Genomic DNA, 55,099 nt, shown 5'->3' on the forward strand with positions numbered 1-55,099 from the left:
CCAAGCCCCGACACCACCGACCAGCCACAGCCAAGCACCGCGCAGCGACCCCGCACCGCCCCACACCACCCAGCCCCGCCGGCGCTTGAGGCGCACGGGACGGGGCCAAGCCCCGACACCACCGACCAGCCACAGCCAAGCACCGCGCAGCGACCCCGCAGCGACCCCGGCCGGAGCTAAGTGGTGAGGCGGGTCGGCTGGAGGCCCGTCAGGAGCAGGGTGAGGGCCTCGTCGACGGTGGGGCCGAGGTACCAGTCGCCGGTGTGGTCGATGCCGTAGGTGCGGCCCTCGCGGTCGATCGCGAGGTGGGAGCCGCAGTCGGCCTCGACGCCCAGTGGGCACAGCTGCGTGGACAGGGCCCGGCCGAGGTCGGCGAAGGTGCGCGCGAGGTGGAGTCCGGTGAGCGGGTCGATCCGGACGGGCGTCGGGGAGATCTGGCGGCCGGGGCCGTGCGCGGCGACCGTCAGACCGCCGAACTCGGCCCATGCCTCGACGGCGGCGGGGAAGACGGTGTGCCGGTGTCCGGCGGGCGTGGTGTGGTCCCGCAGGGCGTCGGCCCAGTACTCGGCCTGTTTGATGTCCCACCGGCCGGGTTCCCAGCCGGCGGTGCGCAGGGCGGAGTCCACGGCGACCGGGAAACGGGTGGCCGAGGAGCGGTCGTAGGAGGCGGAGGCGGCGGTCATGGCTACTCGGAGGGGGTGAGGTCGACGGGGCGTACGCCGAAGTGGGCGAGGAGTGCGTCACAGGAGCGGCAGGGCGGTGCGTAGCTGTCGTGGAGGGGGTCGCCGTCCTCGCGGATGTGGCGGGCGGTGATCTTCGCGTGTTTGAGGGAGCGCCGGGCCTCGCTCGCGGAGAGGGGTTTGCGGGAGGCGCGCCGGGAGCGGGCGCCCTCGACGGCGGTCAGGTGGCGGGAGAGCAGGATTGCCTCCGGGCACCGGCCGGTGAAGCGTTCGCGTTGGCCGCTGGTGAGGGTGTCGAGGAAGTCCTGGACGAGCGGATGGAGCGCGGGTGGCTGATCGGCCTTGCCGGCGGTGCCGGTGAGGGTCTCGCCGCGCACGGAGAGGGCGGCGGCGACGGTGGGGAGGATGCCGTCGCGGCGGAAGCGCAGGACGGGTACGGCGGGGCGGTCGTCCGTGCTGCTCCAGCGCAGCCGGGGGTCGCCGGCGGGACCGGCGGCTTCGCCGGCCGGGCCGGCGGAGGCCGGTGCGCCTGTTGCGTCCGGCGCGGTGTCGCCGGATTCTGTGCGTGTTGCCGTGTTGTGCATGCGCGTGCTTTCCCTCCCGTGGCGGCTGTGGTGACCCCTGTCGCTCACGCCCCCGTACTGCGGGGACAGCCTGCCAAATGTCACCTGTCATGCGGAAGCGGGGTCGAATATTCGTATCAATTCGGATGTTCCTGGCCCTCTGGCGGGTGCGCTGGTCGGGTGCGGGTAAGGGTCTTGCCCCAGCGCATAGGCTGTGGTGAACCAGCCAGATCCAGCAGGGGGCTACCGCCATGACGACAGGTCGGCTCGGGCAGCAGGCCGCGCCACCCAACGCCGCTTACTCGGGGCAGGTCGTGCATTTCCCGGACCCGGTCCGGGCCGCTCGGCATCCCCACGGGGTGCGGATGGACGGCAATGGGCATCCGGACTTCTCCGTCTACGCGCGCGCGGCCGTGGAGATCGCCGAGCCGCCGGAGGGCTTCGGCGTGGACGAGCTGCGGCTCACGGACTACGTGTCCGCGAACGCCGCGATGAAGGCCTCCGGGCACGAGTTGTGGGACACGGTCGGGCCGGTGGCGACCCCGCACGGTTGGACCTGGCACCACGTGGCCGGTTCGCGGCGCATGGAGCTGGTCCCGGTCGAGGTGAAGGCGCTGCTGCGGCATCACGCGGGCCTGGCGACGGCTCCGGTGGACCACGACAAGCGCGGGACGCGGCCGTTGCAGGAGGTGCGCCCGGCGCACCTGGGGCTGCCGAAGTCGGTGGTGTCGGTCTCCGAGGAACAGGTGCAGGGGGTCGAGGAGGACCTCGGCTACCGGCTGCCGGAGCCCTACCGCTCGTTCCTGAAGGCCGCGGGCGGTTGCGCGCCGGTGGGTGCGGGCCTGGACGTGGACCTCGGTCTGCTGGTGGACCAGCCCTTCTTCACGGTGCGTGAGGAGGCGGCGGTCAATGATCTGGTGTACGTCAACAAGTGTCTGCGGGACCACCTGACGAAGGACTACCTGTGCGTGGCCTTCGCCCAGGGCGGGTTGCTCGCGTTGAAGGTCAGGGGCGAGGGCGTCGGCTCGGTGTGGTTCTCCCCGTACGACGATGCCCGTGACCGGGACGGCTGGTCGGTCCAGGAGCGCGTGGAGCGGTTGTTGCTGCCGTGCGGTGCTGATTTCGACGCCTTCCTCGAGCGGCTGGCCGGCAATCCGCCGGAGCTGGAGACGGTGGCCGGTCTGATGGTGGACGGCGGATTCGCACGTTCGGTTCCGGTGTCGGGTTCGGCACCGGTGGAGGGGTGAGCGCGCGATGGTGACGTTTGCGCAGGCGCAGGAGCGCGCCGAGGAGTGGATCAACGGGGACGTGCCCGCGTACCAGCACCGGGAGGTGCGCGTACGGGAGTTCGGGCTCGGGTTCGTGGTGTGGGCGGAGGACCGCGCGGCCGGTCCCGTTTCCGGTGGTGGGCGGCAGCGGCTGGTCATCGCGCGGGACAGCGGGGAGGTGACGCTGTGGCCGGGCCTGCCGGTGGGTGAGGTGATCCGCCGGTACGAGGAGGAGTACGGGGCCGTGTCCGCGGCTGTTTCGGAGGCTTCGGTTCCGCCGCCGCGGATCGACTCGGAGCAGACGTCTTTCATGCTCAGCCCGCCGGAGTGGTTGCAGGAGGCCGCGGACCGGGCGGGGATCGCGCCGAGGTCGACGCCCACGCCGGCTCCGGCCGTGCCCGTCGACGCCGTGCCCGAGGCCGCGCCTGCGCCCGCGCCCGCGTCGGCTCCTGCGGCACCGGCGCCCACCCCGGCCGTGCCGTTGCGGCGCGGCGGTGAGGTTCCGTACGAACCCACGGCCAACGACGGTGTTCCGGCGACGGCCCAGGCTCCGGCCGGGCCCGCGGTGCCGATCGGGGCCACGCCCTGGGCGGGCACCGATGTGAACTCCGGTACGGACGACGCGTCCGTACCGCTGCCGGCGACCGTGTTCGCGCCGCCGCTGTCCGGGTCGGACCTGGAGGACGCGCCGTCGTCCGGGGTGGCCCCGGAGGCGCAGACCACGCTGATGCCGGGCGGCAGCCAGTTGCCGAGGACGGCGGTCGTGCCCGCGCTGGGGTCGCCGGGCGATTCGGCCGGTGGTTCGCAGGGCGGTTCGGCGGCGGGCGACATCGCGGACGCGCCGACGAGCAAGGCCCAGATCTCCCGGCCGTCGACGCCGTCGGGTCCGTCGGGTCCGCCCGGTGCGCCTGGTGGCGGGCTCGACCATGCCGCGACGATGCTGGCCGGCCCCGGTGTTCCGCAGCCGCCCGGTCCGTCCGGTGCTCCGGGCGCGGGGCAGCCGCCGGCGCCGCCCGGTCCGCCGGGAGCTCCGGGGTCGCTGGGGCGTGGGCTCGACCATGCCGCGACGATGTTGGCCGGTCCGGCCGTCGCGGGCCAGCCGCCGGCGCCTCCCGGTCCGCCGGGGGCTCCGGGTGCGGGTGCTGGTGCGCCCCAGCCGCCTGGTCCGCCCGGTCCGCCCGGTCCGCCCGGCCCTCCCGGTCCGCCCGGTGCTCCGGGGTCGCTGGGGCGCGGGCTCGACCATGCCGCGACGATGTTGGCCGGTCCGGCCGTCACCGGTCAGCCGCCGGCGCCTCCCGGCCCGCCCGGGGCTCCCGGTGCGCCCGGTGGCGGGGCCCATCACGCCGCCACCATGCTCGCGGGTCCCGGCGTACCGCAGCCTCCTGGTCCGCCCGGGGCTCCCGGTGTGCCCGGTGGTGGGCTCGACCATGCCGCGACGATGCTGGCCGGCCCCGGTGTTCCGCAGCCGCCCGGTCCGCCCGGGCCTCCCGGCCCGCCGCCTGGCGCGCCCGGTGGTCCCGGCGGGCAGCCCCCGGTCCCGACCGGTGCGCCCACCGTCGGCCCCGGCTACCAGGCCGTGCTCCGCTACCGCGCGCCCGACGGCTCCGAGCAGCAGCTCATCCGCCGCTCGGCGCCCGGTACTCCGCACCCGGAGTGGCAGATCCTCTACGAGCTGCGCGCCATGAACGTGCCGCCGCAGCAAGTGCTGGAGCTGCACACCGAACTGGAGTCCTGTGAGCTGCCGGGCGGTTACTGCGCCCGGATGATCCGGGAGACCTGGCCGCAGGTGCGGATCACGAGCGTGGCCCCGTACGGCAAGGACCACGCGGGCCGCCAGCAGGGCATGCGGCACCTGCTCACCCACCAGGGCGAGCTGCACCAGGTGGCGGACGGTCCGGCGCGCCCCGCGCCGGTACGGGCGCCGTTGCCGCAGGTCCCGCTGCAGCCGGCGATCCCGCTGGAGGCGATCGGGCAGGAGCTGGCGGCGGCGTTCGGTCCGCAGGGCGTGTTCCGCTTCGATCAGCGGGCGGTGTCCCGTCAGGGTGTGCCGGAGATCGTGGCGCAGACGCTGATGTGGGCGGGCCTGCCGGTCGATTTCGGGCCGTTCTTCTGGGCGCAGGCGGTGCCGGGGCAGCCGGTGCCGACGCTGGCCGAGCTGGCCCAGCAGCGGCAGGTGCAGCCGGCCTCGGACGCGGGCTCGTACCTGGTCATCGGCAGCGACTTCGGCAAGGCGCTGTGCGTCCAGTACGGCACCGCGCACATCGTGGCGGTGCCGGTGGAGGGCGGCCCGGGAGGTGCCCCCGTACCGCCGCAGTTCGTGAATTCGAGCCTGCCGCAGTTCGTGCGGTCCCTCGCGATGCTGGGTCACATGTGGCGACTGCGCCAGCATTTGACGCCGGAGCAGGCGGGCCGTTGGACCGTCGACTTCCAGGCGAATCTGGCGGGGCTCGACAGCGCGGCGCTGTCCTCGCCGGAGAGCTGGTGGTCGGTGCTGCTGGAGCAGATGTGGGACGGACTGCTCTGATCAGCTGATTGGCTGATCGTGCGATCGGCTGGATGGCCGGGTCGGGACCTTCGAACAGGGTCTCGGCCCGGCCATTCCGGCTTCCGGGATCAAATGGCGCATCCTTGACGGGAATCCCCGCGAGAGAGGCGCATCCCGGATGAGTGCACCCTTTGCGACCGTGCGCGGTCGCGGCTACCGCATGGAAGAGGTCGACCGGTATCTCGCCCGGCTGTCCGGGAGCCGGGACGAGGCCTGGGAGCGGGTGGCCCGGCTGACCGTCCTGGCCAAGCAGATGGAGGCGGACGCGGCGCGGCTGCGGGCGGCGGTCGCCGCGCTGGCTCCGCAGACGTACGACGAGCTGAGCGAGCGGGCCCGCCGGATCCTGCTGCTGGCGGAGGAAGAGGCGGACGCTCTACGGACGGACGCGCGGGTGGACGCCGCGGCGACGTTGGGTGCGGCCGAGGCCCGCGCCGACCGGGCGGCGGAGCTCGCGCGGGGCGACGCGGAGGCGGTGCGCGAGCAGACGGAGGTCCGGGCCAGGCAGGGGCTGTTGCGGGCGCAGCGCGAGGCGGACGACGCGCGGTCGGGGGCGCGGGAGGACGCGGCGGCGTGGCGGGCCCAGGCGACGGCCGCGCTGGTGCAGACGCGGCGGCGGGCGGAGGCGGAGCGGGCGGAGCGCGAGCAGGAGCAGGCGGAGCGCCGGGAGGCGGCGGAGCGGGAGTTGACGGCGCGCGAGGCGGACCTGGAGGCGCGCCACGCGGAGCTGGAGCGGCACGTCGAGGCCCGATTGGCGGAGGCGCGGCGCGAGTTCGCCGAGGCGGAGGAGTCGGCGCGGCATGGGCAGGAGGACGCGGAGGCTCAGGCGGCCGAGTTGATCGCCCAGGCGCGGGTGGCGGAGGAGCGGATCGGGCGCGAGACGCGGGGGATCCTGCGGGAGCACGGGGAGGCGGCGGAGGAGATGCGGGCGCACATGAACCACGTCCGCTCCAGCCTGGCAGCCCTGACGGGCCGCGCCCCGGCGGAGGGCTAGACCGTCCTTTCCGGATCGTGCCGGGCCCGCGATGCCCGGCACCCCACCTCGCTGCGTTGTCGGGCGCTGGTCAGGCCCCTGTGGCGGAGTCCAGGAACTCCTCGATCAGCGGGGCGATCTGCGGGAGGTGGGTCTCCAGGGCGAAGTGGCCCGCGCCCTCGAAGACGTGCACGTCGGCGTGCGGGGCGTCGCGGAGGTAGGCCTTCGCGCCCGCCGGGGTGAAGAAGGGGTCGCCCGCGCCCCACACGACCAGCACCGGGATCCGGGCGGCGCGCAGCCAGGCCTGCCAGGCGGGGTAGTGGGCGAAGTTCGAGGCGTAGTCGAAGGCGAGGTCGGCCTGGGCGTCGGCGCGGCCCGGCAGGCCGAGGTGGTGCACGTCGAGGGTCCAGCCGTCGGGGGAGAGGAGGCTGGCGTCGGCGACGCCGGTCTCGTACTGGAAGCGGATGCCCTCCGGGGTGAAGAGCCCCCGGACGCGTTCCTCGTTGCCCGGGACCTCGCGCCGGAGTCCGGCGAACGCGCGGGCCGCGTCCGAGAGGCCCTCCTCGTAGGCGTTGCCGTTCTGGACGATCAGGCCGGTCACCCGCTCCGGTCGGCGCGCGGCGAGCCGCAGTCCGACCGGGGCGCCGAAGTCGAAGACGTACAGGGCGAAGCGGTCCAGGCCGAGGGCGTCGGTGAAGCCCTCCACGATGTCCGCGAGCCGGTCGAAGGCGTACGTGAATCCGGCCGGCGCTTCGGTGCGGCCGGAGCCGGGGTAGTCGGGGGCGATCAGCCGGTATGGAGTGTTGCCGAGGGCGTCCATCAGGCGGGCGAACTGGTGCGAGGCGGTGGGGAAGCCGTGCAGGAGCAGCAGGACGGGGCCGTCGGCGGGGCCGCTCTCGCGGTAGGCGACGCGGACTCCGGCCACGTCGACGGTGCGGTGCCGGATGGTGGGAACGGTGCGACGAGCGGTCATCACATGCCTCCTGCGTCCTTGTTTCCATTAGTCTTGCCGGTGATCTCTAATGGGTCAAGTGATTGCAGTAGCATTAGCGAGGTGACAGTGACCTTCCCGCTCACCGGCGAGCGCCTCGCGCTGGACCTCCTCAACACCGAGGCCCCGGTGGGCGATCTCGTCGCCGACCCGGCGGGACTCTCGGCCTGGCTGGCCGCGCAGGCCGGGCGGCTGACCCCCGTCGACGTCGTGGGCGCCGCAGAGGTGGCCGCCGTAGGGGCCGTACGGGAGGCCGCGCGCGCGGCGCTCGACGCCGTGCGGCGCGGTACGCGGCCTCCGGCCGGGGCGCTCGCCGCGCTGAACGGGGCCCTGGCCGCGGCGCCCTCGCACCGCGTGCTGGCCTGGACCGGGGCGGGCGGGATCGCCGCCGCGGTGCACCGGCCGGCGGATCCGGCCCGCCGGCTCGCGGCGGAACTGGCCGAGGCGGTCGCGGAGCTGCTGACGGACCCCCGGGTGGCGCAGGTGCGCGAGTGCGAGGCCCACGACTGCGTCCTGCTCTTCCTGCCGGCGCACCCCCGGCGCCGCTGGTGCGTGGCCTCGGTGTGCGGCAACCGGGCCCGGGTGGCCCGCTACTACGCCCGCCACATGGGCGACGGCTAGGCCGTCTCTTTCGGATCTTGCCGGGCGGCGCGGGCCAGGCAAGACCCGGAAGGGACGGCCTAGAGCTGACCCTGGCCGTCCGCCTCGAGGTTCGCGCGGAGGGCGGCCAGGGTGGTGGCGAGGGTCGCGAGGTCGGCGGCGGGAATCCCGCTGGTCAGCGCGGCGAGCGTGCTCTCGACCACGGGCCGGGCGGCCGCCAGCACCTTCTCGCCCTCGGCCGTCAGGCGCAGCACGGAGGAGCGGCGGTCCTGCGGGTGCGCGACGCGCACGCACCAGCCCGCGGCCACCAGCCGGTCGACCGCCTTGCTGACGGCCCCCACCGTGATCGCGAGGTCGCCCACGATGTCGAGCACCCGGCACCCGTCCACCCGGTCGATGATCTGCAGGACCTCGAACTGACCCAGCGCCAGCTCCTGTTCGGCGCGCAGGCGGGCTCCGACCGCGTTGTAGAGCCGGGTCTCCACGCGGACGAGATCGAGGAACAGTGGAGTGACGTGGCTCACAGAACCCCCAATAGATTCCCAGGAATCATATTCCCTGGAATGTGCTTAGATGGAAGCAGATCGATTCCGAGGAATCAATCTTCGCATCCGACCGCACCGATGGGGGCCCACCATGTCCGCACAGCAGCGTCAGGCCCTGGACGCCCTGCTCCGCTCCATCCCGCGCGGCGAAACGCCGCTCACCCCCGCCGAGCAGCGCGCGGGCTTCGCCGCGGCCCTGACCCGACCGGCACCGGACGGCGTCGCCACCCGTAGGACGGTCGTGGGCGGGAGGCCCGCCCTGGAGCTGGAGCCGGCCGGAGCGGCCGATCGCGGTCGACTGCTCTACCTCCACGGCGGCGGCTACGTCGTCGGCTCACCCGACACCCACACCGGCCTGGTCGGCGAGCTCGCCGTCCGCACCGGGCTGCGGGCCACCTCGGTGGACTACCGCCTGGCCCCCGAGCACGCCTTCCCCGCCGCGGTTGACGACGGGCTCGCCGCCTACCGCGACCTGCTGGAGACTGGTACCGACCCGCGAGAGCTCGTACTGGTCGGCGACTCGGCCGGCGGCGGCCTCGCCATCGCCACCCTGCTCGCCGCCCGGGAGGCGGGACTGCCGCAGCCGGCCGCCGTCGTGGTTTTCTCCCCGTGGGTCGACCTCACCCTCTCCGGGGAGAGCATGCGCACCAAGGCGGACGCCGACCCGATCTTCACCGAGGCCGCCATACGCGCCTTCGCGGACCTCTACATCGGCGACGGCGATCCCAGCGACCCCCTCGCGAGCCCGGTCTTCGCCGACCTCACGGGCCTGCCCCCGCTGCTCGTGCAGGTCGGCGCGAACGAGGTGCTCCTCGACGACGCGGTCCGCCTGGCCGCCCGCTGGGGCGCCGCCGATGTCGAGGCCACCTTGGAGATCGGGCCGGGCCTCCCGCACGTCTACCAGGGCGAGCACGGCCGCCTCGAAGAGGCGGACGCCGCACTCGACCGCGCCGCCCACTTCCTCACCACTCACCTCCCCGTCCCGGTCGCACCTGGCCAGGCTGCGGAGCGCTGAGGACCCCTGCCCCTCTGCGCCGGCAAGGACCGGCGACGGTGATGGGGGCGGGATCTCCGCCTGGCACAAGAGTTCCTACAGCCTGAATGAGGACAGCTTCTGCTTGGAGACCGCGCAGTTCGCGGGAGCGCGGATCGGGGTCCGTGACTCCAAGGCCCCGACATGGCGCAGCATCGTGTCCGCCCAGTACGAACCCGGAGAGTTCCTCTGCCACCGGTACGACGGGAACTCCCGTACCGGAGCGGCCTCCTCGAAGGCCACCCCGCAACAGCGCCGTTCCAACCAGCCCCGCCGGTCGTTGTTCCTGTGCGCCGTTGACTGACGCGCAGTGGGCGCGAATCGAGCCGTTACTCCCAGATCGGATACCACGGCGGGGTGGCCGGTCGAGGGATCATCGAGAGGTGATCGACGCGATCGCCTGGAAGTTCCAGACGGGATCGCAGTGGATCCACCTCCCCGAGAAATACGGCAACCGGCGAGGCGTCTACAACCGGCTACGGATGCGGGCCATCGACGGCACCTGGGGGCGGGTGTTCACCGCGCTGGTCGCGCAGGCCGACGCCGACGAAGTCCTCAACTGGGCTGTCTCGGTGGACTCGACCATCGTGCGCGCGCACCAGCACGCGGCTGGGGCCCGCAAAAAGGGGCCCCAGCAGGCGAACCCGCAGACCATGCCATCGGCCGGTCCCGCGGCGGGCTGACCACAAAGATCCACCTGGCCTCCGATGCCCACTGCCGGCCACTGGCCTTCGTGCTCACCGCCGGCCAGGCCGGTGACGCACCCGCCTTTGCACACGTCATGGCCCGACTTCGCTGTCCCCGACGGCGAGGACGGCCCCGCACCAGGCCGGACGTGGTCTTGGCCGACAAGGCGTACTCCTCCCGCGCGATTCGCGAGCACCTGCGCAAGCGCGGGATCCGCGCCGTGATCCCAGTTCCGGCCGATCAACGCGGCCACCGCCTGCGGCGCGGAAGCCGGGGTGGCAGGCCACCCGCCTTCGACCGCGAGGCAGACAAGCAGCGCAACACCGTCGAACGCTGCATCAACCGCTTGAAGCAGTGGCGAGGCATCGCCACCCGCTACGAGAAGACAGCGACCATCTACCTGGCCGGACTCCACATCGCCGGCATCTTCCTCTGGTCTGCCCGGTGATCCAAACGAAACACCCTAGTGCTGCTGTGACCGGCAAGCCTTTTCGGTCACAGCAGCACTAGGGGGTGTCTCCTTGAACGCGTGAGCAGTAGGTGGCTCTGGAGACTCGGCTCACTTCGATGTCAGCACCGACTGGGATGCTCCTGCGCATGAAGCAGAAGATCAGGCCCACTCTCACTCAGATCACCGGAACACATGAGGTCCCTTCCGACCTGAGGCGTCAGCTCGTCGACTGCTGGATCGCAGTCACGAACGCGGGTGGTGCTGCGGGATTTCCTTTCCCTCCAGTCCATGACGACGACGTCGCACCGGCCGCAGACGAGCTCCTCAGCCATCTCGACCCGTCGCGCAGCCGCCTCATCATCGCCAGGTTCGGTGAGGCTCTTGCCGGATGGGTTGTCCTCAAAAGTGATCCCTTTCGGCTCGTCGCACACTGGGGAACGGTCCACCACCTCCAGACCCACCCCGGCTTCCGCAGCCTTGGTGTCGGCTCCGCTCTCATGCGAGAGCTGCGGACGGTGGCCCGTGACGAGCTGCGGCTTGAGCAGCTCCGTCTCACGGCCCGGGGGAGAGAAGGGTTGGAGGACTTCTACGGCCGCCTGGGATGGCGGGAGGTCGGACGCTGGCCCAGCGCCTTGCGCTTCGCGCCCGACGACACCCGAGACGAGGTCCTGATGCTCCTCGATCCCCTCTGACCGACAACCCCTGAGGCGTGTCCTTTCGATCACTCGCGAGCCCAGATGAGGGTGGCGGAGAGGTGGAGGGCAGCCTGGTAAACGATGGCCAGCTTGTCCGTCCGCATGGCCAGACCGCGCCACTGCTTGAGCCGGTTGATGCACCGTTCGACTGCGTTGCGCTGCTTGTATGTCTCGGCGTCGAAGACAGGTGGCCGACCACCGGTTCGGCCTCGCCGCAGACGGTGGCGGATCTGGTCGGAGGGCTGAGGGATGACTGCTCGGATCCCGCGTCGGCGGAGATGGCTTCGGATCGCGCGGGACGAGTACGCGCGGTCCGCCAGGACGGCGTCTGGTCGGGTCCTCGGTCTCCCGGCCCGCTTCGCGGAACACGAATGCCGGCCATGACGGCATGGAAGGCTGGTGCGTCGCCCGCCTGGCCCGCGGTGACGCGGAGGGCCAAGGGTCGTGCGTGGCTGTCGCTGGCGAGGTGGACTTTCGTGGTCAGGCCGCCGCGGGAACGTCCGAGCGCATGGTCGTCAGGCTCAGCCCGATCTGGCTCCCCTTTCTTTCTGGCTCCGGCGGCGTGCTGGTGCGCTCGGCAGACGGTGGAGTCCACCGACACGGTCCAGCCGATGTCGTCAGCATCGTCGGCCACTGCCAGAAGCACGGCGAGGATCCGTTCCCAAGTGCCATCCACGGCCCACCTGAGCAGCCGTTTGTGAGCGGTCTGGAACGAGCCCAACTCATCTGGCAGGTCCCGCCAGGGCGAGCCGGTGCGGTATTTCCACGCGATGGCCTTCAGGGTTCGGCGGTGATCGGCCCATCGCCGACCGCGGACCGGATCGGCCGGCATCCACGGCTCGATCCGGTCCCACATCGCATCAGTGATCACTAACCGGACGGACACGGCTGATCAACCGACAAGCGAATCAAGGAGACACGCTCTAGTAGTGCTTTGTTAGCTGGTGTCGTGGGGCTGCCAAGGGACGGTCTGCTGGCAGGTGGGGCAGGTGCCGTTCCACGTGGCGATGAGGTGTTGGAGGAGGTCCAGGGCCTGGTAGAGGGTCAGGCCCTGGCAGGGGCTTTTGGGTTCCTCTGCTGTTCGGTCAGGAAGAGGTGGGCGGCGGTCACGAGGGTGACGTGGCGGTGCCAACCGACGAAGGAGCGGCCCTCGAAGTGGTCCAGTCCCAGAGCCGTTTTCAGTTCGCGGTAGTCGTGCTCAATACGCCAGCGGGCCTTCGCGAGGCGGATCAGGTCCTTGGCGGGAATGTTCGCGGGCAGGTTCGAAATCCAGTACTTCACGGGCTCCGTCTCGCCTTCGGGCCACTGCGCGATCAGCCAGACGAGCGGGATCGTTCCATCCTCGGCCGGCTTGGGCCGCCGGCCCGCGAGGCGGACCCGCAGGAGGACGAAGTGCGAGCTCATCGCCGCTTTCGAACCCTTGCGCCAGGTCACGGTCCGGCCGTGGCGGCGTCCGGCGGCCAGCACGTGGTCGCGTAAGGAGACGGGCCGGGTGCGGTAGCGGGGCCTCGGCCTGGGGCCGAGCCCCGAGTAGGCGGGCTGATGCGGCACCGCTTCCTCCCGGTGGGCGGTCATCTCACCCTTGGCCTGCAGGACGTAGGCCAGGCCCCGGTCCTCCAAGCCGTGGCGGAAGTCGGCGTTCGCGCCGTATCCGGCATCCGCGACCAGCGCGGCGGGCCGCAGACCGATCCCGGCCAGTTCGTCGAGCATCTCCAGCGCGAGCTGCCACTTCGGGCGGTGGCGTTCGCTGTCGGGGATCCGGCAGCCTTTGCGGCGGGCGGCCGCCTCAGGGCCGTCCCACGACTGCGGCAGGAACAACCGCCAGGACAGCCCGGCACGAAGCGCTGTCGGAGGCGGCGTGGACGCTGACCCCGATCTGACAGTTGCCGACCTTGCCCAATGTGCCCGAGTACTGCCGGGCCACCCCGGGCGAAGCAGTGCCGTCCTTGAGGAAACCGGTGTCGTCCACCACCCACACCTCAGGCCGGACCACGGCCACCGCCCGCCAGGCCAGCCGGGCCCGCACATCGGCGACCGGCCAGGTCGAGGAGGTCATGAACTGCTGCAACTGCTGATGGTCCACCCCCAAACGCCCGGCCATCGGCTGCATCGACTTGCGCCGGCCATCGAGCAACAGGCCCCGCACATACAACCGGCCCTTCTCCAGCCAGTCCCGCCGCACCAACGGCGCGAACACCTCGGAAGTGAACTCCTCCAACCGGCCCCGCACCGCCGCAAGCTCCCCAGCGCATACAACCAGCGAACTACCGAACACCCGACGCGACAAGACCTCGTAACAAAGCGCTACTAGAGGATGTCCTGCAGCGGCGACGCGAGGAGGCGGTCCAGACCCGAGACGGTGACGAGGCACACGAGGGCCAACTCGCCCCGGTCCAGCCGGTGCGTTTCCCAGCCGCCGGCGCGGGTTCGTGCGCGCACCTCGTGCTCGTCGCCCGCCTCACGGACGAGGCGCTGGTGGAAGCGGTGCACGGTGAACGACAGGATCCGTCCGTCGTCGAGGCAGAAGCGGATGCCGCAGCGGCTCGGCCGCAGGGATCTGCACGCGGCCCGCGCCGTGAACGGCACGCCGTCGAGGCGGCCGCGGACGCCGTGGCGCAGCCGCTTGCGGATGCCCAGCCACGGCAGCGCGGCGTCGTCGATCTCCAGGACGGTTTCCTCGCCCAGCAGGAACTGCCAGCGCTCCCACGCCTCGGCCTTGGCGTCGGCGGTCAGGCGCGGGCCGGGTTCCCGGAACAGCGTGTAGGTGCCGTGGGCCGTGGGGATCTCGGCGTGCCGCTCGCGTGCGTGCGCGGGCTGGAGCCACATCCGCCTGGGTGCGCGCCAGGACGGCTTCAGGAAGGACGGCACGGGTCAGCCCGCCGGCTGCGGCTGAGGCTGCGGCTGGGCCGGGACGGCGGGCTTCGCGAGGGGCTCGTAGCGGTACGGGTCGCTGCGCAGGCCGCGCGCCGTGACGACCACCGTGAACGGGGGCGCCGTCGGGGCCGGGAGGGTGGCGGTCAGGGCGCCCGTCAGGGGGTCGACCCGGGCCGGGAGGGGGGTGTCGTCGACGGTGAGGAGGGTCGGCGGGCCCGCCGGGTCCGGGCTGAAGCCGCCGCCCTCGACCGTCAGGCTGCCGTCCGCCAGCACGACGTGCGTGATCACCGGATTGGCGCGGACGGCCATCTTGTTGACCAGGTAAGCGCCCGCCGGGGCGCCCGTCAGGGCCCACATCTCGGCGGGCAGGCGCGGGAGTCCGCCGCCCACGTCCGCGAGGAAGAACAGCACCACGTACAGCATGGTGACCGCGCTGAGGGCGACGTACTGGAGGTCCACGAGGTCGGTGCGCCCGCTGTCGTTCGCGATCAGCTCCCGCAGCGGCCGCCGGCCCGACGCCGTGGGCCGCGCGGCGGGCTTGGCCATGCTGCCGTGTTCCACGCGCAGGCCGACCACCGCCTTCGCGGCGATCAGCGCCACGTACGGGCCGCCGAGCAGCGGCAGGTACACCGTCGTCAGGGTGGACAGCGGGCCGTCGGTGCCCCGGAAGTACGCGGTGCCGCCGCCCGCGATGAGCCCGTAGCCGAGGATCGCCAGCAGCAGCCAGACCAGGATCACCGTCCAGGCGAGGGCGAGCGCCGTCGAGGTGGAGAGGCGGCCGTCGCGGCCGGTGATGAAGCCCGGACTGCGGACGAGCCGCAGGCAGATCGGGCCGGCCAGCGCGGCCAGTAACGCGAGTGCGCAGAGTGCCGATGCCATGTGTCGTCGTCCCCCCGGAAACGGTCCTGGTACGAGGGTCACCCAATGGCCCGGTCATGACAAGGCGACATTCCGTGGACGTTCTACTCCTCGCGCTGTTCGCGCAGTTCCGGCAGGACGGGGAACCGGCGCGGCGCCACCAGCAGCAGGACCAGCAGCGCGGCCAGGGCGGCGGCCGTCGCGCCGAGGAAGATGTGCTCCACGGCGGCGGCCACGGCCTCGCGCAGGTAGCCGGCGGCGGCAGCGGTCAGCAGTTCCGGCCGGTCCAGCGCCTTCGCCACGTCGTCCAGGTGCTCCGGAAGGCCGGGTACGGGGGCGTCCGCCAGGCGCGCGGCGATGGTGGCGTTGGCGACGGCGGCGAGCAGGGCGGCGCCCACGCTCTGGCCGACCTGCCGGCAGAACAGCACCGAGGCCGTCGTGGTCCCGCGCTCTGCCCAGCCCACGGTGGACTGGACCCCGACGATCAGCGGGAGCTGGAAGAGACCGAGGGCGCCGCCCAGCAGCAGCATGATCAGTGCGGGCTGCCAGGGCCGGGCGGGGTGCGGCAGCAGGGTGAAGGAGAACAGGATCACCGCGGCGAGCGCGATCCCGACGGCCGCGGTGTTGCGGAAGCCGATGCGCCGGTAGACGTGCTGGCTGCAGGCGGCGGAGACGGGCCAGCTCAGGGTCATCACCGACATGACCAGGCCGGCGCCGACGGGGCCGAGGCCCAGCACGGACTGCGCGTAGGTCGGCATGAACACCATGGGGGCGACCATCAGCAGGCCGAGTGCCCCCATGGCCAGGTTGACGGCGGCGATGGTGCGCCGGCGCCATACCCAGCCGGGCAGGATCGGCTCCGGAGCCCGGCGTTCCACCCGGACCACGACGACGGCCAGCAGCGCGCTCGCGCCCAGCAGCCCGAGCGAGGGCGCGGACGGCCAGGGCCAGGCGACCCCGCCCTGGACGAGCGCGAAGAGCAGCAGTCCGCCGCAGGCGAAGACGGCGAGCGCGCCCGCCCAGTCGACCGGTCCCCGGCGCCCGGGCGACCGTACGGGCTCGGTCAGGTGACGGGAGACCATCCACAGGGCGAGCCCCGCCAGCGGCAGGTTGATCAGGAAGATCCAGCGCCAGTGCGCGTACGAGGCGAGCAGCCCGCCGAGCGCCGGGCCGGCCACGGCCGAGGTGGCCCAGACGCTGGACATCCGGGCCTGGATCCGCGGCCGGTCCCTGAGCGGGTAGAGGTCGGCGGCCAGGGTCTGGATCGTGCCCTGGAGGGCGCCGCCGCCCAGGCCCTGGACGATGCGGAAGGCGATGAGGGCGGCCATGTTCCAGGCGGCCGTGCACAGCAGCGAACCGACGAGGAAGAGGCCGATGCCGAAGAGCAGGACGGGCTTGCGGCCGAAGGTGTCGGACAGCTTCCCGTAGACGGGCAGGGTGACGGTCACCGCGAGCAGGTAGCCGGAGAAGAGCCAGGAGAAGACGGCGAACCCGCCGAGTTCGCCCACGATCTGCGGGACGGCGGTGGCCACGACGGTGCTGTCCAGGGCGACGAGGGCCATGCCGAGCATCAGCGAGGCGACCACCGGGGTCGGCGGGCGTGCGGCGGGCCCGGCCGAGGGTGCGGCGGGTCCGGTCGAGGGTGCGCCGCCGGCCCGGTTCTCGGCCGGAACCCCGGCGCCGGGGGTGTCGGCCGCGGGCCCCGAGGGTGTGCCGTCCGGGCTCGCGCCCGTGCTCTCCGCCGATGCCACCGAGATTCCTTCCCCCTGCACGCAACTGCGGGAAACACCATCTCACCGCCGCGTTCGGGGCGGTATCCCCCAGGGTCCGTACGCCGAAGGGTGCAGATCCCCTAGGGGTCCCTCCGCACAACGGGCCAGGGATCGTTCCTCCCGGCGGAGGAGGTGAGCTGCCCCGATGCCTCCTTAACTAGAACCTACGCACCACAGGCCGGGGGGTGGGGTTAACCCCCGGGCGGATACGGCGATGGGCACCAGCGCGCCGCGCATCCGCCCGGCGGAGACTTCATGACGGCGCGGGACGCACAGCCGCAACAGCCGCACACCGACGCTGACGCCTGCAGACGCACGCGGACGCACGCATCCGAAGAGGGAGAAAGACCGTGACAACGGCGATGACCGAAACCAGGCACGGGGGTACTGGAGGGCATGCAGCCGTCGCGGCCCGGGCACGAAACGTCGTCAAGGCGTACGGCTCAGGGGAGACGCGCGTCGTCGCCCTCGACGACGTCGACGTGAACATCATGAGCGGCCAGTTCACCGCGATCATGGGCCCCTCCGGTTCCGGCAAGTCCACGCTGATGCACTGCCTCGCCGGTCTCGACACGGTGACCAGCGGCCACATCCACCTGGACGACACCGAGATCACCGGGCTGAAGGACAAGAAGCTCACGCAGCTGCGCCGCGACCGGATCGGCTTCATCTTCCAGGCCTTCAACCTGCTGCCCACGCTCAACGCCCTGGAGAACATCACGCTCCCCATGGACATCGCGGGCCGCAAGCCCGACGCGGAGTGGCTGAACCGGGTCGTGGAGACGGTGGGCCTCGCCGGCCGCCTCAAGCACCGCCCGACCGAGCTCTCCGGCGGCCAGCAGCAGCGCGTGGCGGTCGCCCGCGCCCTCGCCGCCCGCCCGCAGATCATCTTCGGGGACGAGCCGACCGGAAACCTGGACTCCAGGGCGGGCGCCGAGGTCCTCGGCTTCCTGCGCCGCTCGGTGGACGAGCTCGGCCAGACGATCGTCATGGTCACGCACGACCCTGTGGCCGCCTCCTACGCGGACCGCGTCATCTTCCTGGCCGACGGCAAGATCGTCGACGAGATGTACGGTCCCACCGCCGACCAGGTCCTGGACCGCATGAAGGACTTCGACGCACGCGGGCGGACCTCATGAGCAACACCGTCCTGAAGACCTCGCGGCGCAACTTCGTCGCCCACAAGGGACGGATGGCGCTCTCCGCCGTCGCGGTCATGCTCTCCGTCGCCTTCGTCTGCGGCACCCTGGTGTTCACCGACACCATGAACACCACCTTCGACAAGCTGTTCGCCGTCACCGGCTCCAACGTCGCGGTCAGCCCGAAGGCGGCCGAGGACGGCGAGGAGATCTCGGCCACCGGCAAGCCCGACTCGCTGCCCGCCTCTACGGTCGAGCAGGTCAGGAAGGTGAACGGGGTCAAGTCCGCCGAGGGCGGCGTGGTCTCGATGGCCGTCACGGTCGTCAACTCCAAGAACGAGAACATGGGCTCGACCACCGGAGCCCCGACCATCGCGGGCAACTGGAGCGACAACGAGCTCAAGTCCATGAAGATCACCTCGGGTCAGGCCCCGCGCGGCCCCACCGAGGTCATGATCGACGCCGACACCGCCAAGAAGCACCACCTGAAGCTGGGTGACGAGCTGCGCACCATCGCCGTCACCGGCGACCTGCGCGCCAACATCTCCGGCATCGCCTCCTTCGCCGTGACCAACCCGGGCGCGGCGGTCGTCTACTTCGACACCGCCACCGCGCAGCGCGGTCTGCTCGGTTCCACGGACGCCTTCACGCACGTCAACGTGGTCGCCAAGGAGGGGGTGAGCGACGAGCAGCTGAAGCGGGACGTCGCCGCCGCCGTCGGCGCGGACACGTACAAGATCCAGACCGCCAAGGAAGCCGCGGACTCCAACCGCAAGGACGTCGGCTCCTTCCTCGACATCATGAAGTACGTGATGCTCGGTTTCGCGGGGGTCGCCTTCCTCGTCGGCATCTTCCTGATCTTCAACACGTTCTCGATGCTGGTCGCCCAGCGCACCCGCGAGATCGGTCTGATGCGCGCCATCGGCGCCGACAGCGGCCAGATCCTCAAGTCGGTGGTCTTCGAGGCCTTCCTGCTCGGTGTCGTCGGCTCGCTGCTGGGCGTCGGCGCGGGCGTGGGCCTGGCCGTCGGCCTGATGGAGATCATGGGCCAGCTGGGCATGCACCTGTCGACCGATGACCTGACCGTCGCCTGGACCACACCGGCCCTCGGCATCTTCCTCGGCGTCGTCGTCACCATCGTCTCCGCCTTCGTCCCGGCCCGCCGGGCCGGCAAGGTCTCCCCGATGGCGGCCCTGCGCGAGTCGGGCACCCCCGGCGACAAGAAGGCCGGCCGGGTCCGCGCCGCCCTGGGCCTGGTCCTCACCGGGATCGGCGGAGCCGCCCTGCTCCTCTCGGCGTCGGCCGAGGAGGCCGTACCCGGATCGACGTGGCTGGGCACGGGCGTGGTCCTCACCCTCATCGGCTTCATCATCATCGGCCCGCTGCTCGCCGGCGTCGTCGTACGGGCCCTGTCCGGCGCGGTGCTGCGGCCCTTCGGGCCCGTCGGCCGGCTCGCCGAGCGCAACGCGCTGCGCAACCCGCGCCGTACCGGTGCCACCGCCGCCGCGCTGATGATCGGCCTGGCGCTGGTCGCCTGCCTGTCGGTGGTCGGCTCGTCCATGGTGGCCTCCGCCACCGAGGAGCTCGACAAGACGGTGGGCGCGGACTACATCGTCCAGTCGCAGAACCAGCAGCAGCCGGTCGTGCCGCAGGCCGAGGAGGCGCTGCGCGCCGCCAAGGGCCTGGACCACGTCACCCCGTACCGGCAGGTGCCGGCCACGGTCACCGCCCCCGACGGGAGCTCCGAGAAGAGCGACCTGGCCGTCACCGACCTGACGTACGCCCAGGACCTGCGGCGCAAGATGGTCACCGGGGAGCAGACGGCGGCGTTCGGCGAGGGCGCGCTCTCCGTCGGCTCGATCTACGCGGACAAGCACCACGTCAAGGTCGGCGACGAGCTGAAGGTCGACTTCACCGGCGGCCGGACCGCCACGCTGAAGGTCGCCGCGATCACCCTCGACGAGGGCAACATCGACAGGGGATCGATCTACGTCAGCACCGCGACCGCCGCGAAGTTCCTGCCGGCCGACCAGATGCCCCGGCCGATCATGCTGTTGGCCTCGGCGAAGGACGGGCAGTCCGACGCGGCCGCGTACACCGCCGTCAAGGCGGCGCTGGCCGACTACCCGCAGTACCAGGTGCGCAACCAGACCGACTACAAGCAGGCCCTCAAGGACCAGGTCGGTCAGCTGCTGAACATGGTCTACGGGCTGCTCGCCCTCGCGATCATCGTCGCGGTCCTGGGCGTCGTGAACACCCTGGCCCTCTCGGTGGTCGAGCGGACCCGGGAGATCGGTCTGATGCGCGCCATCGGCCTCTCCCGCCGCCAGCTGCGCCGCATGATCCGCCTGGAATCGGTGGTCATCGCCCTCTTCGGCGCCCTGCTGGGCCTCGGGCTGGGCATGGGCTGGGGCGTGACCGCGCAGAAGCTGCTGGAGCTCGAGAACCTGAACGTCCTGGAGATCCCGTGGCCGACGATCCTCGGGGTGTTCGCCGCCTCGGCCTTCGTGGGCTTGTTCGCCGCACTGGTCCCGGCCTTCCGGGCAGGGCGGATGAACGTACTGAACGCGATCGCGAGCGAGTAACCGGCTCGCGTTCGTTCGGGGGAATGCCGGTCCGGGACCTCGGGGTCCCGGACCGGCGTCGTCGTACGGGGCGGGGCCGACGCCGGCCTTCCCCTTCACTCCCGCTGCATCAGGACGATGCCGCCGGCCTCGCCCACGAGGGTGAACCGCTCGCCGGGGTGCAGCTGGCCGGCGTAGCCGGTCGGGTCCTCGCCGGCCCACTTGGAGGAGTTGTCGATGGTGATCCAGTCGGGGACCACGCCCTTGCTGCCGCCGATCCACAGCACGCGGCAGCGGGAGGTCAGCCGGGTCAGCGGGGTGGTGTCGGCCTCCACAGTCGCCCCGTCGGGGATCCGGTCCAGGAGCCGCTCGATCGCCGTGACCCGCTCGGGCTTCTCGTACGTACGGGCCTCGACGAGCTTGGCCGTCGGCATGGCGGTCGCGCTCAGGGCGAGGGCGGCGGCCAGCACGGCGGTCGGCATCTGAAGGGCGTACGAGCGCAGCCGGGGGTGCTCGCTGCGCCGGACGGTGTCGATGGCGTCGACCAGGGCGAGGGCCACGACGGGCATGAGGACGGCGCTGTAGTGCCAGTCGGTGGACCAGTAGTGGTCGTCCCCCGACAGGAACCGCCAGCCGAGGGTGGGCGCGGCCACCAGGAGCAGCGGCGAGCGCAGCGCGAGCAGCCCGGAGGTGGGGACCAGCACCCAGGCCAAGGTGGTGAGCTTGGTGCCGATGCCGCCGAGCGGACCCGCCCCGTCGATCTTGTCCCAGTAGCCGTACCCCGCCGTGGCGAAGGCCGGTATGAAGACGGTGAACACCAGGACGGCGAAGACGCAGGCCGCGGCGGCGACGCCGAGCGCGGCCATGGCGATCCGCCGGTTGGCGTCGCGGGCCCGCCAGGCCACCACCACGGCCAGCGCGGCGAGCGTGAAGCCGAGGTCCTCCTTGACGAGGACCAGCGGCAGCCCCCACAGCAGGGCGGCCCGCCAACGTCGGGCGAGCACCGCCTCCAGGGCGAAGGCCAGCAGGGGCACGGCGAAGGCGATCTCGTGGAAGTCGAACTCGACGGCCCGCTGGACGCCCCAGGACAGCCCGTACGCGATGCCGACCGCGAGTCCGCGGGCCCGGCCGAGGAACCGTACGGCCGCCCGGGTGACGGGCACGGCGGACAGCGCGAACAGCGCCGACTGCACGACCAGCAGGGTGAGGGGCCCGGGGAAGACCCGGTAGACGGGGGCGACGAGCGCGATGATCGGGCTGAAGTGGTCCCCGAGGATGTTGGCCCCCGGCCCCTTCAGGTCGGCGACGGGCTCCTGCAGGTGCGCGTACGCGCGGATCGCCTGCTCGAAGATCCCCAGGTCCCAGGAGGCCCAGTCCATCCGCCGGAACCGGCCGACGGACAGGACGAGGTAGACGGCGAACAGTCCGGCGGCCACCAGCCAGGGCGGGGCCCACGCGTACCGGTCCGGTTTCGCGGGTGCCGGTACCACCGGCGCCGGGCGGGCCATCGCATCGCTCGTCACGGACTCGTGCTCCTCCGCAGGTAGTGGTCTCCCCGGCGGAAGACGACACGGCGAGCTCGGACAGGCAGAACAGGAACATCGTAAAGCGGCGCGGGGGGCGTCGTCGTAGGGTGGGAACCCCCGGCCCGTGCGACGTGTCGGGCCCTTCGCGTTGCCCCCGCACCCGCACCGCACCGCACCGCACCGCACACCTTCAGACTCCAGACCTTCACCGGACGGAAAGCCTCTTCATGAGCCTGCACGGACTGCTCGACGCCGTCACCCGTGATGCCGCCCTCGCCGAGGCGGTCAGCGCGGCCGGGGACGGCAAGCGCATGCACGTGGACCTGGTCGGACCCGCCGCCGCGCGGCCCTTCGCGATCGCCGCGCTGGCCCGGCAGACGGGGCGGACCGTGCTGGCGGTCACCGCCACCGGGCGCGAGGCCGAGGACCTCGCCGCCGCGCTGCGCTCCTTGCTGCCGCCCGACGAGGTGGTGGACTACCCGTCGTGGGAGACCCTCCCGCACGAGCGGCTCAGTCCGCGCAGCGACACCATGGGCCGCCGGCTCGCCGTCCTGCGCCGCCTGGTGCACCCGAGCAAGGACGACCCGGCCGCAGGTCCCGTGAGCGTGCTCGTCGCGCCCATCCGGTCGGTGCTCCAGCCACAGGTCAAGGGGCTCGGTGAGCTGGTCCCGGTCAGCCTGCGCCAAGGCGGCGGCGCCGACCTCGGCGAGATCACCGAGGCGCTGGCCGCCGCCGCGTACGCGCGGGTCGAGCTCGTCGAGAAGCGCGGGGAGTTCGCCGTGCGCGGCGGCATCCTCGACGTGTTCCCGCCCACCGAGGAACACCCGCTGCGCATCGAGTTCTGGGGCGACGAGGTCGAAGAGATCCGTTACTTCAAGGTCGCCGACCAGCGCTCCCTGGAGATCGCCGAGCACGGGCTGTGGGCCCCGCCCTGCCGCGAGCTGCTGTTGACCGACGCGGTACGGGAGCGGGCCGCGGCCCTCGCCGAGGCCCACCCCGAGCTCGGCGAGCTGCTGCACAAGATCGCCGAGGGGATCGCCGTGGAGGGCATGGAATCCCTCGCCCCGGTCCTCGTCGACGAGATGGAACTGTTGATCGACGTGCTGCCCGCCGGGTCGATGGCCGTGGTCTGCGATCCGGAGCGGGTCCGGACCCGGGCCGCCGACCTCGTGGCGACGAGCCAGGAGTTCCTGATGGCCTCCTGGGCGGCCACCGCGGGCGGCGGCGAGGCCCCCATCGACGTCGGCGCGGCCTCGCTCCGCGGGATCGCCGACGTCCGCGACCGGGCCCGCGAGCTGGACATGATGTGGTGGTCGGTGTCGCCCTTCGCCGCCGACGAGAGCGCGGGCGGCAGCGACACCCTCAAGCTCGGCATGCACGCCCCGGAGGCCTACCGGGGCGACACCGCCCGGGCGCTGGCCGACACCAAGGGCTGGATCGCCGACGGCTGGCACACCGTCTACCTCACCGAGGGCCACGGCCCGGCCGCCCGTACCGTCGAGGTGCTCGGCGGCGAGGGCATCGCGGCCCGGCTGGAGCCGGAACTGCGCTCCCTCGAGCCGAGCCTGGTGCACGTCGCCTGTGGCTCGATCGACAACGGCTTCGTCGACCCGGTGCTGCGCCTGGCCGTCCTCACCGAGACCGACCTGACCGGTCAGCGCACCGCCACCAAGGACCTCGGCCGGATGCCGACCCGGCGCCGCAAGACCATCGACCCGCTGACCCTGGAGGCCGGCGACTACATCGTCCACGAGCAGCACGGCGTGGGCCGCTACGTCGAGATGGTCCAGCGCACGGTGCAGGGCGCCACCCGCGAGTACCTGCTGGTGGAGTACGCGCCGGCCAAGCGCGGCCAGCCCGGCGACCGCCTCTACATCCCCACCGACCAGCTGGAGCAGGTCACCAAGTACGTGGGCGGCGAGGCCCCGACCCTGCACCGGCTCGGCGGCGCCGACTGGACCAAGACCAAGGCGCGCGCGAAGAAGGCTGTCAAGGAGATCGCCGCCGACCTCATCAAGCTCTACAGCGCGCGCATGGCGGCCCCCGGCCACACCTTCGGACCGGACACCCCCTGGCAGCGCGAGTTGGAGGACGCCTTCCCGTACGCGGAGACGCCCGACCAGCTCACCACCATCGCCGAGGTCAAGGAGGACATGGAGAAGTCGGTCCCGATGGACCGGCTGATCTGCGGCGACGTCGGATACGGCAAAACCGAAATTGCCGTGAGAGCCGCGTTCAAGGCGGTCCAGGACGGCAAGCAGGTCGCCGTCCTCGTCCCGACGACCCTGCTCGTGCAGCAGCACTACGGCACCTTCTCCGAGCGCTACAGCCAGTTCCCCGTCAAGGTGAAGGCGCTCTCGCGCTTCCAGAGCGAGGGCGAGTCCAAGGCCACCCTGGAGGGCCTCCACGAGGGCTCGGTGGACGTGGTCATCGGTACCCACCGGCTGTTCTCGCAGGAGACGAGGTTCAAGGACCTCGGCCTGGTCATCGTCGACGAGGAGCAGCGCTTCGGCGTGGAGCACAAGGAGCAGCTGAAGAAGCTCCGCGCCAACGTGGACGTGCTCACCATGTCCGCGACCCCGATCCCGCGCACCCTGGAGATGGCGGTGACCGGCATCCGCGAGATGTCGACGATCACCACCCCGCCGGAGGAGCGCCACCCGGTGCTGACCTTCGTCGGCCCGTACGAGGAGAAGCAGATCGGTGCGGCCATCCGCCGCGAGCTGCTGCGCGAGGGCCAGTGCTTCTACATCCACAACCGGGTCGAGTCGATCGACCGGGCGGCGGCCAAGCTGCGCGAGATCGTGCCCGAGGCGCGGATCGCGACGGCGCACGGCCAGATGTCGGAGCAGGCCCTGGAGCAGGTCGTCGTCGACTTCTGGGAGAAGAAGTTCGACGTGCTCGTCTCGACGACGATCGTCGAGTCCGGCATCGACATCTCCAACGCCAACACCCTGATCGTGGAGCGCGGCGACAACTTCGGCCTGAGCCAGCTGCACCAGCTGCGCGGCCGCGTCGGGCGCGGCCGCGAGCGCGGGTACGCGTACTTCCTCTACCCGCCGGAGAAGCCGCTGACCGAGACCGCGCACGAGCGGCTCGCGACGATCGCCCAGCACACCGAGATGGGCGCGGGCATGTACGTGGCGATGAAGGACCTGGAGATCCGCGGCGCGGGCAATCTGCTCGGCGGCGAGCAGTCCGGTCACATCGCGGGCGTCGGCTTCGACCTCTACATCCGGATGGTCGGCGAGGCCGTGGCCGACTACCGGGCCGCGGTCGAGGGTCAGGTGGAGGAGGAGCCGCCGCTGGAGGTCAAGATCGAGCTGCCGGTCGACGCGCACGTTCCGCACGACTACGCGCCCGGCGAGCGGCTGCGCCTGCAGGCGTACCGGTCCATCGCCTCCGCCACCTCCGAGGCGGACATCAAGGCCGTGTGGGAGGAGCTCACCGACCGCTACGGCAAGCTGCCGGAGCCGGTGGAGAACCTGCTGCTGGTGGCCGGGCTGCGGATGCTGGCCCGGGCCTGCGGGGTCGGGGACATCACCCTCCAGGGCAACAACGTCCGGTTCGGGCCGGTGGAGCTGCGCGAGTCGCAGGAGCTGCGGCTCAAGCGGCTCTACCCGGGGACGGTGCTCAAGCCCGCCACCTCGCAGGTGCTGGTCCCGCGCCCGAAGGCGGGCAAGATCGGCGGGAAGCCGGTGGTCGGGCGGGAACTGCTGGCCTGGACGGGGGAGTTCCTCACCACCATCCTCGGTTCGTAGCGGCCGTAGCGGATGCGCTGACGACGGGAACGGCCGTGGCCGGGGACCTCAGGGGCCCCCGGCCACGGCCGTTCCCGCGTGCGCGGCTCAGCCCAGCTGGTCCGCGTCTATGACGTCCTTGTCGGCCGGGGCCTCGGCCTGGACCGGCTTGTCGAAGCCCGAGAAGGAGATCTCGGCCGGTTCCTTGCCGGTGATGCCCGCCTTGAGCAGGTAGGGCGTGCCCTCGGTGGCGACCAGCAGGGTCTCGGTGCCCTCGTCGGTCTTCGTGGTCAGGGTGAGGGCCTTCTGGCCGTCGACCGAGGTGACCTTGCCCTTCTCCGCGCCCTTGCTGTCGTCGAACTCCTTGAGCAGTTCGTCCAGGTCGCACAGGGAGGCGAGCTCCTTGGCGTCGGCGTCCGAGACCTTCGACTTCAGCCAGTGGCCCGCCAGCAGCTTGACCGCCCCGTCCGCCTGGTCCTTGGGCAGGTCCTTCATCTGCGAGCGGTAGAAGGGCTCGTCCGCCTTGATGAACACGAACTGGGCGTTGCGGATCAGCTCGAAGGAGCCCTCCTGGCCGGCCATCGTGCCCCGGCAGTCGCCGGTCTTGCTGACGGCCATGTTCAGGTCCATCGGCTTGCCGTCGGCCCAGATCTTGCCGCTGACGGTGAGCGAGGTGGCGCCGCGCAGGGCGTCCACGGACTTGTCCGCGACCTCGGAGCCGGAGAGATCCGCGAACGGGCCGGAGGCGAAGCACCCGGTGAGGCCGAGGGCGGCGGCGCAGGCGAGGGCGGCGGTGGCGGTGAGGCGGTGAGCGGTGCGCATGGGGACTCTCTAGGGCAGCTGGAAGGGGTAAAGGAAGATTAAAGGAGAACCGGAAGATCATGTTCCGCTCGTGGGCGTGTGCAGCGGTCCGGCGGGTGAAGGCGTGCCGATCACAGCAGATTCTTGTGAACCGAGTCAACATGATTCACAGATATTCTTGAGTTCACGCTGTGAATCGATCTCTCGAGCGTGAGCGGGTATGCTCCCCGGCATGCCCGAGGAGAACGCCGCAGCAGAGGTCACCGCGGCCGAGGTCGCCCGCCTGGCCGGAGTCGGCCGCGCGGCCGTGAGCAACTGGCGCCGCCGCCACGCCGACTTCCCCAAGCCTGTCGGCGGCACCGAAACCAGCCCCTCCTTCTCCCTGGACGAGGTGGAACACTGGCTGCGCGCCCAGGGCAAGCTCGCCGAGGTCCCGCTGCGCGAACGCGTCTGGCAGCAGATCACCGCCCACCCCGGCGGGGCCGTCACCGCCCTCGTCACGGCGGGCGGCGCCCTGCTCGTCGTACGCGACCGGCCCGCCGACTGGCTGCAGCTGACCGCGGTCTCCGACGCACGCATGTCCACCCTGCTGCGGCCCGTCCTCGACCAGGTGCTCGGCGCGCGCCTCGGGACCGGCCACGCGCTCGCCGAGATCCCGCTGCGCCCGGCCACCATGCCGCTGCTGCGGGCCGCCGCCGAACTCGCCGCCGAACTCGGCGCCCGCCAGGCCTTCGAGTTCCTCCTCGGACGCCACCTCGACGCCAACCCGCGCCAGTACACGCTCACCCCGGATTCTCTCGCCGGGCTCATGGCCGCCCTCGCCGGACCCGCAGCGCGCACCGTCCTCGACCCCGCCTGCGGCACCGGCACCCTGCTGCGGGCCGTCCCCGGCGCCACCACCCTGTACGCGCAGGACTCCGCGCCCGAACTCGCCGCGCTCGCCGCCCTGCGCCTCGCCCTGAACGGAACGCCCCGGATCCGCGCGGCCGCGGCCGACAGCCTGCGGGCCGACGCCTTCGCCCAGGACACCGTCGACGCCGTGCTCTGCCACCCGCCGTTCAACGAACGCGGTTGGGGCCACGAGGAACTGGCCTACGACCCGCGCTGGGAGTACGGCTTCCCGGCCCGCACCGAATCCGAACTCGCCTGGGTCCAGCACGCCCTGGCCCACCTGCGCGAAGGCGGCACCGCCGTCCTGCTCATGCCGCCCGCCGTCGCCGCCCGCCGCTCCGGCCGCCGCATCCGCGCCGACCTGCTGCGCCGCGGCGCGCTACGGGCCGTCGTCGCACTCCCGGCCGGGGCGGCGCCCCCGTACGGAATCCCCCTGCACCTGTGGGTGTTGCGCCGACCCGCCCCGCACGCGGCGCCCCCGGCCGGGCTGCTGCTCGTCGACACCGCCGCGCTCGCCGCCGACACCCCCCTGCGCACGGCATGGCCCGCCGTGCACGGCGCGGTGCAGGACGCCTGGAGCGCGTACGACCGCACCGGCTCGCTCGCCCAGGAGCCCGGCGTCAGCCGCGTGGTCCCCGTCATCGAGCTGCTGGACGACGACGTCGACCTCACCCCCGCCCGCCACCTGCCCCCGCCGGCCGCCGGTGGCGGTCCCGCCGCGCTGACCGCCGTACGGGAGCAGCTCGGCGAGACCCTCGGCCGGGCCGCCCGGCTCACCCCGCCGCCCGCGGCGGCGCCCGCCGGGGGCACGGCCCGACCGCCGATGACCACCGTCGGCGAACTCGCCCGCGCCGGAGCCCTGGAGCTGCACACCGGCACCGGCGGCGGCACCGGATCGGCCCCCGTCCTCACCGAACAGGACGTCTACACCGGGAGCGGCCCCTCCGGCACCCTGGTGCCCACCGCCGACGAGCCCGTGCTCACCGCCCCCGGCGACGTACTCGTCCCCCTCGTTGGCGGAGCGACCATCGCCCGGGTCGTGGGCGAAGCCGTCGCGGGCGCGGTACCGGGCCGCGGCCTGGCCCTGCTGCGCCCCGACCCCGACGCCCTCGACCCGTGGTTCCTGGCCGGATTCCTGCGCGGCACCGCCAACACCCGCCGCGCCAGCAGCCACGCCTCCACCGCCACCCGGCTCGACGTACGCCGGCTCCAGCTGCCCCGGCTGCCCCTGGCACAACAACAGAGCTACGGGCTCCGCTTCCGCGCGCTCGCCGAGTTCGAGGACGCACTACGGCTGGCGGGGCGGCTCGGCGAACAACTCGTACAGGGTTTCCACGACGGTCTCTCCGACGGCACGGTCACGCCGGAGTGAACGGCCGTGCAGCGAGCGTGCAACGGTTGCGCGCATCCCCTCACCCCTGGCCGGGAACGCTGTATACCCTCAGACCCGAAACTTCTTCCGCACGGCCCGTCAGGAGCAGCGATGCACGGCCCCGGCCTTCCGCCGCAGCACGGCCCCCAGTCCGATTCGGGGGGTGTGATGGCATTGCGCGTGGTGTTCGTGCTGCTGCCCATCCTCAGCTGCGGCTTCCTCGCCTGGGGGTCGTTGCTGCGACTCGCCCTGGTCACGCGCAAGTCCCGTGACTGGGCGCTGATGGTGGCCAGCTGCGTGCTCGCCGTCGTGTGGATGGCGCTCATCCAGGCCGACCCCACGCCCGAAGTCAACGGCTGGCAGAGCGACCTGGGCGCCGGCGGCTCGATCCTCATGGGTTTCGCGATCTGCGTGTACTTCCTCGTCGCCGACATCAAGCACCACGAGGCCCGGCGGTCGGCCCTGACCTCACAGTGGTACCCGGCGCAGCCCGCTCCGTACGTCCACCCGCAGCCGTCCGGGCCCGCCTACGGGTACCCGCCCGCCACGGCCACCACCCGGCCCTCCACCCCGACGCCGACCCCCGCGCCGACCCCGGCCCCTCCGCAGGTGCCGCCGCAGCCGACGCCGCCCCCGCGCATCGGGCAGGTCCGCGCCGAGCTCGACGAGCTCAGCGAGCTGCTGCGCAAGCAGACCCCGCCGGCCGGCGGCCCCCGCCACGATCCCCACCAGACCCCGTACCAGGACCCGCAGCAGTGACCGACCGGCTCATCGGCGACCGCTACCAGCTCGCGACCGTCCTCGGTCAGGGCGGCATGGGCCAGGTATGGACCGCCTACGACCGGCGCCTGGACCGCCGCGTCGCCGTCAAACTGCTGCGCCCCGACAAGGTCGCGGGCCCCGGCACCGTCGCCGAGGAGCTGCGCCGCCGCTTCGTGCGCGAGTGCCGGGTCACCGCGCAGGTCGACCACCCCGGCCTGGTCACCGTGCACGACGCGGGCAGCGACGGCGACGAACTCTTCCTCGTCATGGGCTACGTGGAGGGCGCCGACCTCGCCGACCACCTCGCCGAGCACGACCCCTACCCCTGGCAGTGGGCGGTCGCCGTCGTCGCGCAGCTGTGCTCGGTCCTGTCGGCCGTGCACGCGGTGCCGATCGTGCACCGGGACCTGAAGCCGCGCAACGTGATGGTCCGCCCGGACGGCACGGTGCTCGTCCTGGACCTCGGCGTGGCCTCGGTGATGGACACCGACACCACCCGCCTCACCAGCACCGGCTCGCCCATCGGTAGCCCCGCGTACATGGCGCCCGAGCAGGCCATGGGCGGCGCCGTGGGCCCGTACACCGACCTGTACGCCCTCGGCGTGCTGCTGTACGAACTCCTCACCGGCAACGTCCCCTTCGCCGGATCCACCGCCCTCGGCGTCCTGCACCGCCACCTGTACGAGCCCCCGCTCCCGGTCCGCCAGGCGCGCCCGGAGATCCCGCCGGAGCTGGAGAAGCTCCTGCTCCACCTCCTCGCCAAGGACCCGCAGGACCGGCCCTCCTCCGCCCAGGAGGTCTACGAGGCGCTGGCCCCGCTGCTGCCCGCCCGCGGCAGCCGCACCCCGTCCGGCCCGCTCGACCCGACCCGGCCCTTCCTGCGCCCGCAGGCACCCTGGCCGGACCGGGCCGCGGCCATCCCCCCGCGGCCGAGCACCCCGCCCGCGCCGCCCAAGGCCGACGTCCCCGGAGCCGTGGACGAGGCCCGCAAGGCCCTGGACGAGGGGCGGCTCACCCAGGCCGTGGACATCCTCGGCGGCATCCTCCCGGCGGCGGCCGCCGAGCACGGGGAGCACTCCCCGGTGGTGCGCTCCCTGCGCAAGCAGTACGCCGCCACGCTGATGGACGACGGCCAGTACCGGCGGGCCCTGCCGGAACTGCGCCGCCTCGCCGACGAGTTCCCGGCCGGGGACCCCCAGTCGCTGCGCTTCCGCTACGACTCGGCTCAGTGCCTGGAGCAACTGGGCGAGCCGGCCGCCGCCCTGGCCGAGTACCGCTCGCTGCTCCCGTTCTTCGAGAACCACTACGCCAACCCGGACCCGGGCCTCCCGCTGGAGGTCCGCCGCCGGATAGCCCACCTGCTGCTCTCCCTCGGCGACCGCCAGGCGGCCCACGACACCCTGGCCCGGCTGCTGTTCGACGCGGAACGGCTGCACGGCCCGGGCCACCCCTTCCCGGCCGAGATCCGCCGCACGTTGCAGTGGCTCAGCCAGGTCCGCTGACCGAGCGCCGGGTGCGTCCCCGCAGGGCCGCGAGCAGCAGGATCCCCGACGCGCCCGCCAGGACGGCCAGCCCCGGAACCAGACCCGGCGGGCGGAACTCACAGCTCACCCGGGTGGTGCCGGGGGTGAGCGGGACCGCCACCAGGCCCAGGTGACCGGCGGCCGGGCGGCCGTTGCAGGTCCAGCCGGCGATCGCGGGGACCGAGAGGACCGCCGTGCCGGTCGTGCCCGGCGGGAGGGTGGCGCGGACCCCGGAGGAGTCGACCCGGACCGAGGTCGCGGCCGTTGCCCGCAGGCCGGCGACCGCGGCGTCGAGCCGCGTCCGGTCCAGGCAGGACAGGGTCCACCGCGGGGGCGGGGCCGCGTCGAAGACCAGGGCCGAGGACTCCCCGCGGGAGGGGCCCATCGGCTGGAGGGCGGCCCGGTTGCGGGGGGCGTTGCCGTTCAGGCGGAAGGCGGGGCCGTCCGCGAGGCGGGCCGTCGCGTTGTACTCGGGGGCCCACAGGTAGGCCTCCGTGCCCGCGCGGCAGGTGCCGGGTGTGAGCGGGTCCTCGTACACCCGAGCGCCCAGCAGTGCTTCCTGGTTGGCGAAGGGGGAGTCCTCGGCGTAGGACAGGGGGGCGCCGGGCGGGCGGGTCGTCACCAGCGGGGGCACCTGGGCGCGGCGGACCGTGCCGTCGGGCTGCAGGCGTGCGCCGACCGCGAAGACGGCGTCCGTGACCGGGTTGTCGATGCTCTGGACGTTGCGTCCGCGCGAGGTCCAGCCCGCCCCGAGGGCGACCATCGTGCGGGTGAACACGTCCGGGGTGTGGCTGCTGTAGTAGGCGCCGCCCTCGCCGCCGAGCAGCAGCGGGTCGTTGCCCGTCAGGGCGGGCCGGCTCGGGTCGGTGCGGTACGCGGGCCAGCCGTCGGCCGCCGCCAGGGCCTCGGCGCGCGCGGTGTGCGCCGGCCCCCAGGACGGGTAGTCGTCGAGCCCGCCCAGCTTGCCCTTGTGTCCGTAGGCGGTGGTCGCGGCGGCCTGGGCCAGGAGGACCAGCGCGAGCAGTGTGGCCGCCGGCCACGCGGGACGGCGGTGGCGCAGCGACCACCAGGCCGCCCCCGCCAGGGCCAGCCCGCCGGCGAAGAGCGCGTAGCCCGCCGCCGTCACCAGCGGGCTGCTCTGCGCCCACAGCGCGGCGACCGAAAGGACGCCCGCTCCCGCGGCCAGCGCCGGCGGCCGCGGCGGGCCCGCGGCCAGCCCGGTCCAGGCGGCGATCACGGCGATCCCGGCCAGCACGAAGGTCTGCCGGTACGGGCTTCCGTTCGGGGTGGCGAACAGGTGCCAGGCCAGATGGGTCGGCGCCCACTGGAGGGAGAGCGCCACGGCCACGGTCAGCCCCGCCCACCACAGCCGGGTGCGCGCCGGGACCGCCCGGTGGAAGGGCAGCGCGGCCACCAGCAGCAGGGTTCCGGTGCCCACGAAGACGGCGGGGGAGGAGAAGGAGTACGTCCCGGGCAGCAGCCGTGCGAACAGGTCCGCCCAGGTCACCGGCCGGAACTCCTTGACCCATCCCGGATAGGCCCGTCCGGAGCTGAGGAAGAGGGGCAGGAGGACGGGCGCCGCGAGCGCGATCCCGAGCAGGGTCGTCCCGGCGCCCCGCGCGATCACCGACAGCCGGCTCGAGGTGCCCTCCCGGGTGAGCGCCACCCGTACCAGCAGCACCAGCGCCGCACCCAGCGTCGCCATGTAGGCGGTGTAGAAGTTCGCCGTCCAGCAGACCGCGACGACCAGCGGCGCCAGCAGGACCCGGCGCCCGCGCAGGGCCCATTCGCCGGTCAGGCACAGCAGGGGGAAGGCGAGCAGCCCGTCCAGCCACATCGGGTTGTACGAGGCTTCGATCACCGACCAGCCGCACAGCGCATACGAGGCCCCGAGCAGGCCGGCCGCCCACCAGGGCCCGCGGCGCTGCGTGCGCAGCAGCCAGGCCATCGCGGCCGCCGCGGCCGCCGTCTTGAGCACGGTCACGACGTACACGGCGAGGTCGATGTCCGCGCGCGGGAAGAGACCGACGAGGACGGCGAAGGGGCTGGTCAGGTAGGTGCCCAGGTCCGGCAGGAAACTCATGCCGTAGCCGGAGCGCCAGTTGAACAGCAGTCCGCCCTCCGCGCGGCCGTGCAGCAGGTCCCACAGCTGCGCGTGGAAGGGGACGAACTGGTTGCCGAGGTCGTTGATGCTGCGGTGGCGCGGCCCGTAGGGGAACACCCGGGTGGCGGCGTCCCCGGCGCACACCGCCACCGCCGTGAGCAGGGCGGCGAACGCCGAGCCGAGCAGGCTCCGGCGGCGCGGTGAGCCGTGCGGTGAGCGGCGCGGTGCGGGAGACGGTGCGGGACGCGGTGCGGGACGCGGCGAGGGGTGCGGCGAGCGGTGCGTTGTCGACATGGTGGGCCGACCTTGGCAGGGCCGGGTGACCGAAGGGTGGCCTCAGGGTTGCCGGTGGCCGATCCCGGCGGCGCGAGGGGCTCGGGGTCCCCAGAACGGGTGACGGGTGGCGTGCCGGACCCGCCCGTGCCCGCCGGCTCGCCTATGAACGGTGCGTGTTCGGTCCGCGCGTGAATCGTTGGTCGAACCGGTGGTCCGGATCACCGTGACCTCATAACATCGATCACCGCACGGCCCTTTGTGCACTGACGCACAATCTTCCGGCCCTGGAGGCTCCTTTGCACCGTCGCACAGCGCTCTCCGTCTCCGCCGCCCTGCTCGTGGCGGCGCCCCTGCTGTCCGCCTGCTCGGGCGAGCCGCGAGCCGGCACCGCGGCCGTCGTGGGCGGCGAACGGATCACCACCTCCGCGCTCCAGGCCCAGGTCAACGACGTCCGTGCGGCGCAGAACCGGTCCGGGCAGGCCGCTGCCGAGCTCATCGCGAGCACCCCCCACCTGGAGCGGCAGAAGCTCGACGCGCTCCTCCAGAGCCGGATCATCGACAAGATGGCCGATACCGCCGGGCTCACGGCCACCCAGAAGGACATCGAGGACGAACGCAAGGCGTACGTCGACGAGAACGGCGGCAACGAGCAGTTCGAGGCACTGCTCCTGCAGAAGGGGGCCATGGCCCCCGGCCAGGTCGACCGCTTCCTCCGGGACCGGGTGCTCCTCACCGCGCTCACCGCCAAGTACGGAGCCGGGAAGCTGGAGCAGCCCGCCCGCGCCGCCGTCGAGGCACTGCACATCGAGGTGAACCCGCGCTACGGCGCCTGGGACGCCAAGGAGATCAAGCTCGGCACCGGGGAGACGCCCTGGATCACCCAGCGGACGCGGCCCGAGGCGGCGCCCGCCGGAGCCTGAGGCTCCGGGGTCCCGCGGGCCGCGGGCCGGCGCGCCGGAGGTAGGTTCGGAGGGTGACCGACCACTCCGAACCCACCGCCACCGCCGCCGCCGAGCCCACGGGCCGCATCGTCCTGCTGACCACCAGCCACCGGGTCGCCCCCGGCGTACTGTCCTGGCCGGCGTGGCAGACCCTGCACGCAGCGGACCGGGTGCTGTGCGCCGACCCCGACCACCCGCAGCTGCCGTACCTGCGGGAGGCGGGCATCGAGGTCGCGTTCGAGAGCCCGGACGCGCACGCGCTGGTCGAGGCCTGCGCGGGCGGCCGTACGGTCGTGGTGCTCCCGGGCGGCGAGGGCGACCAGCGGCTCACCGACGGGCTGGCCCGGCTGGCCGGCTCGGGCCGGGTCTCGATGCCCGACCTGGAACTCCTTCCGGGCTCCTACGACCTGCCGGGCGCGCGCCTGCTCGACCTGGTCCAGGTGATGGACCGGGTCCGGCGCGAGTGCCCGTGGACCTCCCGGCAGACCCACCGGGGCCTGGCCAAGTACGCGATCGAAGAGGCGTACGAGCTGGTCGAGGCCATCGAGGACGGGGACCGGGAGGAGCTGCGCGAGGAGCTCGGCGACGTGCTGCTCCAGGTGGTCTTCCACGCCCGGATCGCCGAGGAGGCCGGCGGGGACGGCGAGGACGGCGAGGACGCTACCGAGGCCTTCTCCATCGACGACGTGGCCGGGGCGCTGGTCACCAAGCTGATCCACCGGCATCCGCACGTCTTCGGCGACGCGGAGGCCGAGACCCCGGAGGACGTCAACGCGCACTGGCAGCGCACCAAGGCGGTGGAGAAGCGGCGGGAGTCGGTCACCGACGGGATCCCGGTGGGCCAGCCCGGCTTGGCGCTCGCCGCCAAGCTCGCGGGCCGGGCCCGGACGGGCGGCGTGGCCGTGGAACTGCCCCGCGGCGAGGGCATCGGGTACGAACTGCTCGAGCTCGCGGCCCGTGCCGAGGCGGCGGGGACCGACCCCGAGACCGCGCTGCGCGCGGCGGCCCGCGCCTACCGGGACGCGATCCGGGCGGCCGAGGGCGTGGCGGAGCCGGGCGAGTAGGGGACCTTCCTCGAGGGGGCCTTCCTTCAGTACGCCTTCGGCGCGCGGGCCGACGGGTCGTGCCAGTGGGGCGCCCGGGGGTCGAGGAACCACTCGCCGAATCCCAGCGGGCGCTCCCCGTACGCGGGGCCCCGGGCCGGTACGGCGTCGTGGAAGAGGCGGCCGGGGCGGGCGCCCAGCTCCTGGAGGAGGTGGGCGGTCTCGTCGATGAACTGCGGCGGACCGCTCAGGTAGACGTCCTGGTCCGGCCACAGCCCCCGGTTGCCCAGGGCGGTCGCCAGCCGGTCGGTGGCCTGGTTGCGGTGGCGCCCCGGGGCGGGCGTGATGTAGGTGACGGCGAGCCAGGCGCAGCTGGCGGCGAACGCGTCGATGAGCGGGCGGTCGTAGAGGTGCGCGCCGTCCCGGGCCACCACGAAGAGCCGTACGTCCTGATCGCAGGGACGCTCCGCGAGGTCCTCCAGCAGGGCCCGGATGGGTGCCCAGCCGGTGCCGGCGGCGATCAGGCTGACCGGGCGGTCCGCGCGGCGGAAGGTCAGCTGCCCGCCGGCGGCGCTGAGTCGCAGCAGGTCGCCCGGCCGGGTCTCGCGGACCAGGGCGGTGCTCAGGCGCCCCTGTTCGACCCGGCTGACGTGCAGGTCGAGGGTGCCGTCGGGGCGGGGGGCGTTGCCGATGGAGTAGGTGCGCCAGGTCGTCGGGAACCGACCGCTGCTCACGCTCGTGTACTGGCCGGGGAGATAGGGGAAGGGGGCGTGCGGCCGTAGCGTCAGGACGCCTATGTCCGGTCCGTACTGGAGGTGGCGCACGACCTCGGCGTCCCACCACGGTGGGTCCTCGCTCGCTTCGGCGCCGGCCGTCATCGCGTCGGCCATCACCTGGTAGGCCTCGGCCCAGGCCTTCTCGACCGGTGGGGTCCAGGCCGCGCCGGAGGTCTCCGCGAGTGCGGCGAGCAGGCTGGCGCCGACGGCCGCGTAGTGCTCGGGGCGGACCAGGAACTTGCGGTGGTCGCGTCCCAGGTCGCGCAGGTAGGGGCCGAGGGTCTCGTCGTCCATGTGGGCGATCACGTGGGTGAGCGCGGCGAAGAGCCGGTCCCGCTGGCGTTCCATGTCGTGGAGGGGGTCCGGGAAGAGGGCGCGGATCGCGGGGTTGTGCCAGAAGAGGTGGGAGTAGAAGAACTTGACGGCGTGCTCGGCCCGTCTCTCCACCACCGCGAAACTGCTTTTCAAGATCCTGACATCCACAAAACCGAAAGTAGGAATGTCGGAGAAGTTGACGTCAAGGGATGGCCGATCTACGGACAGCCGCGACTAACCGGCTATATCGGATGGGGTCTCGGCGCCGGGATACGGTCATCAGGTGCACGAGCAGACCTCCGGAACCCCCGCCGAAACCCCCGCGGACACTCCCGCCGACACTCCTTCCGCCGAGGGCCCCACCCTCTTCGACTGGGAGTTCGCGACCGACCCCTACCCGGCGTACGCCTGGCTGCGCGAGCACTCCCCGGTGCACCGCACCAAGCTGCCCAGTGGGGTCGAGGCGTGGCTCGTCACCCGGTACGCCGATGCCCGCCAGGCCCTCGCCGACCAGCGGCTCAGCAAGAATCCGGCGCACCACGCCGAGCCCGCGCACGCCAAGGGCAAGACCGGGATCCCGGGGGAGCGTAAGGCGGAGCTGATGACGCACCTGCTCAACATCGACCCGCCCGACCACACCCGGCTGCGGCGACTGGTGTCGAAGGCCTTCACCCCCCGCAGGGTCGCCGAGTTCGCCCCGCGGGTGCAGGCGCTCACCGACCACCTGATCGACCAGTTCGCGGGGAGGGGCGAGGCCGATCTCATTCACGAGTTCGCCTTCCCGCTCCCGATCTACGCCATCTGCGAGATGCTCGGGGTACCGCGCGAGGACCAGGACGACTTCCGCGACTGGGCCGGCATGATGATCCGCCACGGCGGCGGTCCACGTGGTGGGGTGGCCCGGTCGGTCAAGCAGATGCGGACCTACCTCGGTGAACTCATTCATCGCAAAAGGGATGATCTGGGCGATGACCTCATTTCCGACCTGATTCGGGCGAGCGATCACGGCGACCACCTGACGGAGGGCGAGGCCACCGCCATGGCCTTCATCCTGCTCTTCGCCGGTTTCGAGACCACCGTGAACCTCATCGGCAACGGGGTCCACTCCCTCTTCATGAATCCGGACCAGCGCACCCGCCTCCAAGACTCCCTCGCCGCCGGCGACCGCGGCCTGCTGGAGACCGGCATCGAGGAGCTGCTCCGCTACGACGGCCCCGTGGAGCTGGCGACCTGGCGGTTCGCCACCGAACCACTGACTCTCGGAGGCGAGGACGTCGCGGCGGGCGATCCGGTTCTCGTCGTCCTCGCCGCGGCCGACCGGGACCCCGAGCGCTTCGCGGACCCGGACACCCTCGACCTCTCCCGGACCGACAATCAGCACCTCGGGTACGGCCACGGCATCCACTACTGCCTGGGTGCCCCGCTCGCCCGACTCGAAGGGCAGACCGCACTCGCGACTTTGCTGACGCGTCTACCTGATCTGGAACTTGCCGTTCCACCCCAAGACCTGCGCTGGCGCGGAGGGTTGATCATGCGAGGACTGCGCACTCTTCCCGTTCGATTCACGGCTCAAAACAGTTGCGCGAAAGCTGATTAAAAGTCAGGTTCGGCCTTGACTTGTGACAATCGTTCGAAGGCCGCTAGGTTCTGCCGTTACCCCGCTGTTATATGCGAAAGGTGATCCCTCATGCTCTCCGGGAACGGCCGTCACAGACGCCCCCGCCAGGTCCCCGCGCTGGTCGTCACAGCCGGAGTCACTGGCTCCGCGCTGGCCATGCCGCTGTTGGCCGCCACCAGCGCCACTGCCGCCGACACGTCCACGTGGGACAAGGTCGCCGAGTGCGAGAGCGGCGGCTCGTGGAGCGCGAACTTCGGTAGCGGCGCCTACGGCGGACTCCAGTTCACCCAGGAAGAGTGGCAGAGCGCCGGCGGGCTCGACTTCGCCGAGCGCCCCGACCTGGCGAGCCGTTCCCAGCAGATAGCCGTGGCCGAGCGGGTGCTCGGCTCGACGGGGCCGCAGGCCTGGCCGCTGTGTGCGGCCTCGGCCGGCCTGGTCAAGGAGAGCCCCGCCGCCAAGGTGGACCCCGGTCTGCCCGGCAGCCAGAGCCCGATCGCCCCCGCGCCGTCCCGCCCGGACGACGCCGTTCCGTCCACCGGGGGCGGCAAGCCGTCCACGGACTACGGGTCGCCGACCCCGGCCCCGGCTGCGAGCCCGTCCAGCACCCCGTTCCTGATTCCCGACGCCCCGTCCGTCGGGCTGCCCGTCATGCCCGCGCCGGACGTCCCGACGACGCCTCCGGTCGACCCGACCGCTCCGGTCCAGCCGGGCGGCCCGACCGGCACGCCGGCCCCCGTCGACCCGACGGCGCCGACGCAGCCGGTGGACCCGACCGCGCCCACCACCCCGCCCGTCACGCCGGGACTGCCCCCGGTCGACTCGACGGCCCCCGCGAACCCGGAGGTCCCGCAGACCACCGGCGCCACTCCTGTCGAGGGCAGCGGCAAGCACCGCGGTGCGCCCGAGGGCGAGTCGACGGCCCCGTCCGGTGCCGCATCGGACCCCACTTACACGGTCCAGGCGGGCGACAGCCTGGCGACCATCGCGGTTGCCAAGGGCGTAAAGGGGGGCTGGAACGGTCTCTACCAGGCCAATGAGCAAGTCATCGGCGGGGACGCCGACCTCATCAAGCCCGGCCAGAACCTGGATCTAACCCCGCAATAAGGACAGTTCAGTTATCCGGAAAGAGTCGAATGTCGGATTTCTATAAGTGAGACATGTGTCTCTTCCGGTCAACTGGCGTGTCCCGCCTCGGGGCTTCCGCAAACCCCGCCCTCACCTGCGCAAACACCCCTGCAGGGGGCGCAAGTAGGGGCCGTTTCTCCCCGATGTTCGTCGTTGAACATCGGGGAGAGACCTGTCTACCTTCTGAATCGCTCGCCACCGCGAGCTCCTTCGACCGCATCGCCGAATCCTGCCGGCGGACGGGGGGAACAGTCGTCGCGTCAAGCGCCGAAGGCAGGAGCGGGGGAACCAAGGTAGGTGCCGGGAGCGGCCGTTGAGAGACGGTCACGCAACCGGCTTGGGGTTAAGACGTGCGCTAGGTCGCACGGCCGGGCAACTCACTCGCCCGAACCCGACAGCTCACCTCGTAGGCGTCGGTGAGGAGAACTCCATGCTGCTTTCCGGCAAGGGCAAGCACCGTCGCGGTACTGCAATCGAGCGGTCTGTTCGGATCGTCACGCTCGCCGGTGTCGCCGGTGTGGCCGTGGCCGCCCCCCTGATGGCCGCGGGCACCGCCAGCGCCGCCACCACGTCCGAGTGGGACAAGGTCGCGCAGTGCGAGTCGGGTGGCAACTGGGCCATCAACACGGGCAACGGCTACTACGGCGGTCTGCAGTTCTCGCCCTCCACGTGGGCCGGGTTCGGTGGCAAGTCGTACGCCGCGCAGGCCAACCAGGCCTCCAAGTCGCAGCAGATAGCCATCGCCGAGAAGGTCCTCAAGAGCCAGGGCAAGGGCGCCTGGCCGTCCTGCGGCAAGGGCCTGTCGAACTCCGCCTACAGCGGTGGCGGCTCCGAGACCCCGGCGTCGTCGAAGCCCCAGTCTAAGCCGCAGTCCAAGCCGCAGCCGAAGGCCGAGACGAAGAAGGTCGAGACGAAGAAGGTCGAGACCAAGGCCGCGCCGAAGCAGGAGACCAAGCGCGCCGAGGCTCCGACCACCCGCTCCGAGCGCACCGAGGCTCCGGCCGCGCCGAAGACCGGCAACGGCTCGTACGAGGTCAAGTCGGGCGACACCCTGGGCACCATCGCCGAGGCCAACGGCGTCAAGGGCGGCTGGCAGCAGCTCTTCGAGCTGAACAAGGACATCGTCTCGGACGCCGACCTGATCTTCCCGGGACAGAAGCTGAAGCTCAGCTGAACACTGCGGTAGAGCCGCAGGAACGTGTACGCGGCGTCAGCTGACCCCGTGCAGGATTTCCACCGCCCGGCGCGCGCCCCACGCGCCGGGCGGTGCTGCGTGCGGCCCCCGAACGTCGATGATCAAGCGATGTATGTCCCGGAAGAGGGGTATTCGAGCGCTTTTTCGTCCCAGGGTCCGGGCGGTCGGGCGGCCCAGTGCCCGGAGCCGGTTAGGCTCTAGGCGGCAAGGCCATCCCACGGCCTGACACGCCACCGCACACTCAGCGTCACATCCCAGAAGGAGATGCTCGTGCCGTCCATCGACGTCGTCGTAGCCCGGGAAATCCTGGACTCCCGAGGCAACCCCACGGTCGAGGTCGAGGTGGGCCTCGACGATGGCAGCACCGGCCGTGCTGCAGTTCCGTCCGGCGCCTCCACCGGTGCATTCGAGGCCATCGAGCTGCGTGACGGTGACCCCGACCGTTACTTCGGCAAGGGTGTCGAGAAGGCCGTCCTCGCCGTCATCGAGCAGATCGGCCCGGAGCTCGTCGGCTACGACGCCACCGAGCAGCGCCTGATCGACCAGGCCATGTTCGACCTGGACGCCACCGACAACAAGGGCTCGCTCGGCGCCAACGCCATCCTCGGCGTGTCCCTGGCCGTCGCGCACGCCGCGTCCGAGGCCTCGGACCTCCCGCTCTTCCGCTACCTCGGCGGTCCGAACGCGCACCTGCTGCCCGTTCCGATGATGAACATCCTCAACGGTGGGTCGCACGCCGACTCCAACGTGGACATCCAGGAGTTCATGATCGCCCCCATCGGCGCGGAGTCCTTCTCCGAGGCGCTGCGTTGGGGTGCCGAGGTCTACCACACCCTCAAGAAGGTCCTGCACACCAAGGGCCTCTCCACCGGCCTGGGCGACGAGGGCGGCTTCGCCCCGAACCTGGAGTCCAACCGCGCCGCGCTCGACCTCATCATCGAGGCCATCAAGCAGGCCGGCTACACCCCGGGCACGGACATCGCGCTCGCGCTCGACGTCGCCGCGTCCGAGTTCTACAAGGACGGCCAGTACGAGTTCGAGGGCAAGTCCCGCTCGGCCGCCGAGATGACCGACTACTACGCCGAGCTCGTCGAGGCGTACCCGCTCGTCTCCATCGAGGACCCGCTGTTCGAGGACGACTGGGACGGCTGGAAGACCATCACCGACCGCCTCGGCGCCAAGGTCCAGATCGTTGGTGACGACCTGTTCGTCACCAACCCGGAGCGTCTGGCCCGCGGTATCGAGGAGGGCTCCGCGAACGCCCTGCTCGTGAAGGTGAACCAGATCGGTTCGCTGACCGAGACCCTGGACGCCGTCGAGATGGCCCAGCGCAACGGCTTCAAGTGCATGATGTCCCACCGTTCCGGTGAGACCGAGGACGTCACCATCGCCGACCTCGCCGTCGCCGTGAACTGCGGTCAGATCAAGACCGGCGCCCCGGCCCGCTCGGACCGCGTCGCCAAGTACAACCAGCTGCTGCGCATCGAGGAGATCCTCGACGACGCCGCGGTGTACGCGGGCCGCTCCGCCTTCCCGCGCTTCAAGGGCTAATCACCCCCCTGAGGGGCTGGCCTCCGTACGTCCCCGCACTCGGTCCCGTACCGTGTGCGGGGACGTATTGCGTAGTGCGTACCTAGGGGAGGCGGACCAATGGCCGGGAACCGGGATCGGTTCTCCACCTTCTCCACCGCGACGAGGCTCAAGCAGCTCGGCGAGCGGACCGCCGCCCACGTCTACCGGTCGCAGTCGCGGCGCCAGGTCCGCCGCAGCCGGCTCACCGGCCGCGCCGCGCTCCTGGTGCTCGTCCTCTGTACGCTGGTCGTCGCCCTCGCGTATCCGATGCGCCAGTACGTTTCCCAGCGCTCGGAGATCGCGAAGCAGCAGCGGGCCGCCGCGGCCGCGCGGGACCGCCTCGAGCGGCTCCGTGACGAGAAGGCCCGCTGGCAGGACGACGCCTACGCGGAGCAGCAGGCGCGCAAGCACCTGCACTTCCTGCGCCCGGGGGAGATCGGCTACATCATGAGCGACCCCGGGGCCCAGTCCCCGCAGCCGCACCGGACCGGCCACGCCGGCTCCGACCGCCCCTGGTACTCCAACGTCTGGGACGGCGTCGACAAGGCCGACCGCCCCGGCGAGTGATCCGTACCGCCGTACCGCAGCACCCATCCACGAGAACGAAGAGACTTCCTCCAGGCATGCAGACGCCCCCGCCCCAGACCGACCGGACCGAGCCGACCGACGCGGACATCGAGGCGTTCGAGCAGCAGCTCGGCCGCCCGCCGCGCGGGCTGCGCGCCATCGCGCACCGCTGCCCCTGCGGGCAGCCGGACGTGGTGGAGACCGCCCCGCGGCTCCCCGACGGCACCCCCTTCCCGACGCTGTACTACCTGACGTGCCCGCGCGCGGCCTCCGCGATCGGCACGCTGGAGGCCAACGGCGTGATGAAGGAGATGCAGGCCCGGCTCGCCGAGGACAAGGAACTGGCCGCCGCCTACCAGGCCGCCCACGAGGACTACATCCAGCGGCGCGACGCCATCGAGGTGCTCCAGGGCTTCCCGAGCGCCGGCGGCATGCCGGACCGGGTGAAGTGCCTGCACGTGCTGGTCGGCCACTCCCTGGCCGCCGGCCCCGGGGTGAACCCGTTCGGTGACGAGGCCCTGGCGATGCTGCCGGAGTGGTGGGCCAAGGGTGCCTGCGTCGTGCCGTGCGGGGAGAAGAAGACGGACGACGAGGGGTCGCGGGCGTGACCCGGGTCGCCGCCGTCGACTGCGGTACGAACTCCATCCGGCTGCTGGTGGCGGACTACGAGCCGGCCACCGGCGAGCTGGTCGAGTTGGACCGCCGGATGACCATCGTCCGGCTCGGTCAGGACGTGGACCGGACCGGGCGCCTGGCCCCGGAGGCGCTGGAGCGCACCTTCGCCGCCTGCCGCGAGTACGCGGGAGTGATCAAGGAGTTCGGTGCGGAGCGGGTGCGCTTCGTGGCGACCTCCGCCTCCCGGGATGCCGAGAACCGGGCGGACTTCGTCCGGGGCGTCCTGGACATCCTGGGGGTCGAGCCCGAGGTGATCTCCGGTGACCAGGAGGCGGAGTTCTCCTTCGTCGGTGCCACCAAGGAGCTCGCGGCGCACGAGCACCTTCCGCGGCCGTTCCTGGTGGTGGACATCGGCGGCGGTTCGACCGAGTTCGTGGTCGGCGAGGAGCACGTACGGGCCGCGCGGTCCGTGGACATCGGCTGCGTCCGGATGACCGAGCGGCACCTGGTGGTGGACGGGGTCGTCACCGACCCGCCGACCGCCGAGCAGGTCGCCGCGATCCGCGCCGACATCGAGGCGGCGCTGGACCTGGCCGCCGAGGGCGTCCCGCTGGCCGAGGCGCGCACGCTGGTGGGCCTGGCCGGTTCGGTGACCACGGTCGCCGGGATCGCGCTGGGGCTGGCGGAGTACGAATCGTCCGCGATCCACCACTCCCGGATCTCCTACGAGCAGGTGCGCGCGATCAGCGAGCGGATGCTGACGGCGACGCACGCCGAGCGCGCGGCGATCCCCGTCATGCATCCGGGTCGGGTGGACGTGATCGGAGCGGGTGCGCTGGTACTGCTGGCGATCATGGATCGCATCGGCGCTTCGGAGGTCGTCGTGTCGGAGCACGACATCCTCGACGGCATCGCGATCAAGACCGCAGAAGAGGCCGGGGCCGACCAGCGGCGGGTGTGACCTGCCGGATCGATGGAAGACGGTGCTGCGGTCGGCCGACCGCAGCACCGTCGTCTTGCCGGACTCAGCTGGTGAGGTGGACGTCGCGCCGGTCGCCGACCACTTCACGCCGCTCCGTCTGCCCGCTCACTGAACAGGTCGGCCAGCAACTCGGCCATGGTCACGGTCGGTCCACCTTCTGCCAGCACGGCCTCCGCCTCGCGTGCGAGGAGTTCCTCGGCCGCCTCTTCGAGCGCGTTGAAGTCCGCGAGGGGAACCAGGGCGGCCACCGGGGCGCCGTTACGGGTGATGACGGTCGGAGTGCCCTGCTCCGCCCGGTTGATGTGGTCCGCGAGGTGGGCCCGGGCTTCACGCACGGTCACGGCGTTCTCACTCATGCCGCCAGCGTACGCGCGGGCGCGTACACATGCCTGTCCGGTGCCGAATCGATGTGGGTTCGGAGGGAGATGCTCGATGGAATCGCTTGGTCCATCGCCTGAACGACCTTCGAAGTAGGTTGTGAAGGGCTCTTGGGCCCGTGATCCACACCAAGTTCGTGAAGTTCTTCACAAGGAAAAGGGGTCTGTTGGCTCGAAGGAAGGGCCCTTCGGGGTCTTCCGGAGGCCCTCAGGCCCTTTTTCGCGTGTGTTCGTGCGATCCACGGGGGTGACGGGATCCGCGTCGGAGGTATGGACGAACCCCTGTGGTCCAGTCCTCTTTTGGCCTTGGAGGCCAGTTCAGGACGGGTGAACAACGACTCCGGGCGCCTTCTGGTTCCCGTCGCGCGCCATGACCTCCGTCACGTGGGCGGCGGAGTGTAGCAGAGGGTCTCTCAGCCCTTGTGAAGGGGCTCACGAGCGACACCCCTTTGGGTGCTGGATACTCGTTCCATGAGCACCACGGAGCGTCCCAGGATCCTCGTTGTAGGAGGTGGGTACGTAGGCCTGTACGCAGCCAAGCGCATCATGAAGAAGATGCGCTACGGCGAGGCGACCGTCACGGTCGTCGACCCGCGCTCGTACATGACCTACCAGCCCTTCCTCCCTGAAGTGGCCGCAGGCAGCATCTCGCCTCGGCACGTCGTCGTCCCGCTGCGACGCGTGCTGCCCAAGGCAGAGGTCCTCACCGGCCGGGTCACCAGCATCGACCAGGACCGCAAGGTCGCCGTCGTCACGCCGCTCGTCGGCGAGGCGTACGAGCTGCCCTTCGACTACCTGGTGATCGCGCTCGGCGCCGTCTCCCGCACCTTCCCGATCCCCGGCCTCGCCGAACAGGGCATCGGCATGAAGGGCGTCGAAGAGGGCATCGGCCTGCGCAACCACGTCCTCGAGCAGCTCGACAAGGCCGAGTCCACGACGGACGAGAACGTCCGCCGCAAGGCCCTCACCTTCGTCTTCATCGGCGGCGGCTTCGCCGGTGCGGAGACCATCGGTGAGGTCGAGGACATGGCCCGGGACGCCGCGAAGTACTACTCCACGATCAAGCGCGAGGACATGCGCTTCATCCTGGTCGACGCGGCCGACAAGATCCTTCCCGAGGTCGGGCCCAAGCTCGGCGCCTGGGGCAAGGAGCACCTGGAGTCCCGCGGCATCGAGATCTACCTCAGCACCTCCATGGACTCCTGCGTGGACGGCCACGTGGTGCTGAAGAACGGCCTCGAGGTCGACTCCAACACCATCGTGTGGACCGCCGGCGTCAAGCCGAACCCGGCGCTGGCCCGCTACGGCCTGCCGCTCGGCCCCCGCGGCCACGTGGACGCCCAGCCGACCCTCCAGGTCACGGGCACCGACTACATCTGGGCCGCCGGCGACAACGCCCAGGTCCCGGACGTCGCCGCCCGCAAGGCCGGCGTCGAGAACGCCTGGTGCCCGCCGAACGCCCAGCACGCGCTGCGCCAGGCCAAGGTCCTCGGCGACAACGTGATCTCGGGCATGCGGGGCTTCCCGCAGCACCCGTACTCGCACTCCAACAAGGGCGCGGTGGCGGGTCTCGGCCTCCACAAGGGCGTCGCGATGATCGTCATGGGCAAGACGAAGATCAAGCTCAAGGGCCGGCTGGCCTGGTACATGCACCGTGGCTACCACGGCATGGCCATGCCGACCTGGAACCGCAAGATCCGCGTCTTCGCCGACTGGACCCTCGCGATGTTCCTCAAGCGCGAGGTCGTTTCCCTCGGCGCGCTGGAGACCCCCCGCGAGGAGTTCTACGAGGCCGCCAAGCCGGCGCCGGCCCCGGCCGCCGCCGCTGCCCCGGCAGCGAAGGCCAAGGCCTGACCGGTGTGACCGGCGGGGCCTGAGCCCCACCCGGCTCACCTGCTCCGTCCGCTCCACCTGCACGACCTGCACGACCTGCACGACCTGTACGACCCCGAAGGGGCCGCCCGCCATCCGTGGTGCGGGCGGCCCCTTCGGCGTACCCGGAGCCCGGGACGGGTAGACGGAGGGGTCGGAGCTTTTGTGGAGGTGCGCCATGACCGACGCCGCGCCGCGGCTCGCCGTTGTTGCCGAGACCCTGCTGGGTGCCCCGCTACCGGTACGCGTGCGGGCCTGGGACGGCAGCGAGGCGGGCCCGCCCGACGGCCCCGTGCTCGTCATCCACGACCGCCGCGCCGTGCGCCGGATGCTGTGGAGGCCCGGCGAGCTGGGGCTGGCCCGGGCCTGGGTGGCCGGCGAACTGACGGTCGAAGGCAATCTGTTCGATCTACTGGACCGGGTGGCGGGCCTGCTGTGGGAACGCGAGCCGGACCTGCCGCCCGTCCACCCCGCCGTCTCCACGGCCCAGCCCGGGCCCGGCCCGGGCGCGGCCTTCGGGAGCATCGCCCGCCGCGCCGGGCTCCCCGCGCTGCGCGACCTGCCGGGGGCGAGGTGGCGCGACGCCGCCCACCGCGCCGCCGCGCGCGAACTCATCGCCCTCGCCGGACCGCTGCCGCCGCCCGCGCCGCCCGCCGAGGAGGCGGCCAGACGGGGCGGGCCACGCCACAGCAAGGGCCGGGACCGCCGGGCCGTCAGCCACCACTACGACGTCGGAAACGACTTCTACGAACGGGTGCTGGGCCCCTCGATGGTGTACTCCTGCGCCTACTGGAGCCCCGGCTCCACCCTGGAACGGGCCCAGCGCGACAAGCTCGACCTGGTCTGCCGCAAGCTCGCCCTGCGCCCCGGGGAGCGGCTGCTCGACGTCGGCTGCGGCTGGGGCTCCATGGCGTTGCACGCGGCCCGGGAGTACGGGGTCCGGGTCACCGGCGTCACGCTCTCCCGCGAGCAGGCCGCGTACGCCCGCAAGCGGGTCGCGGACGGGGGACTGACCGACCTGGTGGACATCCGGATCCAGGACTACCGGGACGTCAAGGACGGGCCGTACGAGGCCATTTCCTCCATCGGGATGGCCGAACACGTCGGGGCCGACCGCTACCGGGAGTACGCCCGCACCCTGCACGCCCTGCTGCGCCCCGGCGGGCGGCTGCTGAACCACCAGATCGCCCGTCCGCCGGAGCCGGACGAGGAGGCTTACCGGATCGACGAGTTCATCGATGCCTACGTCTTCCCCGACGGCGAGCTCTCCCCGCTCGGCACCACCGTCGGCGAGCTGGAGCGGGCCGGCTTCGAGGTCCGCGACGTGGAGGCGCTGCGCGAGCACTACGGGCTGACCCTGCGGGCCTGGGTGGCCCGACTGGAGGAGCACTGGGCGGAGGCGGTCCGACTGACCTCGCCCGGGCGGGCCCGGGTCTGGCAGCTCTACATGGCGGCCTGCGCGCTCGGCTTCGAGCGGGGCCGACTGGGCGTCAACCAGGTGCTGGCGGTGCGGCCCACGGCCGCCGGGGACGCCCGGTTGCCGCTGCGGCTGCGCACCTGGGACGCAGAAACGGTCTAGCAGGGCCACTGCACGGGTGCGGGCACGGGCGCGGAAGCGGGAAGGGCCCCGGGGCGACACGCCCCGGGGCCCTTCCGCTGTCCCTGCCGTTGCTACTCCGTCTTGATGGCGGTGAGCATGTTCAGGCGGGCGGCGCTGCGGGCCGGCCACATGGCGGCCAGCACACCGACCAGTCCGGCGAGTACGAAGAAGATCCCGATCCGGTCGAAGGGGATGACCAGTTCGTAGCCCGGGACGGAGCCGGCGATGGTCTTGCCGCCGGCCCAGGCGAGGAAGACGCCGACGCCGATGCCGAGGACCGCGCCGAAGAGCGAGATCACCACGGCCTCCAGCCGGATCATGTTCTTGACCCTGCCGCGGTCCAGGCCGACGGCGCGCAGCATGCCGATCTCCTGCTGGCGCTCGTATACCGACATCGCGAGGGTGTTGATCACGCCGAGCACCGCGATGATCAGGGCCATGCCGAGCAGGCCGTACATGATGTTCAGGGCGGTGTTCACCTGGCCGGCCATCTCGTTGCGGATGCCGGCCTTGTCGGCGACCTTGATGGCCGGGTTCTTGCCGAGGGCGTCGACGACGACCTGCTGGTTCGCCGCGGAGGCGCCGCCGTCGGTCTTGACGAGGACCTCGGGCAGGTACTGGGTCTCGTTGTGCGAGGCCAGGATCTTGTTGTCGAGGACGTAGTCGTCCAGCTGGCCCTTGCCGTCGAAGATCGCGCCGACCTGGAGCTTGCCCTTCTGGCCGTCGTCGTACTGGGCGTCGAGGGTGGAGCCGACCTTCAGCCCCTTCTTCTTCGCCTCCTCGGCGGAGACCATCAGCTTGCCCTCGCCCAGGGCGGCGAGGTCGCCGCTGGTGGTGTGGACGTTCAGCAGCTGGGAGAGACCGGCCGGGTTGACGCCGTTGACCAGCTGGCCGGTGTCGCCGAGCTTGACGATCTCACGGGTCCTCGGGGAGACCGCGACGACGCCCTTGCCCTTCTCCAGGGCGGGGAGGACGGACTTGTCGAGGTTCATGCCCTCGCCGGCCATCGTGACCCGGTAGTCGGCCTTGATGTTCTGCGTGGTGGTCTTGTCGACGGCCTGGCCGACGGTGATGCCGATCACCGACATGGCGGTGACCAGGGTCAGGCCGATGGTCAGGGAGGCTGCGGTGACCGCGGTGCGGCGCGGGTTGCGGAGCGCGTTCTGCGCGGCCAGCTTGCCGGCGACGCCGAAGACCTTCTCCAGCAGCGGGCGGACCGCGGCGATCACCGGGCGGGACAGCATCGGCAGCAGCACGAACAGGCCGATGACCAGGAAGAACGCGCCGGCGGCGATGGTCGTGCGACCGTCGCTCTTCTGGCTCACGCCGAGCAGGACCACCCCGATGCCGATGAGGGCGAGCACGCTGCCGATGGAGTTGCGCAGCACCAGGGACTTCATGGTCGCCGGGAGGTGGGCGCTGCCCATGGCGGCGACCGGGGCGATCTTGGTGGTGCGGCGGGCCGGCAGCCAGGCGGCGAGCATGGTGATGACGACGCCGATGACCAGGGCCGTCACGACCGTCGTCGGCGCGATGATCAGGTCGCCGGCGGGGATCTTGGCGTCGAGGAGCCCCATCGCAGAGCGCATCGCGACCGCCAGGCCGATGCCGGCGGCCAGACCGATGACCGAGGAGATGAAGCCGACCACGGCGGCCTCGGCGAGGACCGAGCGCTTGACCTGGCCGCGGTTGGCGCCGACGGCGCGGAGCAGGGCCAGTTCCTTGGTGCGCTGGGCGACCAGCATCGTGAAGGTGTTGTAGATCAGGAAGATGCCGACGAAGAGGGAGACCCCGGCGAAGATCAGCAGGCCCTGGCTCATGCCGGACATGGCCTGCTCGATGAACTTGGCCTGCTCGGCGGCGAGGGCCGCGCCGGTCTGCGCGTGGGAGTTCTCGCCCAGCAGCGGCTTGATCTGGGTCAGCAGCTGGTCGGCGCCGGTGCCGGCCTTGGCGGCGACGGAGACCTCGCTGTAGAAGCCGGGCTGGAGGTAGAGCTCCTGGGCGACCGCGGTGTCGAAGAGGACCAGGCTGCCGCCCGCGTTGACCGCGCCGTCCTCGGTGGTGAAGACGCCGGAGAGGGTGAACTCCTGGACCGGGCCGTTGGTGGCGACACGGATCTTGTCGCCGACCCGGTACTTGCCCTTGGCCGCGCTGTCCTTGTCGAGGGCGACCTGGTCGGCCTTGGCCGGGCCGGAGCCGTCGGTGAAGGTGTAGCGCGGGTCCTTGCCGTCCTTGGCGGGGGCGAAGTTGGAGCCGGCGTTGGACCAACCGGAGCCGATCAGCTTGCCGTTCTCGTCGCCGACGCCGGCGAATCCGGTCACCCGGCCGGAGGCGGAGTCGACGCCCTGGAGCGCCCTGACCTTGTCGAGGGTCTGCTGGCTGATGCCGGGGTCGCCCTCCTTGCCGCCGTCTTCGCCGCGGCTGGCGCCGCCGTCGGTGATCGAGACCGCGACGCCCTCGTAGGACTTCGCGGACTGGTTGGACATGGCCTTGCTGAGGGTGTCGGTGAAGACGAGGGTGCCGGAGACGAAGGCGACGCCGAGGGTGACGGCGAGCACCGTCATCAGCAGTCGGGCCTTGTGCGCGAGGACGTTGCGCAGGGCGGTACGGAACATGGGGGATCTCAGTCCTGGGGCTGGAAGTCTGGAAGAGGGCCGGGGAGGAGATCCCGGGTCAGCTGGTGCGGCCCTTGGCGTCGAAGGCCTTCATGCGGTCCAGCACGCCGTCGGCGGTGGGGTCGAACATCTCGGCGACGATCTTGCCGTCGGCGAGGAAGATGACGCGGTCCGCGTAGGAGGCGGCGACCGGGTCGTGGGTGACCATCACGACGGTCTGGCCGAGCTCGCGCACCGAGTTGCGCAGGAAGCCGAGGACTTCGGCGCCGGAGCGGGAGTCGAGGTTTCCGGTGGGCTCGTCGCCGAAGATGATCTCGGGGCGGGAGGCCAGGGCGCGGGCCACGGCCACGCGCTGCTGCTGGCCGCCGGAGAGCTGGGTGGGGCGGTGGGAGAGGCGGCCCGAGAGGCCGACCATGTCGATCACGGAGTTCAGCCACTGCTGGTCGGGCTTGCGGCCGGCGATGTCCATGGGGAGCGTGATGTTCTCCAGGGCCGTCAGGGTCGGCAGCAGGTTGAAGGCCTGGAAGATGAAGCCGATCTTGTCCCGGCGGAGCTGGGTGAGCTGCTTGTCCTTGAGGCTGCCCAGTTCGGTGTCGCCGATGCGGACGGAGCCCGAGGAGAAGGTGTCGAGTCCGGCGACGCAGTGCATCAGCGTGGACTTGCCGGAGCCCGAGGGGCCCATGATCGCGGTGAACTGCCCCTGCGCGAAGTCCACCGAGACCTTGTTGAGGGCGACCACCTGGGTCTCGCCCTGGCCGTACACCTTGGAGAGGTCGGTGGCGCGGGCGGCCACGGCCTGGGCGGTGTGCGGGGCGTAGTTCATGGTGGTCACGGGACGGCTCCTCGGTCTGCTGTGCGGGACGCTTCCATCCTCGCCGCGAGTACCCCCGCCCCGGATCAGCCGCCGTGCCTGTTCTTCGGCCCACTGGAGTCTGACGGCGGGCGGGCGCGTGTCCTCCTCTGGTATGACGGGGACCTGACTCGAGGGCGATCACCCGGGGTGGCGGGGAGGGTGGCGCAGGGGGGTGGCGTGGGCCATCGAAATCCCGTCATTCCCACACAGGTCATGACCGACGGCCAGAGCGGGCCGACCGCGGTTTCTGGGCCCTGACGAACCCTCAAGCGCCAATAAAATCAGACAACATCGGAAAGTTCGCAGGTTGGTGGGGGGAGCGATCCGGATAGGCTCGGTTCAGCGTTCAAGGCTTTTTTACGGGGGCCGCCACGCCTTGCCCGGATGGTGGAATGCAGACACGGCGAGCTTAAACCTCGCTGGCCTTCGGGCCGTGCCGGTTCAAGTCCGGCTCCGGGCACCATCAATGGAACGGTGTCCGGCCCGCATGACCGACCCCGTGGGGGCGCGGCCGATTCCGGGATCGGGAACGCGGCGGAACACGTGGGTGGCGCTCGTCTCCCCGCACGGGACCCCGAAGTCTTCCGTGGCGACGGCGACCGCGTGATCCGACCCGGATCGTCTGCACCCGGCCGGTCCGGCCGGTGAGCGGACGTGCGGATTCCTCTTTTATTTACTGCGCTCCGTCGTGGCCTCTCTTAAGATCCTCCTCCAGCAGTAGGGTGCTTCTTTTGCGAGCGCATTACTCTTGATGCAAGGCCGCGCTCGGTGGCCACGGAGGAGTGAGATGAGGAGCAGTAACCCGGTCTTCTCGCGACGGGGGTTCAGCCGCGACAACGGTGGCTACGCGGGCTTTGACGCGCAGGCACAGCAGGCCGGGACCAACCCGTACGCGACGAACCCGTATGCGGCCGACCCGACCACCGGCATGCCGCAGGCCCCGGCCCGCGCCAACGTGATGACCATGGACGACGTCGTGAGCCGTACGGCCATGACGCTCGGCACGCTCATCGCGACGGCGACCCTCGCCTGGATCGCGCTACCGGTCGACCCGGACAACCTCGGAGTGTCGTACGGCATCGCCATCGGCGCGGCCCTCATCGCCTTCGTCCTGGTGATCGTCCAGTCCTTCAAGAGCAAGCCCTCCCCGGGCCTGATCCTGGCCTACGCGGCCTTCGAGGGCGTCTTCCTCGGCGTGATCAGCGCGGCCGTCAGCACGTACCTCGGTCCCGGCGTGGTCATGCAGGCCGTGATGGGCACGATGTGCGTCTTCGCCGCCGTGCTCTTCGCGTACAAGATGCGCTGGATCCGCGTCACCCGCCGCTTCTACGGCTTCGTGATGGCGGCGGCGCTGGGCTTCATCCTGCTCATGCTCGTGAACTCGCTGGTCGCGATCGTCGGCGGCGGTGACGGCCTCGGCTTCCGCAGCGGCGGCCTCGGCCTGCTGTTCGGCGCCATCGGCGTCATCCTCGGCGCTTGCTTCCTCGCCCTCGACTTCAAGCAGGTCGAGGACGGCATCGCCTACGGTGCCCCGCGCGAGGAGGCCTGGCTGGCGGCCTTCGCCCTCACCATGACCCTGGTGTGGATCTACGTCGAGATGCTGCGCATCTTCTCGATCCTCTCGGGCGACGACTAGCAGGACCCGCAGGCCGGTCACCGGTCTGCGCACCCGCACGGGGAAGGCCCCGCGAGCACCGCTCGCGGGGCCTTCCCGCATCCAGGGTGCGGGGACGGTCGGGGTATCGGGGGAGGGGGCTCAGCCGAACCGGCGTGCGGCTCTGCGCAGGTCGTACTCGTGGATGATCGCCTTGGCCTGGCCGTACGACAGCTCGTGCGCGCCGCGGAGCCAGCTGACCTTCTCCTCGAACCGGACGAGTGAGGGGCCGTCGTCCACGGTGCGGAGCCAGTCGGACACTTCACGACCGGTGGTCTGGGGGATTCTGTCGATCATGTTGCGGTGTGTCTGCTCGGAGAACTCTACGGACATGGGCGCCTCCGGAAGGTTTGCCGTGCTGTTCTCTTCACGCCACCGTGCCGGAGAGTTCGCCCGTTGGCAATGGTGCCCGGGCGGCGCGTAAGGTCGGCCGGGTGCTTGATACTTCGCCCCTGACCGCCGTCGTGGAACGTTTCGCCGACCGGCTGCGGGCCGCGCCGCAGAGTCGCCTGCAGCAGGGCGCCGCCGCCGCGGCACTGGACCTGGCCCGCGAACTCTCCGTACGGGCCCAGCGGATCGAGACGCCCGGGCAGGAGCCGAAGGAGGTGCCGGACGCCGGCCTCTTCGCGGTCGGCGATCAGGTGGCGGTGACCGGGCTGGACCTCGCCGAAGCACTGCGCGCCGCAGACCCGGCCCCGGACAGCACGACGGCCCCGTCAGAGGAGCTGGACGAGGCCGTGCGGCTGGTGGAGCAGGCGGAGATCAGAGCGATGCGATGACGCGGTCCGCGAGGATGTAGACGTTGCTGTCGGGGTCCTCGGCGTCACCGCAGGAGAAGGTCAGCGCATAGGCGCCGGAGATGCCCGAGCCGCCGAGCAGGACCGGCGCGGTGCCCGAGCGCAGGGCCTCGGCAAGGCGCTCCGCGGTCTCCCGGTGTCCCGGGGTCATGCACAGCGTCGTGCCGTCGGTGAAGACGTACACGTCGAGCGTGCCGAGCGGGCCCGGGCGGACGTCCGCGAGGGCCGTACGGGCCTCCGCGAGCTCCTCCAGGCGGTTCACGGTGCGCTCGTGGTCGGCGCCGGGGTGCGAGGCCTGGACCGGTACGAAGTCGGGGTGCGAGGGGTGGCGCCGGCGCGCGGCGGCCAGCTCGGCCGAATCCTCGGGATACCCGGGGAGCTCGTCGAGGATCTCCTCGCCGAGCACGGGCTCCAGCCCCACCAGGTCGGCCTGCCGGGGCAGGAAGACCGGGCTGTCCTCGCCGAGCCCGGACAGACCGCCCAGCAGCGAGGGGGCGTCGGCGGCGTCACGGGCCTCCTGCGCGGCCCAGAAGGCCCGCGCTTCGGCGAGCTCGCGCTCGCGCTCCTCGGCGAGGGCTTCCGCCACGGCGGCTCGTATCTCCGCGGCGGGGGACTCCACGGCGCTGCGGGCGTGCGGGACGGTCGCACCGCGGGGGTGGACCGGCACCGACAGCTCAGTGCGCAGGGCGGCGACCTGCTTGCGCAGACCATGGACGGCGTGCAGCGCAGCAGCGCCCACGGCCGTGGCAGCGGCCGTGGTCAGCAGCAGGGCAAGAGACATGGCGCTCACTGACTAACTCCTGAGGTGATTCGATCCCCCGACTTCCTACATCAGAGTGTCCCGACCTGGGAATGGCGTGCAGTGCATTACGTCACGAAATGGACAGGGCTTTCGTCACACACGCCGCATCTGTACCAGCCTTGACCTGCATAAACACCGATCCCCCAGGAGATAGGTCACATCCTGGGGGAAATTTGGTCACAGGTCGGCCGCGACCGGGTTAGATCCGGTGTCAGTACGCCGCAAGGGATCCATCCGGATCCCTTGCGGCGCCTGGGGTCGCTCTTGATCCAATGAGCTCAGCCGCCGTTTTCTCGGTCGCGCTGAGCTTCGCCACCGCTGCGGGCAGGTGCCGCGTTCGTCCCTCACGCGACCCCTACCCTCCGCTACGGCTCAGCTCAGCCGCCGTTTCTTCGGTCGCGCTGGGCTTCGCCACCGCTGCGGGCAGGTGCCGCGTTCGTCCCTCACGCGACCTCTACCCTCCGCTACGGCTCAGCTCAGCCGCCGTTTCTTCGGTCGCGCTGGGCTTCGCCACCGCTGCGGGCAGGTGCCGCGTTCGTCCCTCACGCGA

Annotated in this window: 44 protein-coding genes, 1 tRNA gene, 1 pseudogene and 1 riboswitch; of the genes and pseudogenes, 28 read left to right on the plus strand and 18 right to left on the minus strand. The window is 71.8% G+C overall.

Annotated features, from left to right (window positions below; translation table 11 throughout):
- Positions 1 to 176: 176 nt before the first annotated feature.
- Both ACIQK6_RS35455 and ACIQK6_RS35460 read right to left on the minus strand, forming a co-directional pair.
- The gene (locus ACIQK6_RS35455; protein ID WP_402696645.1) at positions 177 to 683 is read right to left on the minus strand and encodes an SUKH-3 domain-containing protein; all 507 of its coding nucleotides are present in this window, start codon (positions 681 to 683) and stop codon (positions 177 to 179) included.
- Between the two features lie 2 nt (positions 684 to 685).
- Positions 686 to 1,264 carry a YwqJ-related putative deaminase gene (locus tag ACIQK6_RS35460; protein WP_329101276.1) on the minus strand — a complete coding sequence of 193 codons (579 nt, stop codon included), beginning with the start codon at positions 1,262 to 1,264 and terminating at the stop codon, positions 686 to 688.
- Positions 1,265 to 1,494: 230 nt separating this feature from the next.
- On the opposite strand from ACIQK6_RS35460, the gene ACIQK6_RS35465 reads away from it, so the two are divergent.
- The 3 genes from ACIQK6_RS35465 to ACIQK6_RS35475 all read left to right on the plus strand — a co-directional run bounded on the left by ACIQK6_RS35465 (position 1,495) and on the right by ACIQK6_RS35475 (position 6,047).
- Entirely contained in the window at positions 1,495 to 2,490 is a 996-nt protein-coding gene (locus tag ACIQK6_RS35465) for an SMI1/KNR4 family protein (RefSeq protein WP_402696647.1), read from the plus strand.
- 7 nt (positions 2,491 to 2,497) lie between these two features.
- Positions 2,498 to 5,035, plus strand: coding sequence for an SUKH-4 family immunity protein (locus ACIQK6_RS35470; protein ID WP_402696648.1), 2,538 nt, complete (start codon positions 2,498 to 2,500; stop codon positions 5,033 to 5,035).
- Positions 5,036 to 5,174: 139 nt separating this feature from the next.
- Positions 5,175 to 6,047, plus strand: coding sequence for a DivIVA domain-containing protein (locus ACIQK6_RS35475; protein WP_329101282.1), 873 nt, complete (start codon positions 5,175 to 5,177; stop codon positions 6,045 to 6,047).
- A gap of 70 nt (positions 6,048 to 6,117) precedes the next feature.
- On the opposite strand, the gene ACIQK6_RS35480 is transcribed toward ACIQK6_RS35475, so the two are convergent.
- The gene (locus ACIQK6_RS35480; protein ID WP_329101284.1) at positions 6,118 to 6,999 is read right to left on the minus strand and encodes an alpha/beta hydrolase; all 882 of its coding nucleotides are present in this window, start codon (positions 6,997 to 6,999) and stop codon (positions 6,118 to 6,120) included.
- Between the two features lie 81 nt (positions 7,000 to 7,080).
- Between ACIQK6_RS35480 and ACIQK6_RS35485 the strand changes: the two genes are divergently transcribed.
- Positions 7,081 to 7,638 (plus strand): CGNR zinc finger domain-containing protein, encoded by a 558-nt coding sequence (locus ACIQK6_RS35485; RefSeq protein WP_402696650.1) that lies wholly within the window; start codon positions 7,081 to 7,083, stop codon positions 7,636 to 7,638.
- 59 nt (positions 7,639 to 7,697) lie between these two features.
- Here ACIQK6_RS35485 and ACIQK6_RS35490 read toward each other — a convergent pair whose 3' ends face one another.
- Positions 7,698 to 8,141: a MarR family winged helix-turn-helix transcriptional regulator gene (locus ACIQK6_RS35490; protein ID WP_329101288.1), complete on the minus strand. Its 444-nt coding sequence runs from the start codon at positions 8,139 to 8,141 to the stop codon at positions 7,698 to 7,700.
- Positions 8,142 to 8,253: 112 nt separating this feature from the next.
- Between ACIQK6_RS35490 and ACIQK6_RS35495 the strand changes: the two genes are divergently transcribed.
- From ACIQK6_RS35495 to ACIQK6_RS35510, 4 genes are all read left to right on the plus strand, one after another.
- Positions 8,254 to 9,177, plus strand: coding sequence for an alpha/beta hydrolase (locus tag ACIQK6_RS35495; RefSeq protein WP_402696652.1), 924 nt, complete (start codon positions 8,254 to 8,256; stop codon positions 9,175 to 9,177).
- A gap of 103 nt (positions 9,178 to 9,280) precedes the next feature.
- On the plus strand, positions 9,281 to 9,499 hold the full coding sequence (locus tag ACIQK6_RS35500; protein WP_402696654.1) for a hypothetical protein: 219 nt from the start codon (positions 9,281 to 9,283) through the stop codon (positions 9,497 to 9,499).
- A protein-coding gene (locus tag ACIQK6_RS35505) for an IS5 family transposase (protein ID WP_402696656.1) occupies positions 9,492 to 10,330 on the plus strand; the annotation gives its coding sequence in 2 pieces (ribosomal slippage) (positions 9,492 to 9,839 and positions 9,842 to 10,330; 837 coding nt in all). The genes ACIQK6_RS35500 and ACIQK6_RS35505 overlap by 8 nt, the downstream gene beginning before the upstream one ends.
- A 149-nt stretch (positions 10,331 to 10,479) precedes the next feature.
- On the plus strand, positions 10,480 to 11,025 hold the full coding sequence (locus tag ACIQK6_RS35510) for a GNAT family N-acetyltransferase (protein ID WP_402696658.1): 546 nt from the start codon (positions 10,480 to 10,482) through the stop codon (positions 11,023 to 11,025).
- Positions 11,026 to 11,054: 29 nt separating this feature from the next.
- Here ACIQK6_RS35510 and ACIQK6_RS35515 read toward each other — a convergent pair.
- The 5 genes and pseudogenes from ACIQK6_RS35515 to ACIQK6_RS35535 form a co-directional block, all read right to left on the minus strand.
- A protein-coding gene (locus ACIQK6_RS35515) for an IS5 family transposase (RefSeq protein WP_402696714.1) occupies positions 11,055 to 11,884 on the minus strand; the annotation gives its coding sequence in 2 pieces (ribosomal slippage) (positions 11,055 to 11,380 and positions 11,380 to 11,884; 831 coding nt in all).
- 188 nt (positions 11,885 to 12,072) lie between these two features.
- A pseudogene (locus tag ACIQK6_RS35520) lies at positions 12,073 to 13,288 on the minus strand (IS701 family transposase).
- Between the two features lie 47 nt (positions 13,289 to 13,335).
- On the minus strand, positions 13,336 to 13,896 hold the full coding sequence (locus ACIQK6_RS35525) for a hypothetical protein (RefSeq protein ID WP_402696660.1): 561 nt from the start codon (positions 13,894 to 13,896) through the stop codon (positions 13,336 to 13,338).
- A gap of 3 nt (positions 13,897 to 13,899) precedes the next feature.
- Complete coding sequence (locus ACIQK6_RS35530; RefSeq protein ID WP_402696662.1) at positions 13,900 to 14,781, minus strand: hypothetical protein; 882 nt, start codon at positions 14,779 to 14,781, stop codon at positions 13,900 to 13,902.
- Between the two features lie 83 nt (positions 14,782 to 14,864).
- A complete protein-coding gene (locus ACIQK6_RS35535; protein ID WP_329101303.1) occupies positions 14,865 to 16,511 on the minus strand; it encodes an MFS transporter in 1,647 nt (548 codons plus the stop codon).
- 383 nt (positions 16,512 to 16,894) lie between these two features.
- Here ACIQK6_RS35535 and ACIQK6_RS35540 point away from each other — a divergent pair, with 383 nt between their 5' ends.
- Together ACIQK6_RS35540 and ACIQK6_RS35545 are read left to right on the plus strand one after the other, a co-directional pair.
- Positions 16,895 to 17,671, plus strand: a complete 777-nt coding sequence (locus tag ACIQK6_RS35540; RefSeq protein WP_402696716.1) for an ABC transporter ATP-binding protein — start codon at positions 16,895 to 16,897, stop codon at positions 17,669 to 17,671.
- Complete coding sequence (locus tag ACIQK6_RS35545) at positions 17,668 to 20,256, plus strand: ABC transporter permease (protein ID WP_402696664.1); 2,589 nt, start codon at positions 17,668 to 17,670, stop codon at positions 20,254 to 20,256. Before ACIQK6_RS35540 ends, ACIQK6_RS35545 begins: the two co-directional genes overlap by 4 nt.
- A 95-nt stretch (positions 20,257 to 20,351) precedes the next feature.
- On the opposite strand, the gene ACIQK6_RS35550 is transcribed toward ACIQK6_RS35545, so the two are convergent.
- Entirely contained in the window at positions 20,352 to 21,743 is a 1,392-nt protein-coding gene (locus tag ACIQK6_RS35550; RefSeq protein WP_329107878.1) for a DUF2079 domain-containing protein, read from the minus strand.
- A gap of 245 nt (positions 21,744 to 21,988) precedes the next feature.
- Here ACIQK6_RS35550 and mfd point away from each other — a divergent pair, with 245 nt between their 5' ends.
- A complete protein-coding gene (mfd, locus tag ACIQK6_RS35555; protein WP_402696666.1) occupies positions 21,989 to 25,522 on the plus strand; it encodes a transcription-repair coupling factor in 3,534 nt (1,177 codons plus the stop codon).
- An 87-nt stretch (positions 25,523 to 25,609) separates the two neighbouring features.
- Here the strand turns inward: mfd and ACIQK6_RS35560 are convergent, their stop codons facing one another.
- Positions 25,610 to 26,323 (minus strand): hypothetical protein, encoded by a 714-nt coding sequence (locus ACIQK6_RS35560; protein WP_329101312.1) that lies wholly within the window; start codon positions 26,321 to 26,323, stop codon positions 25,610 to 25,612.
- Between the two features lie 211 nt (positions 26,324 to 26,534).
- On the opposite strand from ACIQK6_RS35560, the gene ACIQK6_RS35565 reads away from it, so the two are divergent.
- From ACIQK6_RS35565 to ACIQK6_RS35575, 3 genes are all read left to right on the plus strand, one after another.
- The gene (locus tag ACIQK6_RS35565; RefSeq protein WP_329101314.1) at positions 26,535 to 28,565 is read left to right on the plus strand and encodes an N-6 DNA methylase; all 2,031 of its coding nucleotides are present in this window, start codon (positions 26,535 to 26,537) and stop codon (positions 28,563 to 28,565) included.
- A gap of 168 nt (positions 28,566 to 28,733) precedes the next feature.
- Positions 28,734 to 29,324 (plus strand): hypothetical protein, encoded by a 591-nt coding sequence (locus ACIQK6_RS35570; RefSeq protein WP_329101316.1) that lies wholly within the window; start codon positions 28,734 to 28,736, stop codon positions 29,322 to 29,324.
- The gene (locus ACIQK6_RS35575) at positions 29,321 to 30,829 is read left to right on the plus strand and encodes a serine/threonine-protein kinase (RefSeq protein WP_329101318.1); all 1,509 of its coding nucleotides are present in this window, start codon (positions 29,321 to 29,323) and stop codon (positions 30,827 to 30,829) included. Before ACIQK6_RS35570 ends, ACIQK6_RS35575 begins: the two co-directional genes overlap by 4 nt.
- On the opposite strand, the gene ACIQK6_RS35580 is transcribed toward ACIQK6_RS35575, so the two are convergent.
- Positions 30,813 to 33,248: a YfhO family protein gene (locus ACIQK6_RS35580; protein ID WP_402696669.1), complete on the minus strand. Its 2,436-nt coding sequence runs from the start codon at positions 33,246 to 33,248 to the stop codon at positions 30,813 to 30,815. The two genes, ACIQK6_RS35575 and ACIQK6_RS35580, sit on opposite strands and share 17 nt — an antisense overlap.
- Positions 33,249 to 33,526: 278 nt before the next feature.
- Here ACIQK6_RS35580 and ACIQK6_RS35585 point away from each other — a divergent pair, with 278 nt between their 5' ends.
- Positions 33,527 to 34,150, plus strand: coding sequence for a SurA N-terminal domain-containing protein (locus ACIQK6_RS35585; protein WP_329101322.1), 624 nt, complete (start codon positions 33,527 to 33,529; stop codon positions 34,148 to 34,150).
- 53 nt (positions 34,151 to 34,203) lie between these two features.
- The gene (locus tag ACIQK6_RS35590; RefSeq protein WP_329101324.1) at positions 34,204 to 35,235 is read left to right on the plus strand and encodes a nucleoside triphosphate pyrophosphohydrolase; all 1,032 of its coding nucleotides are present in this window, start codon (positions 34,204 to 34,206) and stop codon (positions 35,233 to 35,235) included.
- 26 nt (positions 35,236 to 35,261) lie between these two features.
- Here ACIQK6_RS35590 and ACIQK6_RS35595 read toward each other — a convergent pair whose 3' ends face one another.
- Complete coding sequence (locus ACIQK6_RS35595) at positions 35,262 to 36,458, minus strand: globin domain-containing protein (RefSeq protein ID WP_329101326.1); 1,197 nt, start codon at positions 36,456 to 36,458, stop codon at positions 35,262 to 35,264.
- A 130-nt stretch (positions 36,459 to 36,588) separates the two neighbouring features.
- Here ACIQK6_RS35595 and ACIQK6_RS35600 point away from each other — a divergent pair, with 130 nt between their 5' ends.
- The 7 genes from ACIQK6_RS35600 (at position 36,589) to ACIQK6_RS35630 (ending at position 43,958) form a co-directional block, all read left to right on the plus strand.
- A complete protein-coding gene (locus tag ACIQK6_RS35600; protein ID WP_402696671.1) occupies positions 36,589 to 37,902 on the plus strand; it encodes a cytochrome P450 in 1,314 nt (437 codons plus the stop codon).
- A 90-nt stretch (positions 37,903 to 37,992) separates the two neighbouring features.
- Positions 37,993 to 39,027 (plus strand): transglycosylase family protein, encoded by a 1,035-nt coding sequence (locus ACIQK6_RS35605; protein WP_329101330.1) that lies wholly within the window; start codon positions 37,993 to 37,995, stop codon positions 39,025 to 39,027.
- Between the two features lie 276 nt (positions 39,028 to 39,303).
- Positions 39,304 to 39,476: riboswitch (cyclic di-AMP (ydaO/yuaA leader) on the plus strand.
- Positions 39,477 to 39,478: 2 nt separating this feature from the next.
- Positions 39,479 to 40,222, plus strand: a complete 744-nt coding sequence (locus ACIQK6_RS35610; RefSeq protein ID WP_329101332.1) for a transglycosylase family protein — start codon at positions 39,479 to 39,481, stop codon at positions 40,220 to 40,222.
- 291 nt (positions 40,223 to 40,513) lie between these two features.
- A complete protein-coding gene (gene eno / locus ACIQK6_RS35615) occupies positions 40,514 to 41,794 on the plus strand; it encodes a phosphopyruvate hydratase (RefSeq protein ID WP_030763520.1) in 1,281 nt (426 codons plus the stop codon).
- Positions 41,795 to 41,893: 99 nt separating this feature from the next.
- Positions 41,894 to 42,382, plus strand: coding sequence for a septum formation initiator family protein (locus ACIQK6_RS35620; protein WP_266595734.1), 489 nt, complete (start codon positions 41,894 to 41,896; stop codon positions 42,380 to 42,382).
- A gap of 56 nt (positions 42,383 to 42,438) precedes the next feature.
- A complete protein-coding gene (locus ACIQK6_RS35625; RefSeq protein WP_329101336.1) occupies positions 42,439 to 42,990 on the plus strand; it encodes a DUF501 domain-containing protein in 552 nt (183 codons plus the stop codon).
- Positions 42,987 to 43,958 (plus strand): exopolyphosphatase, encoded by a 972-nt coding sequence (locus ACIQK6_RS35630; protein ID WP_402696673.1) that lies wholly within the window; start codon positions 42,987 to 42,989, stop codon positions 43,956 to 43,958. The genes ACIQK6_RS35625 and ACIQK6_RS35630 overlap by 4 nt, the downstream gene beginning before the upstream one ends.
- Before the next feature lie 104 nt (positions 43,959 to 44,062).
- On the opposite strand, the gene ACIQK6_RS35635 is transcribed toward ACIQK6_RS35630, so the two are convergent.
- Positions 44,063 to 44,335, minus strand: coding sequence for a type II toxin-antitoxin system Phd/YefM family antitoxin (locus tag ACIQK6_RS35635; RefSeq protein ID WP_329101339.1), 273 nt, complete (start codon positions 44,333 to 44,335; stop codon positions 44,063 to 44,065).
- A 492-nt stretch (positions 44,336 to 44,827) separates the two neighbouring features.
- Here ACIQK6_RS35635 and ACIQK6_RS35640 point away from each other — a divergent pair, with 492 nt between their 5' ends.
- Positions 44,828 to 46,210 (plus strand): NAD(P)/FAD-dependent oxidoreductase, encoded by a 1,383-nt coding sequence (locus ACIQK6_RS35640; protein WP_328790171.1) that lies wholly within the window; start codon positions 44,828 to 44,830, stop codon positions 46,208 to 46,210.
- A gap of 196 nt (positions 46,211 to 46,406) precedes the next feature.
- A complete protein-coding gene (locus tag ACIQK6_RS35645; RefSeq protein ID WP_329101342.1) occupies positions 46,407 to 47,807 on the plus strand; it encodes a cyclopropane-fatty-acyl-phospholipid synthase family protein in 1,401 nt (466 codons plus the stop codon).
- Positions 47,808 to 47,899: 92 nt separating this feature from the next.
- On the opposite strand, the gene ACIQK6_RS35650 is transcribed toward ACIQK6_RS35645, so the two are convergent.
- Together ACIQK6_RS35650 and ACIQK6_RS35655 are read right to left on the minus strand one after the other, a co-directional pair.
- Positions 47,900 to 50,443, minus strand: coding sequence for an ABC transporter permease (locus tag ACIQK6_RS35650; RefSeq protein WP_329101344.1), 2,544 nt, complete (start codon positions 50,441 to 50,443; stop codon positions 47,900 to 47,902).
- A 58-nt stretch (positions 50,444 to 50,501) separates the two neighbouring features.
- Complete coding sequence (locus ACIQK6_RS35655) at positions 50,502 to 51,266, minus strand: ABC transporter ATP-binding protein (protein ID WP_329107880.1); 765 nt, start codon at positions 51,264 to 51,266, stop codon at positions 50,502 to 50,504.
- A 408-nt stretch (positions 51,267 to 51,674) separates the two neighbouring features.
- Between ACIQK6_RS35655 and ACIQK6_RS35660 the strand changes: the two genes are divergently transcribed.
- Both ACIQK6_RS35660 and ACIQK6_RS35665 read left to right on the plus strand, forming a co-directional pair.
- A tRNA-Leu gene (locus tag ACIQK6_RS35660) sits at positions 51,675 to 51,759 on the plus strand.
- 324 nt (positions 51,760 to 52,083) lie between these two features.
- On the plus strand, positions 52,084 to 52,932 hold the full coding sequence (locus ACIQK6_RS35665) for a Bax inhibitor-1/YccA family protein (protein WP_329101346.1): 849 nt from the start codon (positions 52,084 to 52,086) through the stop codon (positions 52,930 to 52,932).
- Between the two features lie 120 nt (positions 52,933 to 53,052).
- Here the strand turns inward: ACIQK6_RS35665 and ACIQK6_RS35670 are convergent, their stop codons facing one another.
- The gene (locus tag ACIQK6_RS35670) at positions 53,053 to 53,283 is read right to left on the minus strand and encodes a DUF4287 domain-containing protein (RefSeq protein ID WP_030010339.1); all 231 of its coding nucleotides are present in this window, start codon (positions 53,281 to 53,283) and stop codon (positions 53,053 to 53,055) included.
- Positions 53,284 to 53,384: 101 nt separating this feature from the next.
- Between ACIQK6_RS35670 and ACIQK6_RS35675 the strand changes: the two genes are divergently transcribed.
- Positions 53,385 to 53,729, plus strand: coding sequence for a hypothetical protein (locus ACIQK6_RS35675; RefSeq protein WP_329101348.1), 345 nt, complete (start codon positions 53,385 to 53,387; stop codon positions 53,727 to 53,729).
- Here ACIQK6_RS35675 and ACIQK6_RS35680 read toward each other — a convergent pair.
- Positions 53,713 to 54,528 (minus strand): hypothetical protein, encoded by an 816-nt coding sequence (locus ACIQK6_RS35680; protein ID WP_329107882.1) that lies wholly within the window; start codon positions 54,526 to 54,528, stop codon positions 53,713 to 53,715. The two genes, ACIQK6_RS35675 and ACIQK6_RS35680, sit on opposite strands and share 17 nt — an antisense overlap.
- Between the last annotated feature and the right edge of the window lie 571 nt (positions 54,529 to 55,099).

Origin of the sequence: Streptomyces sp. NPDC091682 (genome assembly GCF_044756625.1) — a bacterium.
Lineage (GTDB): Bacteria > Actinomycetota > Actinomycetes > Streptomycetales > Streptomycetaceae > Streptomyces.

What these genes read in the sequence shown, in the direction of transcription:
- ACIQK6_RS35570 (WP_329101316.1), top strand. Translation starts at nt 28,734, where the DNA reads ATGGCATTGCGCGTGGTGTTCGTGCTGCTGCCCATCCTCAGCTGCGGC.
- ACIQK6_RS35550 (WP_329107878.1), bottom strand. Translation starts at nt 21,743, where the DNA reads ATGGCCCGCCCGGCGCCGGTGGTACCGGCACCCGCGAAACCGGACCGG.
- ACIQK6_RS35580 (WP_402696669.1), bottom strand. Translation starts at nt 33,248, where the DNA reads ATGTCGACAACGCACCGCTCGCCGCACCCCTCGCCGCGTCCCGCACCG.
- ACIQK6_RS35650 (WP_329101344.1), bottom strand. Translation starts at nt 50,443, where the DNA reads ATGTTCCGTACCGCCCTGCGCAACGTCCTCGCGCACAAGGCCCGACTG.
- ACIQK6_RS35460 (WP_329101276.1), bottom strand. Translation starts at nt 1,264, where the DNA reads ATGCACAACACGGCAACACGCACAGAATCCGGCGACACCGCGCCGGAC.
- ACIQK6_RS35455 (WP_402696645.1), bottom strand. Translation starts at nt 683, where the DNA reads ATGACCGCCGCCTCCGCCTCCTACGACCGCTCCTCGGCCACCCGTTTC.
- ACIQK6_RS35655 (WP_329107880.1), bottom strand. Translation starts at nt 51,266, where the DNA reads ATGAACTACGCCCCGCACACCGCCCAGGCCGTGGCCGCCCGCGCCACC.
- ACIQK6_RS35565 (WP_329101314.1), top strand. Translation starts at nt 26,535, where the DNA reads ATGCCCGAGGAGAACGCCGCAGCAGAGGTCACCGCGGCCGAGGTCGCC.
- ACIQK6_RS35670 (WP_030010339.1), bottom strand. Translation starts at nt 53,283, where the DNA reads ATGTCCGTAGAGTTCTCCGAGCAGACACACCGCAACATGATCGACAGA.
- ACIQK6_RS35540 (WP_402696716.1), top strand. Translation starts at nt 16,895, where the DNA reads ATGACCGAAACCAGGCACGGGGGTACTGGAGGGCATGCAGCCGTCGCG.
- ACIQK6_RS35680 (WP_329107882.1), bottom strand. Translation starts at nt 54,528, where the DNA reads ATGTCTCTTGCCCTGCTGCTGACCACGGCCGCTGCCACGGCCGTGGGC.
- ACIQK6_RS35530 (WP_402696662.1), bottom strand. Translation starts at nt 14,781, where the DNA reads ATGGCATCGGCACTCTGCGCACTCGCGTTACTGGCCGCGCTGGCCGGC.
- ACIQK6_RS35665 (WP_329101346.1), top strand. Translation starts at nt 52,084, where the DNA reads ATGAGGAGCAGTAACCCGGTCTTCTCGCGACGGGGGTTCAGCCGCGAC.
- ACIQK6_RS35560 (WP_329101312.1), bottom strand. Translation starts at nt 26,323, where the DNA reads ATGCGCACCGCTCACCGCCTCACCGCCACCGCCGCCCTCGCCTGCGCC.
- ACIQK6_RS35645 (WP_329101342.1), top strand. Translation starts at nt 46,407, where the DNA reads ATGACCGACGCCGCGCCGCGGCTCGCCGTTGTTGCCGAGACCCTGCTG.
- ACIQK6_RS35480 (WP_329101284.1), bottom strand. Translation starts at nt 6,999, where the DNA reads ATGACCGCTCGTCGCACCGTTCCCACCATCCGGCACCGCACCGTCGAC.
- ACIQK6_RS35545 (WP_402696664.1), top strand. Translation starts at nt 17,668, where the DNA reads ATGAGCAACACCGTCCTGAAGACCTCGCGGCGCAACTTCGTCGCCCAC.
- ACIQK6_RS35510 (WP_402696658.1), top strand. Translation starts at nt 10,480, where the DNA reads ATGAAGCAGAAGATCAGGCCCACTCTCACTCAGATCACCGGAACACAT.
- ACIQK6_RS35495 (WP_402696652.1), top strand. Translation starts at nt 8,254, where the DNA reads ATGTCCGCACAGCAGCGTCAGGCCCTGGACGCCCTGCTCCGCTCCATC.
- ACIQK6_RS35620 (WP_266595734.1), top strand. Translation starts at nt 41,894, where the DNA reads ATGGCCGGGAACCGGGATCGGTTCTCCACCTTCTCCACCGCGACGAGG.
- ACIQK6_RS35610 (WP_329101332.1), top strand. Translation starts at nt 39,479, where the DNA reads ATGCTGCTTTCCGGCAAGGGCAAGCACCGTCGCGGTACTGCAATCGAG.
- ACIQK6_RS35470 (WP_402696648.1), top strand. Translation starts at nt 2,498, where the DNA reads ATGGTGACGTTTGCGCAGGCGCAGGAGCGCGCCGAGGAGTGGATCAAC.
- ACIQK6_RS35465 (WP_402696647.1), top strand. Translation starts at nt 1,495, where the DNA reads ATGACGACAGGTCGGCTCGGGCAGCAGGCCGCGCCACCCAACGCCGCT.
- ACIQK6_RS35640 (WP_328790171.1), top strand. Translation starts at nt 44,828, where the DNA reads ATGAGCACCACGGAGCGTCCCAGGATCCTCGTTGTAGGAGGTGGGTAC.
- ACIQK6_RS35635 (WP_329101339.1), bottom strand. Translation starts at nt 44,335, where the DNA reads ATGAGTGAGAACGCCGTGACCGTGCGTGAAGCCCGGGCCCACCTCGCG.
- ACIQK6_RS35605 (WP_329101330.1), top strand. Translation starts at nt 37,993, where the DNA reads ATGCTCTCCGGGAACGGCCGTCACAGACGCCCCCGCCAGGTCCCCGCG.
- mfd (WP_402696666.1), top strand. Translation starts at nt 21,989, where the DNA reads ATGAGCCTGCACGGACTGCTCGACGCCGTCACCCGTGATGCCGCCCTC.
- ACIQK6_RS35475 (WP_329101282.1), top strand. Translation starts at nt 5,175, where the DNA reads ATGAGTGCACCCTTTGCGACCGTGCGCGGTCGCGGCTACCGCATGGAA.
- ACIQK6_RS35625 (WP_329101336.1), top strand. Translation starts at nt 42,439, where the DNA reads ATGCAGACGCCCCCGCCCCAGACCGACCGGACCGAGCCGACCGACGCG.